Origin of the sequence: Pseudomonas sp. IT-P253 (genome assembly GCF_949768125.1) — a bacterium.
Lineage (GTDB): Bacteria > Pseudomonadota > Gammaproteobacteria > Pseudomonadales > Pseudomonadaceae > Aquipseudomonas.
The window spans coordinates 1-57,671 of the sequence record NZ_CATKPT010000005.1 but is presented as its reverse complement, the minus strand read 5'-3'; the positions used below and the strand labels follow the sequence as shown (position 1 = coordinate 57,671).

Annotated in this window: 50 protein-coding genes (1 of these 50 running past the window's edge); 35 read left to right on the top strand and 15 right to left on the bottom strand. The window is 58.3% G+C overall.

All coding sequences use genetic code 11. From position 1 onward, the window contains the following. Positions 1–1,133 carry the 3' portion of a Fic family protein gene (locus ACM6IR_RS02840; RefSeq protein WP_414906286.1) on the top strand. 214 nt of this gene lie to the left of the window's left edge, so 1,133 of the gene's 1,347 nt are visible here — the last part of the coding sequence; its start codon lies off the left edge, out of view; its stop codon occupies positions 1,131–1,133. A gap of 111 nt (positions 1,134–1,244) precedes the next feature. On the opposite strand, the gene ACM6IR_RS02835 is transcribed toward ACM6IR_RS02840, so the two are convergent. Beyond that, positions 1,245–1,934: a DUF4197 domain-containing protein gene (locus tag ACM6IR_RS02835; RefSeq protein ID WP_414906285.1), complete on the bottom strand. Its 690-nt coding sequence runs from the start codon at positions 1,932–1,934 to the stop codon at positions 1,245–1,247. Between the two features lie 82 nt (positions 1,935–2,016). After that, positions 2,017–4,518: a glycerol-3-phosphate 1-O-acyltransferase PlsB gene (gene plsB, locus ACM6IR_RS02830; RefSeq protein ID WP_414906284.1), complete on the bottom strand. Its 2,502-nt coding sequence runs from the start codon at positions 4,516–4,518 to the stop codon at positions 2,017–2,019. A gap of 165 nt (positions 4,519–4,683) precedes the next feature. Between plsB and ACM6IR_RS02825 the strand changes: the two genes are divergently transcribed. Beyond that, on the top strand, positions 4,684–4,893 hold the full coding sequence (locus tag ACM6IR_RS02825; RefSeq protein ID WP_010462862.1) for a cold-shock protein: 210 nt from the start codon (positions 4,684–4,686) through the stop codon (positions 4,891–4,893). 125 nt (positions 4,894–5,018) lie between these two features. Here ACM6IR_RS02825 and ACM6IR_RS02820 read toward each other — a convergent pair whose 3' ends face one another. The 4 genes from ACM6IR_RS02820 to ACM6IR_RS02805 all read right to left on the bottom strand — a co-directional run bounded on the left by ACM6IR_RS02820 (position 5,019) and on the right by ACM6IR_RS02805 (position 10,220). Beyond that, entirely contained in the window at positions 5,019–5,396 is a 378-nt protein-coding gene (locus ACM6IR_RS02820; RefSeq protein ID WP_414906283.1) for a hypothetical protein, read from the bottom strand. Positions 5,397–5,471: 75 nt separating this feature from the next. Continuing rightward, positions 5,472–6,281, bottom strand: coding sequence for a putative RNA methyltransferase (locus ACM6IR_RS02815; protein ID WP_414906282.1), 810 nt, complete (start codon positions 6,279–6,281; stop codon positions 5,472–5,474). Beyond that, positions 6,281–7,432 (bottom strand): succinyl-diaminopimelate desuccinylase, encoded by a 1,152-nt coding sequence (gene dapE / locus ACM6IR_RS02810; protein ID WP_414906281.1) that lies wholly within the window; start codon positions 7,430–7,432, stop codon positions 6,281–6,283. Before dapE ends, ACM6IR_RS02815 begins: the two co-directional genes overlap by 1 nt. Before the next feature lie 196 nt (positions 7,433–7,628). Continuing rightward, on the bottom strand, positions 7,629–10,220 hold the full coding sequence (locus ACM6IR_RS02805) for a glycosyltransferase (RefSeq protein ID WP_414906280.1): 2,592 nt from the start codon (positions 10,218–10,220) through the stop codon (positions 7,629–7,631). A 227-nt stretch (positions 10,221–10,447) separates the two neighbouring features. Here ACM6IR_RS02805 and tcdA point away from each other — a divergent pair, with 227 nt between their 5' ends. Beyond that, positions 10,448–11,257 (top strand): tRNA cyclic N6-threonylcarbamoyladenosine(37) synthase TcdA, encoded by an 810-nt coding sequence (gene tcdA, locus ACM6IR_RS02800; RefSeq protein WP_414906279.1) that lies wholly within the window; start codon positions 10,448–10,450, stop codon positions 11,255–11,257. 87 nt (positions 11,258–11,344) lie between these two features. On the opposite strand, the gene ACM6IR_RS02795 is transcribed toward tcdA, so the two are convergent. From ACM6IR_RS02795 to ACM6IR_RS02780, 4 genes are all read right to left on the bottom strand, one after another. Then, positions 11,345–11,755, bottom strand: a complete 411-nt coding sequence (locus ACM6IR_RS02795; protein WP_414906278.1) for a SufE family protein — start codon at positions 11,753–11,755, stop codon at positions 11,345–11,347. After that, positions 11,752–12,957 (bottom strand): aminotransferase class V-fold PLP-dependent enzyme, encoded by a 1,206-nt coding sequence (locus ACM6IR_RS02790; RefSeq protein WP_414906277.1) that lies wholly within the window; start codon positions 12,955–12,957, stop codon positions 11,752–11,754. The genes ACM6IR_RS02795 and ACM6IR_RS02790 overlap by 4 nt, the downstream gene beginning before the upstream one ends. 142 nt (positions 12,958–13,099) lie before the next feature. Beyond that, positions 13,100–14,134 carry a 2,3,4,5-tetrahydropyridine-2,6-dicarboxylate N-succinyltransferase gene (dapD, locus tag ACM6IR_RS02785; protein ID WP_414906276.1) on the bottom strand — a complete coding sequence of 345 codons (1,035 nt, stop codon included), beginning with the start codon at positions 14,132–14,134 and terminating at the stop codon, positions 13,100–13,102. A 33-nt stretch (positions 14,135–14,167) separates the two neighbouring features. After that, positions 14,168–14,530: an ArsC family reductase gene (locus tag ACM6IR_RS02780; RefSeq protein ID WP_414906275.1), complete on the bottom strand. Its 363-nt coding sequence runs from the start codon at positions 14,528–14,530 to the stop codon at positions 14,168–14,170. 286 nt (positions 14,531–14,816) lie between these two features. Here ACM6IR_RS02780 and ACM6IR_RS02775 point away from each other — a divergent pair, with 286 nt between their 5' ends. Continuing rightward, positions 14,817–16,448 (top strand): Na+/H+ antiporter, encoded by a 1,632-nt coding sequence (locus tag ACM6IR_RS02775; protein ID WP_414906274.1) that lies wholly within the window; start codon positions 14,817–14,819, stop codon positions 16,446–16,448. A gap of 25 nt (positions 16,449–16,473) precedes the next feature. Here the strand turns inward: ACM6IR_RS02775 and ACM6IR_RS02770 are convergent, their stop codons facing one another. The 4 genes from ACM6IR_RS02770 to map all read right to left on the bottom strand — a co-directional run bounded on the left by ACM6IR_RS02770 (position 16,474) and on the right by map (position 22,277). Further along, positions 16,474–17,229: a M12 family metallopeptidase gene (locus tag ACM6IR_RS02770; RefSeq protein ID WP_414906273.1), complete on the bottom strand. Its 756-nt coding sequence runs from the start codon at positions 17,227–17,229 to the stop codon at positions 16,474–16,476. Between the two features lie 158 nt (positions 17,230–17,387). Then, positions 17,388–18,587 (bottom strand): succinyldiaminopimelate transaminase, encoded by a 1,200-nt coding sequence (gene dapC, locus ACM6IR_RS02765; protein WP_414906272.1) that lies wholly within the window; start codon positions 18,585–18,587, stop codon positions 17,388–17,390. 159 nt (positions 18,588–18,746) lie between these two features. Then, positions 18,747–21,449, bottom strand: a complete 2,703-nt coding sequence (locus ACM6IR_RS02760) for a [protein-PII] uridylyltransferase (RefSeq protein WP_414906271.1) — start codon at positions 21,447–21,449, stop codon at positions 18,747–18,749. A gap of 45 nt (positions 21,450–21,494) precedes the next feature. Further along, entirely contained in the window at positions 21,495–22,277 is a 783-nt protein-coding gene (map, locus tag ACM6IR_RS02755) for a type I methionyl aminopeptidase (protein WP_414906270.1), read from the bottom strand. Positions 22,278–22,649: 372 nt separating this feature from the next. Here map and rpsB point away from each other — a divergent pair, with 372 nt between their 5' ends. The 23 genes from rpsB to ispD all read left to right on the top strand — a co-directional run bounded on the left by rpsB (position 22,650) and on the right by ispD (position 48,919). Further along, entirely contained in the window at positions 22,650–23,387 is a 738-nt protein-coding gene (gene rpsB / locus ACM6IR_RS02750; RefSeq protein WP_007907989.1) for a 30S ribosomal protein S2, read from the top strand. 192 nt (positions 23,388–23,579) lie between these two features. After that, complete coding sequence (tsf, locus tag ACM6IR_RS02745; protein ID WP_414906269.1) at positions 23,580–24,443, top strand: translation elongation factor Ts; 864 nt, start codon at positions 23,580–23,582, stop codon at positions 24,441–24,443. A gap of 209 nt (positions 24,444–24,652) precedes the next feature. Next, on the top strand, positions 24,653–25,396 hold the full coding sequence (gene pyrH / locus ACM6IR_RS02740) for a UMP kinase (RefSeq protein WP_003172271.1): 744 nt from the start codon (positions 24,653–24,655) through the stop codon (positions 25,394–25,396). Then, positions 25,393–25,950, top strand: coding sequence for a ribosome recycling factor (gene frr, locus ACM6IR_RS02735; RefSeq protein WP_007907979.1), 558 nt, complete (start codon positions 25,393–25,395; stop codon positions 25,948–25,950). Before pyrH ends, frr begins: the two co-directional genes overlap by 4 nt. Positions 25,951–25,963: 13 nt before the next feature. Beyond that, positions 25,964–26,719: a polyprenyl diphosphate synthase gene (uppS, locus tag ACM6IR_RS02730; protein WP_414906268.1), complete on the top strand. Its 756-nt coding sequence runs from the start codon at positions 25,964–25,966 to the stop codon at positions 26,717–26,719. Continuing rightward, entirely contained in the window at positions 26,719–27,525 is an 807-nt protein-coding gene (locus ACM6IR_RS02725; protein ID WP_414906267.1) for a phosphatidate cytidylyltransferase, read from the top strand. Before uppS ends, ACM6IR_RS02725 begins: the two co-directional genes overlap by 1 nt. Beyond that, positions 27,522–28,712, top strand: a complete 1,191-nt coding sequence (gene ispC, locus ACM6IR_RS02720) for a 1-deoxy-D-xylulose-5-phosphate reductoisomerase (protein WP_414906266.1) — start codon at positions 27,522–27,524, stop codon at positions 28,710–28,712. The genes ACM6IR_RS02725 and ispC overlap by 4 nt, the downstream gene beginning before the upstream one ends. Positions 28,713–28,766: 54 nt before the next feature. Further along, positions 28,767–30,119 (top strand): sigma E protease regulator RseP, encoded by a 1,353-nt coding sequence (gene rseP / locus ACM6IR_RS02715; protein WP_414906265.1) that lies wholly within the window; start codon positions 28,767–28,769, stop codon positions 30,117–30,119. A 76-nt stretch (positions 30,120–30,195) separates the two neighbouring features. Then, positions 30,196–32,586 (top strand): outer membrane protein assembly factor BamA, encoded by a 2,391-nt coding sequence (bamA, locus tag ACM6IR_RS02710; protein WP_414906264.1) that lies wholly within the window; start codon positions 30,196–30,198, stop codon positions 32,584–32,586. A gap of 45 nt (positions 32,587–32,631) precedes the next feature. Then, the gene (locus tag ACM6IR_RS02705; protein WP_008028980.1) at positions 32,632–33,135 is read left to right on the top strand and encodes an OmpH family outer membrane protein; all 504 of its coding nucleotides are present in this window, start codon (positions 32,632–32,634) and stop codon (positions 33,133–33,135) included. Between the two features lie 3 nt (positions 33,136–33,138). Continuing rightward, entirely contained in the window at positions 33,139–34,194 is a 1,056-nt protein-coding gene (lpxD, locus tag ACM6IR_RS02700) for a UDP-3-O-(3-hydroxymyristoyl)glucosamine N-acyltransferase (RefSeq protein ID WP_414906263.1), read from the top strand. Between the two features lie 108 nt (positions 34,195–34,302). Continuing rightward, positions 34,303–34,743, top strand: a complete 441-nt coding sequence (gene fabZ / locus ACM6IR_RS02695; protein WP_008154051.1) for a 3-hydroxyacyl-ACP dehydratase FabZ — start codon at positions 34,303–34,305, stop codon at positions 34,741–34,743. Next, positions 34,740–35,516, top strand: a complete 777-nt coding sequence (gene lpxA / locus ACM6IR_RS02690; RefSeq protein WP_414906262.1) for an acyl-ACP--UDP-N-acetylglucosamine O-acyltransferase — start codon at positions 34,740–34,742, stop codon at positions 35,514–35,516. The genes fabZ and lpxA overlap by 4 nt, the downstream gene beginning before the upstream one ends. Before the next feature lie 2 nt (positions 35,517–35,518). Further along, a complete protein-coding gene (gene lpxB / locus ACM6IR_RS02685) occupies positions 35,519–36,649 on the top strand; it encodes a lipid-A-disaccharide synthase (RefSeq protein WP_414906261.1) in 1,131 nt (376 codons plus the stop codon). A gap of 11 nt (positions 36,650–36,660) precedes the next feature. Then, on the top strand, positions 36,661–37,287 hold the full coding sequence (gene rnhB, locus ACM6IR_RS02680; RefSeq protein ID WP_414906341.1) for a ribonuclease HII: 627 nt from the start codon (positions 36,661–36,663) through the stop codon (positions 37,285–37,287). A gap of 124 nt (positions 37,288–37,411) precedes the next feature. Continuing rightward, positions 37,412–40,933: a DNA polymerase III subunit alpha gene (dnaE, locus tag ACM6IR_RS02675; RefSeq protein ID WP_414906260.1), complete on the top strand. Its 3,522-nt coding sequence runs from the start codon at positions 37,412–37,414 to the stop codon at positions 40,931–40,933. A gap of 140 nt (positions 40,934–41,073) precedes the next feature. After that, on the top strand, positions 41,074–42,021 hold the full coding sequence (locus ACM6IR_RS02670; protein WP_414906259.1) for an acetyl-CoA carboxylase carboxyltransferase subunit alpha: 948 nt from the start codon (positions 41,074–41,076) through the stop codon (positions 42,019–42,021). 151 nt (positions 42,022–42,172) lie between these two features. After that, complete coding sequence (gene tilS / locus ACM6IR_RS02665) at positions 42,173–43,501, top strand: tRNA lysidine(34) synthetase TilS (protein ID WP_414906258.1); 1,329 nt, start codon at positions 42,173–42,175, stop codon at positions 43,499–43,501. A gap of 274 nt (positions 43,502–43,775) precedes the next feature. Beyond that, positions 43,776–45,407, top strand: coding sequence for a CTP synthase (locus ACM6IR_RS02660; protein WP_414906257.1), 1,632 nt, complete (start codon positions 43,776–43,778; stop codon positions 45,405–45,407). 5 nt (positions 45,408–45,412) lie between these two features. Further along, a complete protein-coding gene (gene kdsA, locus ACM6IR_RS02655) occupies positions 45,413–46,258 on the top strand; it encodes a 3-deoxy-8-phosphooctulonate synthase (protein WP_414906256.1) in 846 nt (281 codons plus the stop codon). A 150-nt stretch (positions 46,259–46,408) separates the two neighbouring features. Next, on the top strand, positions 46,409–47,698 hold the full coding sequence (gene eno, locus ACM6IR_RS02650; RefSeq protein WP_414906255.1) for a phosphopyruvate hydratase: 1,290 nt from the start codon (positions 46,409–46,411) through the stop codon (positions 47,696–47,698). Between the two features lie 238 nt (positions 47,699–47,936). Then, a complete protein-coding gene (ftsB, locus tag ACM6IR_RS02645; protein ID WP_047526337.1) occupies positions 47,937–48,215 on the top strand; it encodes a cell division protein FtsB in 279 nt (92 codons plus the stop codon). Beyond that, complete coding sequence (ispD, locus tag ACM6IR_RS02640; RefSeq protein WP_414906254.1) at positions 48,212–48,919, top strand: 2-C-methyl-D-erythritol 4-phosphate cytidylyltransferase; 708 nt, start codon at positions 48,212–48,214, stop codon at positions 48,917–48,919. Before ftsB ends, ispD begins: the two co-directional genes overlap by 4 nt. Before the next feature lie 155 nt (positions 48,920–49,074). Here the strand turns inward: ispD and ACM6IR_RS02635 are convergent, their stop codons facing one another. Further along, positions 49,075–49,971 (bottom strand): LysR substrate-binding domain-containing protein, encoded by an 897-nt coding sequence (locus tag ACM6IR_RS02635; RefSeq protein ID WP_414906253.1) that lies wholly within the window; start codon positions 49,969–49,971, stop codon positions 49,075–49,077. A 107-nt stretch (positions 49,972–50,078) separates the two neighbouring features. Here ACM6IR_RS02635 and ACM6IR_RS02630 point away from each other — a divergent pair, with 107 nt between their 5' ends. The 8 genes from ACM6IR_RS02630 (at position 50,079) to rpoS (ending at position 57,223) form a co-directional block, all read left to right on the top strand. After that, entirely contained in the window at positions 50,079–51,191 is a 1,113-nt protein-coding gene (locus tag ACM6IR_RS02630) for an S-(hydroxymethyl)glutathione dehydrogenase/class III alcohol dehydrogenase (protein WP_414906252.1), read from the top strand. An 8-nt stretch (positions 51,192–51,199) separates the two neighbouring features. Then, a complete protein-coding gene (gene fghA / locus ACM6IR_RS02625) occupies positions 51,200–52,045 on the top strand; it encodes an S-formylglutathione hydrolase (protein ID WP_414906251.1) in 846 nt (281 codons plus the stop codon). Between the two features lie 53 nt (positions 52,046–52,098). Further along, positions 52,099–52,572, top strand: a complete 474-nt coding sequence (gene ispF / locus ACM6IR_RS02620; protein ID WP_010462780.1) for a 2-C-methyl-D-erythritol 2,4-cyclodiphosphate synthase — start codon at positions 52,099–52,101, stop codon at positions 52,570–52,572. After that, positions 52,569–53,627, top strand: coding sequence for a tRNA pseudouridine(13) synthase TruD (gene truD / locus ACM6IR_RS02615; RefSeq protein ID WP_414906250.1), 1,059 nt, complete (start codon positions 52,569–52,571; stop codon positions 53,625–53,627). The genes ispF and truD overlap by 4 nt, the downstream gene beginning before the upstream one ends. Continuing rightward, positions 53,615–54,364 (top strand): 5'/3'-nucleotidase SurE, encoded by a 750-nt coding sequence (gene surE, locus ACM6IR_RS02610; RefSeq protein WP_414906249.1) that lies wholly within the window; start codon positions 53,615–53,617, stop codon positions 54,362–54,364. The genes truD and surE overlap by 13 nt, the downstream gene beginning before the upstream one ends. Before the next feature lie 41 nt (positions 54,365–54,405). Continuing rightward, positions 54,406–55,041: a protein-L-isoaspartate(D-aspartate) O-methyltransferase gene (locus tag ACM6IR_RS02605; RefSeq protein ID WP_201116431.1), complete on the top strand. Its 636-nt coding sequence runs from the start codon at positions 54,406–54,408 to the stop codon at positions 55,039–55,041. A gap of 202 nt (positions 55,042–55,243) precedes the next feature. Further along, entirely contained in the window at positions 55,244–56,110 is an 867-nt protein-coding gene (locus tag ACM6IR_RS02600) for a peptidoglycan DD-metalloendopeptidase family protein (RefSeq protein ID WP_414906248.1), read from the top strand. Between the two features lie 105 nt (positions 56,111–56,215). Next, a complete protein-coding gene (gene rpoS, locus ACM6IR_RS02595) occupies positions 56,216–57,223 on the top strand; it encodes an RNA polymerase sigma factor RpoS (RefSeq protein ID WP_054047143.1) in 1,008 nt (335 codons plus the stop codon). The last annotated feature ends 448 nt before the right edge of the window (positions 57,224–57,671 follow it).

Here is a 57,671-nt window from a genome sequence, read left to right as displayed (position 1 = left end):
CGCAGTATTCAAGTCTTTTGCCTTTGGGCGAGCCTGTTCAGCGGGGCAACTTCGTGCTCACGCCGTTGGCACAAAAAGCTGTTTCTGCCGTCGATCGACAAGCCACAACGGCTGCGCTGGAGTACATGACCAGTCAGATTGGCGAACATGCGCACTTCAGTTATTTGCTCAACGATTTGATCGAAGACGAAGCCATCAGTAGCAGCCAGCTTGAAGGCGCAGCGACCACCACTCAGGTGGCCAAAGACATGCTCAAGCGCAATCGCCTGCCGCGCACGCCGGATGAGCGAATGGTGATCGGCAATTACAAAATGATGAACTTCGCCTGGGAAAAGCGTTTTGACCCGTTAAGTGTCGAGTTGATTTCAGCCATGCACCGGGTGGGCGTCGAAGGCATTGATGACGTGCGGTATTCGCCGGGAGGGTTCAGGACCAGCGATGACGTGGTGGTGCAGGACGGCGAAGGCAAAACCGTTCATACACCGCCGCCCGCCGTGGGGGTGGTGTCACGATTGCAGGTGCTGTCGAGGTGGATCAACCAGTCCCACAACGATCCCGATCAAGTGGATTACCTGCATCCACTGATCAAAGGCATCGCACTGCATTTTGCGTTGGGTTATGAACACCCTTTCCGGGATGGCAATGGCCGGGTGGCGCGAGCACTGTTTTACTGGACCATGTTCAAGAATGACTTCTCGGCCTTTCGTTACATTGCTATCAGCATTTTGCTACGCAACGCGCCGGTGAAATATGGGCGTTCTTATCTGAACGCTGAAGCTGATGAGCTCGACCTGACGTATTTCATCGACTTCCAGTGTTCAGTCATCTTGCGGGCTGTCAGTAGTTTCACCGAGGCTTATCGGAAAAGTCTGGCGTATTCCGAGGACTTTGATCGCTGGTTGTTGGCGTCCGGTTTTTTTGATCGATTGACCGAGAAGCAGCGAGCCATATTTCAGGTGGCCAAAAGTGGGATGGCCAAGGAGTTTACGGCGGTCAATGTGAAGGAGCATCTGGACTGTTCTTACAACACGGCGTCGGCGACCCTGAACGGTCTGGTCGAATTGAAGGTGTTCGAGAAAAGGAAGATGGGGCGCGAGTGGGTCTTTTTCTTGCGGGCTGCATCGACGACCTGAACGAATGTGGGAGCGAGCCTGCTCGCGAAGGCGGTGTATCAGTCAAAGTTGATGTCGACTGACACACCGCCTTCGCGAGCAGGCTCGCTCCCACAGGATCGGTGTTAAGGCTTATAGCGTACCAAACACCTTCTTCGCCAAACTGGTCGCCGCAGCCGCCGGGTTCTGGCGGATGGTTTCTTCCTGTTTGGCGATCATTTCGAACAAACCGTTCAACGCCTGTTCGGTCACGTAGTTTTCGATATTGGCGTTCTTCGCATCCACTACGCCCAGCGTTGCCGCCTGACCTGCGAACGAGTTGTACTGCTTGGCCAGGCCGACCTGATCGGTGGATTGTTTGACGATCGGCAGGAACTTGGTGCGGATCTGTTCGCGGCTGGTTTTGTTCAGGTACTGGGTGGCCGAGTCGTTACCGCCGCTGAGGATGCCTTTGGCGTCTTCCACGGTCATTTTCTTCACGGCGTCCACGAGGATCGGCTGGGCCTGTGTCACGGCACTTTCGGCCGCCTTGTTCATGCTGATTTCTAGTTGATCGATTTGATCGCCCATGCCGAATTGCTTCATCTTGCTCGCGACCTTGCCCAGCTTGCCCGGCAGTTCAATTTTCACGTCCGGGTTGTTGCTGAAACCGCCCGGTGTGCCAAGTTGTTTTACAGCCAGTTGCGCACCTTGGGTCAGGGCATCCTTGAGGCCGCCGGTGGCGTCTTTTTGTGACAGGTCGCTGAGCGACAGCGCCAGGGCACTGGCAGAGATCATCAAGCCTGCGCAGAGGCCGGCGAAGCGAAGGGTAGGGCGGAACATGGTGGCTTCCTTGTTCAAAAGAGGAAATTAGCGAAAGGTGTCGACGTGGGAGCGACGGTGCGGCGATCCCACAGGTTTTGCATCAGGCCTCGGGCGGGATGGCGACTTGATCCGCCGCATCTTCACTGCGATGCAACGCCACCTGACGGATCGACAAACGAATCTCCGCCGGCAATACGCGCTTGGCCGCGCCTTCGGCCAGTTCGCCGAGCAGTTCGTGGTAGCTCAGCTTGCCGGCTTCATCGCGCTTGAGCACGTCGAGGTTGAGCATTGTCTGAATGAAATGGCGGAACAGGCTCTTGTCGAAGAACTCCGGGGCGTTCAGGCCATGCAGGATCGACAGGCGCTGGGCCATGACCGTGCACAGGTCTTCCAGCTCTTCGGCGCTGATGCTGTTTTGGCCGCTATTGAGCAGCAGGGAAACGGTCATGTAAAAGCGCTGCAGGGTTTGTGCGATGCTTTTCGACAGCAGTGTCAGCAGCACAAAATGCCGCGAGCTTGGTGCCGGGCGCAGGAAGACATCATTCTCGAATCGCAGTAAACCTTGCTCGACGAACGCTTCGAGCCATTGGTCGATCACCGTATCGAGTTCGTCCAGCGACCAGCGTATGAACAGCTCTGATTGCAGGTACGGATAGAGCGCACGGGTGTAGCGCAGGATCTGCTCGCGGCTCATGCGCGACGCGCTCTGGAAGAAGCTCGCCAACAACGCCGGCAGGGCGAAGATGTGCAAAACGTTGTTGCGGTAGTACGTCATCAGGACGGCGTTTTGCTCATCCAGGTACAGGATTTTGCCCAGGGCATCGCTCTGCTCGGACAGCAAATTCATGTCCTTCACATGCTCGATCAGCGCCCGGCCGTCACCTTCCGGCAGCGTGGTGTGCGGCGAATACGGTACTTTGCGCAACAGCGCCAGATACAGGTCCAACACCCGCGCCATGGCGCGATCGTCCAGTGCCAAACGGCTGGTGGACAGCAACGCCAGCGCCACCAGGTTGACCGGATTGATGGCCGCTGCTTCGTTCAGGTGTTGCGCGACTTTCTTGCCGAGACGGTTGGTGGTTTCGCTCAGCCACGCCGGTTTGAATTGCGGGCCGAGTTCCTGTTGGCGCCAGTCTGGCTGTTCGCTGTCGAGGAACTCGGCCAGTTTGATCGGCTCGCCGAAATTCACCGCCACTTGGCCGAAACGCTGTTTGAGGGCGCCGATGACCTTGAAGATGTCGAAGATCGACTCTTTCTTCTTGCTCGCGCCACGCAGTTCGCCCAGGTAGGTGCGGCCTTCGAGTACGCGTTCATAACCGATGTACACCGGCACAAACACGATGGGCATACGCGACGAGCGCAGGAAACTGCGCAGGGTGATCGCCAGCATCCCGGTTTTGGGTTGCAGCATGCGCCCCGTGCGTGAACGGCCGCCCTCGACGAAGTACTCCACCGGGAAGCCTTTGGTGAACAGGGTGTGCAGGTATTCGTTGAACACCGAGGTGTAGAGCGGGTTGCCCTTGAAGGTGCGACGCATGAAGAACGCACCGCCGCGTCGCAACAGGCTGCCGATCACCGGCATGTTCAGGTTGATGCCGGCGGCAACGTGCGGCGGGGTCAGGCCGTTGCGAAACAGCAGGTACGAGAGCAGCAGGTAATCGATGTGACTGCGGTGGCACGGCACATAGATCACTTCGTGACCTTGGGCGACGTTCTGCACACCTTCGATGTGGTTGACCTTGATCCCGTCGTAGATCTTGTTCCAGAACCAGCTCAGTACCACTTCCAGAAAGCGGATCGCGGTGTAGGTGTAATCCGAAGCGATCTCGTTGCCGTAGCGCAGGGCCAGGGCCTTGGCTTTCTCCGGGGAAATGTTCTCGCGCTCGGCTTCGTCGAGGATCGCTTGCTTGACCAAGGGCTGATTGAGCAGGCCTTTGACCAGGTTGCGACGGTGGGAAATGTCCGGGCCGATGACGGCGGCTTTCAGATTGCGAAAGTGCACCCGCAGAATTCGCTGGGCCATGCGCACAGTGCGCTCGTGGCCTTTGTTGTGGTCGATCAGTTCCCGCAGATGAATCGGCGCGGAGAACTGCACGCGGGTTTTTCGGCCCAGCACGATGATGCTCAGCAACCGGCGCAGACGTCCGGTGACCGCCCAGCTATCGGCGAAGAGCAATTTCCACGGGCTCGATTCGCTGTCAGGGGACTGACCCCAGAACACACTGACCGGAATAATTTGTGCGTCTTCGGCGGCGTTCTGGCTCAGGGCGCTGACCAGGCGAGTCAGGGGCGGCGGCGCGCCACGCTTGTCCTGGCGACCGAGCCAGTCGGGCTCCGGTGTCAGGTAGAAGAAGGCGGCGGGCTCCAGCAGATTGCCGACAGACACCGGCAACACCGGGCGGGGCAGGCCGGCTTTGTTGCATTCGGTATCGACCACGGCGAGGTCAGTCAGCGAAGGGTTTTGCAGGACGTAGAACACCGGACGACTGCGGTCGAGGTTGAGGGTGAACGACGACTGATTGATCGTCTCTGAGCGAACCCAGAGATAGAGCAGTCGGCGCAGGGTGCCAAACACCAGACGACGGAACGGGGAGCGGGTCATACGGCTTCTGCGCAAGTGGATAAAACCGAGCAAATGCTCGGGCGGCCGATAGTGTGCCGTATTCGCTGAAAATCGGCAAAAAGGCGGCTAAGTAAAGTGAGTTGAGAGTTTTCACGGCTGTCATATACTCGGCCGTTCAAAATAAAAATAAGGGGGTACTGATTCATGGCTACGCGCGAAACCGGCAACGTGAAGTGGTTCAACGACGCCAAGGGCTACGGCTTCATTCAACGCGAGGACGGGGTAGACGTGTTCGTGCACTATCGCGCGATCCGCGGCGAAGGGCATCGTTCGCTGGCTGAAGGTCAGCAGGTTGAATATGCCGTGGTGACCGGCGAGAAAGGCTTGCAGGCTGAAGACGTTGTAGGTCTGTAAAGCTGATCTTCAGATCACCGAAAACAACTGTGGGAGCGAGCTTGCTCGCGATGACTGACTGACATTCAACATTGATGCTGACTGACAGGGCTCCATCGCGAGCAAGCTCGCTCCCACAGGTTTTTTTACACGGTTTTCCAGGTGATTTCTTCTTCGCCATCAGCGCTGATCCGCATCCAGCGATCCGCTGTCTCTTCACCTTCTTCCTCGACCCAACTGCCCGGTGCGCAACGCACTTCGACATTCAGCGCGGCAAACGCGGCACGGGCGCAAGCGATGTCGTCTTCCCAAGGGGTCTGGTCGCTTTCCAGGTACAGGCTGTTCCATTTGCCTACTGCTTTTGGCAGCCAGGTCACCGGCACGCTGCCGGCCTTGCACTTGTAGGTCTGACCTTTCTGAACCCAGTCGGTGCAAGGGCCCAAAGCCGCGCCGAGCCAGGTGGCAATGGCCTTGTAGTCGACGTCGGCGTCTTTCAGGTAAATCTCGATATCGGGTTGGCGCATGGATGTCCTCACTGCGGGTCTGAAAAATCCATTCGCGGATTTAGCCGGTCTCAAGCCGTTGCTCAAGACCAAAAATTATTGAAGTACGAAATAATCGTAGCGCATCGAAACAGTGACCTCGAACGGCTCAGCCTGTTCGATGACCGCCGCCCGGCGTTCGGCACTGGCACGCCAGCCGTGTGGCGTCATCGCCAACAGGTTCGCACGGTCCTGACCGTTTTCCAGCGTCAGTTTGAATTCCAGGGTTTCGCTGTGCTGCAGCGCCATGCCTTCCGGCACCAGTGCCAGATGCTTGTCGTCGGTGTATTCACGGACTTCGTCGTACAGTCGCTCGCGCAATTCCATCAGATGGCCACTGGTCGGACCGACTTTCATCAAGCCGCCACCGGGGCTGAGCAGGCGCTTGGCCTCTTCCCAATCCAGCGGGCTGAAAACGCTGGCGAGAAACTGGCAGCTGCCCGAGGCCAACGGCACCCGGGCCATGCTGGCGATCAACCAGGTCAGCTGCGGGTTGCGTTTGCAGGCGCGTTTGACCGCTTCCCGGGAAATGTCCAATGCGTAACCGTCGGCGTTGGGCAAGGCCTCGGCGATTTGCGCGGTGTAGTAACCCTCGCCACACCCGATGTCGAGCCAGCGCTGTGGCGCGTAGTACGCGGCGAGTTCGGCCAGGCGCTTGGCCACCGGCGCGTAATGGCCGGCGTTCAAGAAGTCGCGACGGGCTTCGACCATCGCCAGGTTATCCCCAGGGTCGCGGCTGTTTTTGTGCTGCACCGGCAGCAGGTTCAGGTAACCCTGGCGCGCGCGGTCGAAACGGTGCCCGGCGGGGCACGCCACGCCGTTGTCCACCGCGTTCAGCGGTTCGCTGCAGATCGGGCAGGCCAGCATCAGGCGAGCAACTTGATCAGGGTCTGGTAGTAGATTTCGGTCAGCACGTCGAGGTCGGCCGCCAGTACACGTTCGTTGACCTGGTGGATCGTCGCGTTGACCGGGCCCAGTTCAACCACTTGGGTGCCCATGGTCGCGATGAAGCGACCGTCAGAGGTGCCGCCGCTGGTGGACGCTTTGGTATCGCGACCGGTGATGTCCTTGATGCTCGCCGATACCGCATCGAGCAGCGCGCCCGGTTCGGTGAGGAACGGCAGGCCCGACAGCGCCCAATCCACGTGCCAGTCCAGACCATGCTTGTCGAGAATGTCGGCGACGCGCTTTTGCAGGCCTGCGACGGTGGACTCGGTGGAGAAGCGGAAGTTGAACACGGCCACCAGATCCCCCGGGATCACGTTGGTCGCGCCGGTGCCGGAGTTGACGTTGGAGATCTGGAAGCTGGTCGGCGGGAAGAAATCGTTGCCGTGGTCCCAGTGCTCGGCGGCCAGTTCGGCCAGCGCCGGAGCGGCGAGGTGGATCGGGTTCTTCGCCAGGTGTGGATAAGCCACATGGCCTTGCACACCGCGCACGGTCAGCTTGGCACCGAGGGAACCACGACGGCCGTTCTTGACCACGTCACCCACCAGCGTGGTGCTCGACGGTTCGCCGACGATGCACCAGTCCAGACGTTCCTTGCGCGCGGCGAGGCGTTCGACCACCGCCTTGGTGCCGTGATGCGCCGGGCCTTCTTCGTCGCTGGTGATCAGGAACGCTACTTTGCCCTTGTGATCCGGGTAGTCGGCCACGAAGCGCTCGGCGGCCACGGTCATGGAGGCGAGACTGCCTTTCATGTCGGCCGCACCACGGCCACAGAGCATGCCGTGTTCGTCGATCACCGCGTTGAACGGGTCGATCTGCCAGGCCGTCACCGGGCCAGTCGGCACCACGTCGGTGTGACCGGCGAAGCACAGCACCGGCCCGTCGTGTTTGCCGTGGGTGGCCCAGAAGTTATCCACATCTTCGATGCGCATCGGTTCCAGGGTGAAACCGGCATCGCCCAGGCGCTGCATCATCTGCTTCTGGCAATCGGCGTCGACCGGCGTCACGGATGGACGGCGGATCAGGTCGATGGCGAGTTGAAGGGTCGGCGAAAGGTCGGCGTGGGCCGTCATGGAAAACTCCGGAAATTTGACCTGTAGGAGCGAGGCTTGCCCGCGAAGAACGATAATGCGGTGTATCTGTTACACCGAGTCGCTTCATTCGCGGGCAAGCCTCGCTCCTACAGGGGATGAGGCGGGCGCGCAAAATGGCGGTTATCTTAAAGCAAAACGGCAGCCATTGGCCGCCGTTTAGTGCATCTGTGCTGATTTAGACGGCCGGTGCCGTTTCAGCTTCGGCAGCCGGTTTCGGCAGCGAAGACAGGAACGCCATGATCAGCGCCGCCAGGTATGGCAACGACTGTACCAGCAGCATGGTCACCCAGAAGCGCATGTCATTGCTCGGCAAACCATTCACCAGGAAGATCCCCAGCGCCGCGCCCCACAACAGCAGCATGATGAACATTTCTTCGCGAGCCTCCGAAATCGCCACCCAGAAGCCGTGGTTATCGGCGTTTTTCGGCGTGCGGAAGAACGGAATGCTGCTGGTGAAGAAGCCGTACAGCACCGCTTTGGCAATGGTGTGCGACAACGCCAGCCCGGCCAGTGCCGCGCAGAATGCATCCTTGAGGTTGACCCCGACCGCACGACGGTAGAGGAAGATGATCTTGCCGACCTTGAACACAAACAGCGCCAATGGCGGGATTGCGAAAATCAGCAAGGGCGGATCGACTCGCTGCGGCACGATGATCATCGCTGACGACCACAACAAGGCGCCGATGGTGAAGAAGATGTTCATGCCATCGGCGACCCACGGCAACCAGCCCGCAAGGAAGTGGTAACGCTGGCCACGGGTCAGTTCGGTGTCCTTGCCGCGCAGCAAACTGGCGGTGTGACGCTTGATGATCTGAATCGCCCCATAGGCCCAGCGGAAACGCTGTTTCTTGAAGTCGATAAAGGTATCGGGCATCAGGCCTTTGCCGTAGCTGGTGTGGTAATACGCCGCCGACAGGCCTTTTTCGAACACCCGCAGACCCAGCTCGGCGTCTTCACAGATGCACCAATCGGCCCAGCCCAGCTCTTCGAGCACCGAGCGCCGGGTCATGGTCATGGTGCCGTGCTGGATGATCGCATCACGATCGTTACGGGTAACCATGCCAATGTGGAAGAAGCCTTTGTATTCCGCGTAGCAGAGCTTCTTGAAGGTGCTTTCGTTCTGATCGCGATAATCCTGTGGCGACTGCACCACGGCAATTTTCGGGTCGGCGAAATGCGGCACCATGTGCTTGAGCCAGTTCGGATCGACGCAGTAGTCCGAGTCGATCACGGCAATCACTTCGGCGTCCTTGGCGGTGTGCGGAATCAGGTAATTCAGCGCGCCACCCTTGAAGCCGGCCAACGGTGCAACGTGGAAGAACTTGAAGCGCGGGCCGAGGGTTTCGCAATAATCGCGCACCGGTTCCCAGACCGCCGGGTCCTTGGTGTTGTTATCGATGATCAGGACTTCGAAGTCCGGATAGTCGAGGTTGGCCAGTGCGTTGAGGGTCTGTTTGACCATCTCCGGCGGCTCGTTGTAGCACGGTACGTGAATCGACACTTTCGGTCGGTAGTCCGACTCGCCCTCCACCGGCAGGAATTCACGCCGGCGTTTGTGGGTCCAGACCGCTTCGGCCAGTTCGTGTGCCTCGGTCAGCAGTACGATAAATACCCCGAGTGCGCCAAGCGCCAGCAGGAAACCGACCGTCAGGCTGAACCATGTGCTGTATTGCTGGCTGTAGTCGTAACCGATCCAGACCAATACCGAACCGCACAAGAAGGCGATAAAGGTCAGGAAAGTACGGCCACGTTGGCGCAGGGCCGAGCCGTCGATCATCAGCAAGGTCAGAGACAGCAAGGCCAGCACCGCCGAACCGATGGCCAGCACGCGCCACTGCGGGATCGCCACCACCGGGCCTTCGAAGTTGAATTTCTGCTGGCGCGCGGCGTTGAACACGCCCCAGTAAGCCCCCACCGAACCTTCATCACTGGCCTTCCACGGCTGGTCGAACGCTTCGATCACGAAGTAGTTGAAGCCTTGGCGGTTGAGTTTGTTAACCAATGTGCGCAGGTAAATCGCCTGATCCGCCGGGCTCGCATCGGTGCCGCCACGCATGCGGCCGTTGCTCGGCCAGCCAACCTCCGAGAGCAGCAGTGGCTTTTTCGGGAACATTTTCTTCAGGTCGCGGGCGCGGTCCAGAACAAACTGGCCGGCCTTGTCCACCGGGATGAACTCCCAGTAAGGCAAAACGTGCGCGGCAATCAGGTCGACGTGCTTGGCCAGTTCCGGGTGTTCTTCCCAGACGTGCCACTGCTCGGACGTGGTCACCGGCACTTTCACGGCGGCGCGGACGCGATCAAGGATCACGCTCAGTTGTGCGGCGGTAATTTCCTTGCGGAAGATCGCCTCGTTACCGACCACCACGCGAACCACGCTGCGGGTAGTGTTGGCCAGTTCGATGGCGCGCAGAATTTCGCGCTCGTTGCGTTCCTGGTCCGGGCTGATCCAGATCCCCAGGGTCACCCGCAGGCCGAATTCCTCCGCCAGTTTGGGAATGTCTTCCAGCGTACCGTCGACTGAGTAAGTACGGATGTTGTCCGTCAACTTGCTCATAATCTCCAGATCGCGACGCATTTCATCGTCGGTCGGGTACTGCTCTTTCTGTGGGTACTGGCCTTGCTGGAACGGCGAGTACGAAAAGCCGGAGATTTGTTCTGGCCAGTTAGGGGCGGCGACCGGGCGATTGATCAGCGCCCAGAAGCCGGTAAACAAGGCAGCGATGGCGAGCACCACGACCAGGTTGAGTCCAAATTTACGCGATGACATAGCTATTTCAGGTTCCAAAGGCTGTGGAACGAAGGAACGGTTGGCGGCTGGCTGCCAAGGGGCAGGGCGCGCATCCTACACTGGAGGTTCTCTGACCGTACAGCGAACAGGGAAACGCCCGACATTGGGCACTGCGGTTTCACATAAGTTCTTACACTTGTCGCAGGAAGGTTAAAAGTTCTCCCGCGGTGGCCCTATAATGCGCGCCGGTTTTTGGGGTAATGGTCATGAGTACAGAAGATCCACGGTTTGCCGGCATCGCCCGTTTGTATGGCATCGAAGGCCTCGAACGCTTGCGCGCGGCGCATGTGGCGATCGTCGGCGTCGGTGGCGTCGGTTCCTGGGCGGCGGAAGCTGTCGCCCGTTGTGGCGTGGGCGAGATTTCGCTGTTCGACCTGGACGACGTCTGCGTCAGCAACGCCAACCGTCAGCTGCACGCGCTGGACAGTACCGTCGGCAAACCCAAGGTCGAAGTGATGGCCGAGCGCCTGCGCGGGATCAACCCGGAGTGCACGGTGCACGCGGTGGCGGATTTCGTCACCCGCGAGACCATGGCCGAATACATCACGCCGAACATCGACTGCGTGATCGACTGCATCGACAGCGTCAATGCCAAGGCGGCGTTGATCGCCTGGTGTAAGCGTCGCAAGATCCAGATCATCACGACCGGTGGCGCGGGCGGGCAGATTGACCCGACGTTGATTCAGGTGTGCGACTTGAACCGCACGTTCAATGATCCATTGGCCTCGAAAGTGCGTTCGACGTTGCGCCGCGATTACAACTTCTCCCGCACCGTGACCCGCCATTACAGCGTGCCGTGCGTGTTTTCCACCGAGCAACTGCGCTACCCGAAACCGGATGGCAGCATTTGTTTGCAGAAGAGTTTTGTCGGCGAAGGCGTGAAGCTGGACTGCGCTGGCGGGTTTGGCGCAGTGATGATGGTGACGGCGACGTTCGGCATGGTCGCGGCGACCAAGGCTGTGGATAAGATTGTGGCGGGAGTGCGGCGGCCTGCGGATCGGGTTAAGCCCGCCTGATCCGTGGGTGTACAGAACCTGTAGGAGCGAGGCTTGCCCGCGAAGGCGTCGTACCTGACACACTACTTTCGCGGGCAAGCCTCGCTCCTACAGGGGGGCGGCCAACTCATTCATCCGCTGAAGCACGGCATTGAGGCCATTACTGCGCGACGGCGATAGCTGCCGGCTCAGCCCAAGCTGATTGAACCACTCCGGCAAATCCACCCGCTGCAACTCACCCGCCGACAACCCGTTGACCCGCGCCAGCAGCAACGCCACCAACCCGCGAATCAACCGTGCATCGCTGCTCGCGGCAAACTGCCAGTGGCCGTCATTCAGCGAGCCCACCAACCACACCTGGCTTTCACAGCCATGCACCCGGTTGGCGTCGACTTTATCCACATCGCTCAACGCAGGCAGACGATCGCCCCACTGCATCAGCAATCGCGCCCGTTGTTCCCAACCCGCGGCCTTCTGAAAAGTCTCCAGTGCCGTTGTCGCCTCAGCAGGCAAACTCATCGCAACACCTCCAGCGCTTGATCCAGCGCTTCGAAGAACCGTTCCAGGTCTTCGGAGTCGTTGTACAGCGCCAACGAAACCCGAATCGCCCCGGCCAGTTCAAAGTGCTTGAGTAACGGCATGGCGCAATGATGACCGGCGCGCACCGCAATCCCCTGTTCCGTCAGCAGATGTGCCAGATCAGAGTTATGCACACCCTCCACGACAAAACTCGCCAACGCCAGTCGAGGCTTGCCCAACAGCCGAATGCCGTTGCGCGCCTCAAGACCTTTCAGCAAATAGTCATGCAACGCCGCTTCGTGAGCCGCAACCGCGTCCTGATCGAGACCGGCGAGGTAATCCAGCGTCGCCCCCAGGCCAATCACACTGGCAATCGGCGGCGTGCCTGCCTCAAACCCCAGTGGAGCAGGGCGGAAACGTGCGTCGTGGTAATTGGTGTCCAGCACCATTTCGCCGCCGAACTGCCAATGATGCAGCTGTTCCAGCGCGTCATGGCGACCGAACAGCACGCCCAGGCCATCGGGGCCATAGAGTTTGTGGCTGGAAAACACATAGAAGTCGCAACCCAGCGCCTGCATGTCATGCCGACCATGCACCACGCCTTGAGCGCCATCGACCACGGTCAGCGCGTCGTGCGACTTGGCCATCGCCAGCAGCGCGGGCAACGGCTGCCAGGCGCCGAGCACGTTGGACAGCTGACTGACCGCTAACAGGCGCGTGCGCGGATTGATCAACGACGCGGCAGCCTGCAGGTCGATCAAACCGTCAGCATCCAGCGGCAGGATTACCAGTTTCAGACCGCGACGGTGGGCCAGTTGCTGCCACGGCAGCAGGTTGGCATGATGTTCCAGCGCGCTGATGACAATCTCATCACCCGGCATGAATAAGTGTTCCAGGCCATAAGCCAGGAGGTTCAGTGCGCTAGTGGCGCCGTGGGAAAAAATGATCTGCCCGCTATCGCCGGCATTCAGCCAATGGGCGACTTTGCTCCGGCTGTCCTCGAACGCCTGGGTCGCATGCGCGCCGGGCAAGTGTTGCGCCCGATGCACGTTTGCCGCGCCATTGGCGTAGTAATGCGCCAGGGCATCCAGCAAGGCTTGAGGTTTTTGCGTGGTGGCGGCGTTGTCCAGATACGTCTGGTCTTGCCGTTGCAATGCGGCGATGGCCGGAAAATCGGCGCGCCAGGGAGAGGGAATCATCATGTTGTTCGGCCCTGGTGAACATGGGCGGGGTGTACGCCTGACCTTGACCTTGCAGGAGCGAAGCTTGCTCGCGAAGGGGCCTTTGAGGCCGCTAAAAGCTTCGCGGGCAAGCCTCGCTCCTACAAGTGCGGGTGCGCTCTGCTTAGTTGTGAGCGTGCAGCGCTTCGTTCAGTTCGATCGCCGATTTGTGGGTTTTGCATTCCACGGCACCGGTTTCCGAATTGCGGCGGAACAGCAGGTCAGGCTGACCGGCCAGTTCACGGGCCTTAACGACTTTGACCAGCTTGTTGTTTTCGTCCAGCAGCGCCACTTTGGTGCCAGCGGTCACGTACAGGCCCGATTCAACGGTGTTGCGGTCGCCCAGCGGGATACCGATACCGGCGTTCGCGCCGATCAGGCAGCCTTCACCAACCTTGATCACGATGTTGCCGCCGCCCGACAGGGTGCCCATGGTCGAGCAACCGCCGCCCAGGTCCGAGCCTTTGCCGACGAACACGCCAGCCGAGACACGACCTTCGATCATGCCCGGGCCTTCGGTGCCCGCGTTGAAGTTGACGAAACCTTCGTGCATCACGGTGGTGCCTTCGCCCACGTAAGCGCCCAGACGAATACGTGCCGCGTCAGCGATACGCACGCCGGCCGGAACCACGTAGTCGGTCATTTTCGGGAACTTGTCCACCGAGAACACTTCCAGCAACTCGCCACGCAGGCGGGCTTCGAGTTGATGCTCGGCCAGTTCAGCCAGATCGATCGCGCCCTGACTGGTCCAGGCGACGTTCGGCAGCAGCGGGAACACGCCCGCCAGGTTCAGGCCGTGCGGCTTGACCAGACGGTGGGACAGCAAATGCAGCTTGAGGTAAGCCTCAGGCGTGGAGGTCAGTTGCGCATCTTCGGCCAGCAGGGTCGCGACCAGCGGCTTGTGGCTCTCGGCCAGACGAGTCAGCAATGCGGCCTGGCCGACATCGACACTTTTCAGCGCTTCAGCCAGTTGCGAGGCCTGGGCGGTGCTGAACGCGATGGCCTGATTGCCTTCGGTGTAGCCCAGAACCGGGGCAATGGCAGCGACCAGTTCGGCCGACGGGTTGAGCAGTGGCTGCGCGTAAAACACTTCCAGCCATGCGCCTTGACGGTTTTGAGTGCCAACACCAAAGGCCAGGCTGAACAGGGTAGTGGACATGTTGATACCTCTTACAAAATGGAACGGGCTGCCTTACTTGAGGGCTGCCGCGTAGATATCTGGCTTGAAGCCAATCAGGGTTCGGTCGCCGAGATCAAGCACCGGGCGCTTGATCATCGAGGGTTGTGCGAGCATCAGGTCGATGGCTTTCGGCTGGTCGAGATCGGCTTTGCGTTCGTCGTCGAGCTTGCGAAAGGTCGTGCCTGCACGGTTCAACACCACTTGCCAGCCGTGCTCATTGCACCATTGGGTCAGGTGTTCACGGTCGATTCCGGCCGTTTTGTAATCGTGAAAGTTATAGCTGACAGCGTGTTCATCGAGCCAGGTGCGCGCCTTTTTCATGGTGTCGCAGGCTTTGATGCCGAAAAGGTGCAACGTTTTGCTTGAAACGGTCAAGGAATTGCCCCCTTTACAGGTGCTGGAAAAAAAAGGTGACGGATTATGCCATGACCGTTCAGTTAAAACGTAAAACCCTGTAGGAGCGAGCTTGCTCGCGAAGGTCGTCAACGATAATGGTGAAAACCTGACACCCCGCGGCGATCTCAGGTGCATCGCGAGCAAGCTCGCTCCTACAAGTATTGCGGGGGCGCGACCCTGTGCGACATTGGTGTAACGGTCAGCTGGCAGTCTAAGCGGCTAATATGGCACTTCGATGCTGTCGACTGCGAGGGAACTGCGCGTTATGCAAACCGCCTACACCGTCCTGATCATGCTGATGCTGGTTGGCGTTTCACGCCCGATCGGACGGGTGATCCCGCTGCCGTTGCCGTTGGTGCAAATTGCCGCCGGCGCGTTGCTGGCCTGGCCGACCCTTGGTTTGCATGTGGCGCTGGACCCTGAATTGTTTCTTTTCCTGTTCCTGCCGCCGCTATTGTTCTCCGATGGCTGGCGCATGCCCAAACGTGAGTTGTGGCGGTTGCGCGGGCCGATTCTGACATTGGCGGTCGGCCTGGTGCTGTTCACCGTGGTCGGCGCGGGCTATTTCATTCATTGGTTATTGCCGGGCATTCCCCTGCCGGTCGCCTTCGCCCTGGCCGCGGTGTTGTCGCCGACGGATGCCGTGGCGGTCTCGGCGATCTCCCAGAACCGCTTGCCGACACCCCTGATGCACATGCTGCAGGGCGAGGCGCTGATGAACGACGCTTCAGGCCTGGTGACGTTCAAGTTCGCGCTGGTTGCGGCGGTGACCGGGGTGTTCTCGCTGGCCAATGCCAGCCTGGCGTTTGTACTGATGGCGGTCGGCGGACTGGCTGTCGGTGTGGCGTTGAGTTGGCTGGTCGGGCGCTTGAGGGCGTGGATGATTGCTCGCGGCTGGGATGATCCGGCGACTCACGTCGTCTTCATGTTGCTGCTGCCGTTTGCCGCTTATGTTTTGGCAGAGCGCGTGGGCGCCTCGGGCATTCTGTCGGCGGTGGCGGCGGGAATGATGCAGAGCTGGCTCGATCTGCTGCCGCGCCAGACCAATACCCGCTTGCTCAATCGCAGCGTTTGGTCGTTACTGGAATTCGCGTTTAACGGCTTGATCTTCCTGTTGTTGGGCTTGCAGTTGCCGGACATCATCAAGGCCGTCGCCAGTCACGAAACGTCCTTGTGGCCGACGCTGTTGTACCGCGGGCTGGACGTTGTAGCGATTTTTCTGGTGCTGCTGGTGTTGAGATTTGTCTGGGTGCAGAGCATTTGGCGCTTATCGATTGTGCTACGTCGCTGGCGTGGCAAAGGCGAGATGACCCAGGTACCCACCGCACGCTCCTGCTGGTTGCTGACGGTCGGCGGCGTGCGTGGGGCGGTGACGCTGGCGGGTGTGATGTCGGTGCCGCTGCTGATGGGCGTGGAGGCTTTTCCTGAACGGGATCTACTGATCTTCATTGCGGCCGGAGTGATTCTGTTGTCGCTGATCGCTGCGTGCATCGCCTTGCCGCTGTTGCTACGCGGCATCGCAAAAAGCCCCGACGACAAACGTCGCAATGAAGTACGCGACGCTTGGCGTAAAACCGCTGAAGCGGCGATTCATGCACTCGAAGTCGAAGAGGTTAATCCTCAGGATGCCGCTCAGGCAGCATTGTCCGCCGAACTCAAGGCGCGGCTCATGTCTGAGTATCGGCATCAACTTGAAGTCTTTAATGACTCCGCCGAAGCCCAGGCATTGGCGTTTCAGATGGACTTGCTGGAGCGGCGCCTGCGCTTGAAGGCGCTGCGGGCACAGCGCCTGGAGTTGTATAGCCTCAGTCGTCACCACCAGATTGGTGATGACGTATTGCGTGAGGTGTTGGGTGAGCTGGATTTGAGTGAGGCCAATCTGGGAGCAGTGAAGTAACTGCATTCAATGATTGCTGCCGGTGTTATGGATAAATCCTGCGCATGGCGGCGATGTCGCCTTCGCTGATTTGCACGTTTACAGGTTGATGCCAGTCACCCACAGTAAGTTGGTTGGAGACATAATAATGCATCACTGAATGCCGGTCGTAGGGTGCGTAGGTTCGATCAGGTGTTCGCTCGAGGGGAAAGACATTAGAGTCAACTTCCGCTCTGGAGAAGTTAGCAGCGCTCGCGAAATAGGCATAGGCTTTTTCTCGATTCCAAGGTATTTCTGCATCGGGATGTTGATGTTCATGCAGCAGGCCTAGTGCATGCCCAAACTCATGAGTTACGCGTTGCTCGTAATTAGCTGAAGAAAAGTCGATACCTAAAAACATCGATGCATCATGAGGGTGTACCGCTAGCGAGTCGGTCCCTAGCTTTGATCCGCCACTGTTATTGAATGATGGGTGGAAAGTGACTCGGATATCGCCCAGAAACTCATCGGAGTTATAGACGTGCTCTTCATCGATCTCAATAAAGTTAAAGTTCAAGTTGGCATAGGGGAGCCATTTGTTTGCACCATTTTTAACCGCTTGAAAAGAGTGTTCGTTATATTTGTAAATAAGGATCTTCAGTGTCCTTCCAGGGCGCCAATACTTGGTGTGTGCTCCAACGCTACGTTTCTTTCGACCGCCGCTGCCGTTGATCGCATTACGTGGGTTCTCAGTGATCGCGACATTATAAGCGGCAAGTGGATCGGTCGTTGCAATGGTTTTGCAGTAATTGATTAAGTTCATGTTGTTGCACTTGATGGTGATGAGTGAGGCTTGAAAGTATTTAAGTGCAAGAGGGTTGTCTAGTTGCTTAGTTGTTCAGTTTGTTGCGTTGGATAGTTTAATTGGTTGGGGTGTTCGGTTTGCACCGCAGTGCGCGGTGCAAACTCGATAGCCGTTAATTAACGGCGGTTTGATATAAAATTACGAATTCGCTCAGCCGCTTCAACACATTCCGCCAGCGGCGCAACCAGCGCCATTCGAACTCGACCGGCACCTGGATTGAAACCGTCAACTTCACGGGACAGGTAAGAACCCGGCACCACGGTCACATGCTCTTCGACAAACAAATCACGGCAGAACGCTTCGTCATCACCTTCAACATTCGGCCACAAGTAGAAACCACCGTCCGGACGCTGCACGTCCATCACCGGGCTGAGGATCTCCAGCACCGCATCATACTTCTCGCGATACAACGCACGGTTGGCGCGTACATGCACTTCATCGTTCCACGCGGCAATGCTGGCCAGTTGAGTCTGCACCGGCATCGCGCAGCCGTGGTAAGTGCGGTACAGCAGGAAGCCTTTAAGAATGTCGGCATCACCGGCCACGAAGCCCGAACGCAAGCCTGGCAGGTTGGAGCGCTTGGACAGGCTATGGAACACCACGCAGCGCTTGAAGTCCTTGCGGCCCAGTTCGACGCAGGCGCTGAGCAGGCCGGCCGGCGGGGTTTGTTCGTCGAAGTACAACTCGCTGTAGCATTCGTCGGCGGCGATCACGAAGTCGTATTCGTCGGCCAGGGCGATCAGTTTTTTCAGCGTCTCGACCGGAATCAGCGCACCGGTCGGGTTGCCCGGCGAGCACAGGAACAGGATCTGGCAGCGTTTCCAGATGTCCGGCGGCACGGCATCGAAATCCGGGTTGAAGCCGTTTTCATCCAGGCACGGCAGGTAATGTGGTTTGGCCCCGGCGAGGAAGGCCGCGCCTTCGTAGATTTGATAGAACGGGTTCGGGCTGACCACCAATGCGTCGTCGCCACGGTTAACCACGGTCTGGGTGAAGGCGAACAGCGCTTCGCGGGTGCCGTTGACCGGCAGCACGTTGCGCGCCGGGTCGAGCCAGCCGTTCGGCACGTTGAAACGACGCTCGCACCACGCGGCGATGGCTTCACGCAGGGCCGGGATGCCGAGGGTGGTCGGGTACACGGCCATCTGATCCAGATTGCTTGCCAGGGCCTCGGCGACAAAGCTTGGCGAACGGTGCTTCGGCTCACCGATGGACAGCGCGATGGCGCGCTTTTCCGGGTTTGGCGTGACACTGCCGAGCAGGGCGCGGAGCTTCTCGAACGGGTAGGGCTGCAACTGGTTCAGAGCGTTGTTCATCGGTAGATCTCGTTCGGTTTGGGGGCGGCGCTGGTCCCTGTAGGAGCGAGCTTGCTCGCGATGGTCGTCAACGAAAACGCGTGCTTGCCAGGACAATGCGGCGTATTTGAGTCCATCGCGAGCAAGCTCGCTCCTACAAACGGGCGGGCCGTTGTTAATTCAGATGCTGATGCGTGACAGTTTGATATCCGGTTCGTGGCTGACGCTCAACTGCTCGACGATCGCATCCTGCAAGCGGCTGCACAGCAACGGGTCGGACAACGGCTGGTTGTTCGCGTCGGTGATGAAGAAAACGTCTTCGACGCGTTCGCCGAGCGTGGCAATCTTGGCATTTTGCAGCGACAGATCGAACTCGAGGAAAATCGTGCCGATCCGCGCCAGCAATCCTGGGCGGTCAGGGGCGCTGAGCTCCAGTACCGTCACTGGACGTTGAGCGTCGTTGTGGATCGTCACCTGCGGGGCAAACGCGAAATGCTTGAGCTGACGCGGCACCCGACGCTGAATAATGGTCGGGTAGTTGTCCGGGTTGCGCAGGGCTTCGGTCAGGCCCTCGCGGATCTGTTTGACCCGTGCCGGGTTGTCACCGATCGAGTCGCCATCAGTGTCGAGCACGATGTAGGTGTCGAGGGTGAACTGGCTGCTGGAGGTGATGACGCGGGCATCGTGGATGTTCAGGTTGAGCTGGTCCATCGCGGCCACGGTCACAGCGAAGAAGTCGTGTTGGTCCGGTGCGTAGATGAATATCTGCGTGCCGCCTTCGAATTCGCGCTGGGTGGTTTCCTTGATCAGCACCAGCGGCCCGCCATCGGCCGGCTGCTGGAGGATCGCGTCACTGTGCCAGGCCACGTCGCCGGCGGTGTGGCGCAGGAAATAGTCATCGCCCAGTTGCGACCACAGCTGCTCGACGTCGTCCGGGTCGGTCCCGCCGCGTACCAGAATGTCCAGGGCGGCGCTCTGCGTCTGGCGGATCTGCATTTCGCGGTCCACCGGGTTTTCCAGGCCGCGGCGCAAGGCGCGCTTGGTCTCGGTGTATAGCTGGCGCAGCAGGCTGGCGCGCCAGGAATTCCACAGTGTCGGGTTGGTGGCGTTGATGTCGGCAACCGTCAGCACGTACAGGTAATCGAGGCGGGTTTCGTCGCCCACGGCCTGTGCGAAGTCGTGGATCACCTGCGGGTCGGACAAGTCCTTGCGCTGGGCTGTGGTCGACATCACCAGATGGTTCTGCACCAGCCAGACGATCAGGCGGCTGTCCCATACTGGCAATTGGTGGCGCTGGCAAAAGGCTTCGGCGTCCACCGCGCCAATTTCCGAGTGATCGCCATGCCGGCCTTTGCCGATGTCGTGGTACAGGCCTGCCAGGTAAATCAGCTCGGGTTTGGGGAGTTTGCCCATGAGCTTGCTGGCCAGCGGGAATTTTTCCGACACCTGGGTGTACTGCAATTTACGCAGGTGTTTGATCAGGTTCAGGGTGTGCGCATCGACCGTATAGATGTGAAACAGGTCGTGCTGCATCTGCCCGACGATGAAGCCGAACTCCGGCAGGTAACGCCCGAGGATGCCGTAACGGTTCATCCGGCGCAGGTTGCGGTGGATGCCGATCTTGCACTTGAACAGCTCGATGAACAGGCTGGTATTGCGAATGTCGTTGCGGAAATCGTCGTCGATCAGATGCCGGTGTTCGCGCAACAGGCGGATGGTGTCGGCGCGCACACCTTTGATTTCCGGCTGCTGGGCCATCAACACAAAGATTTCGAGCATGGCGAACGGCGTGCGACGGAACACATTGTCGTTGCGTGCCTCGATGTAACCATCGTGCAGCTGGAATCGTGGGTTGATCGGTTGTGGCGGCACCACGTCTACCGGTGCGAGGATGAGTTCCTCGAAGTGCTGGATGATCAGGTCGCTGAGCTGGGCAATGCTCATGACCACCCGGTAGTACTGCTGCATGAAGTTTTCGATGGCGTGCTTGGCATCATCGCCTTCGAAACCCAGTAGCCCGGCAATCGAGCGCTGGTGGTCGAACAGCAAGCGGTCTTCGGCACGGCCGGCGAGCATGTGCAGCGCGTAGCGAACCTTCCACAGGAACTCCTGGGACGAAGCCAGCAGGGCATTTTCGCTCTCGACCAGGAACCCTTCGCCGGCCAGTGCCCGCAGGTTCAGGGTGCCGTACTCGCGACGGGCGACCCACAGAATCGTCTGAATATCCCGTAGTCCGCCAGGCGAGCCTTTGACGTTGGGTTCCAGGTTGTACTCGGTGTCGTTGTATTTGTGGTGGCGAGCCTTTTGTTCGGCGCGCTTGGCCAGGAAAAAGTCCTTGCTTGGCCACATGTGCGCTGTGCTGGTGACGTCCAGCATGCGTTGGCGCAAGCGTTCGGGGCCTGCAATGGTGCGACTTTCCATCAGGTTGGTGATTACCGTCAGGTCGGCGCGGGCCTCAACGGCGCATTCGTCGACCGAGCGAACGCTCTGGCCGACTTCCAGGCCAATGTCCCACAACAGCGTCAGAAAACGCTCAATGGAATCACGGAAAATTTCATGGTCGGCGCTGTCCAGCAGGATCAGCAGATCAATGTCGGAATACGGGTGCAACTCACCGCGACCGTAGCCACCGACCGCGACCAGCGCGATATCGGCGTCTTCGCTCCAGTCAAACTGCTCCCAGGCCTTTTGCAGGATGTTATCGACGAACCAGGCGCGATCCTCGATCAGCCGACGAATATCCCGACCGCTGCGAAAGCGCCCGTCGAGCACTTCACGAGCCTGACGGATCGCCTTCTTGAAGGCCGCGATCGGGCTGGCCTTCAGGGCCAGTTCCGCCTGGAACTGGCCACGGTCGAAGAGTTCGGGATCCACCTGTGGCATCGATTGGCTTTCCTATCTAAAAGGCTGGGAGCTGCCGGGTCCGGATCAGGCCGAAACGCGCGGGATGGTGTCATCGGCGCGCAAGGTGAAGATTTCGTAACCGGTTTCGGTGACTGCCAGCGTGTGCTCCCACTGGGCCGACAACTTGCGGTCCTTGGTGATGGCGGTCCAGCCGTCGCCCAAGACCTTGGTGTCGGCCTTGCCCTGGTTGATCATCGGCTCGATGGTGAAGGTCATGCCGGCCTTCAGTTCCATGCCGGTGCCGGCGCGGCCGTAATGCAGAATCTGCGGCTCTTCGTGGAACACTTTGCCGATGCCGTGGCCACAGAACTCGCGAACTACCGAAAAACCATTCTTTTCAGCGTGCTTCTGGATCACTTCGCCGATATCGCCCAGGCGGCAGCCGGGTTTGACGATTTCGATCGCCTTGTACATGCATTCCTGAGTCACTTGCGACAGGCGCTCGGCCCAGACCGGCACGGTGCCGACGTGGAACATGCGGCTGGTGTCGCCGTGGAAACCGTCCTTGATGACAGTGACGTCGATGTTCAGGGTGTCGCCATCCTTCAGCGGCTTCTCATTCGGAATGCCGTGGCAGACCACATGGTTGATCGAGGTGCAGATCGACTTCGGGTAGCCCTTGTAGTTGAGCGGGGCGGGAATCGCATGCTGCACATTGACGATGTAGTCGTGGCAGATGCGGTCGAGCTCTTCGGTCGTGATGCCTGGCTTGACATGTTCGGCAATCATTTCAAGCACATCGGCGGCCAGTTTGCCGGCGACACGCATTTTTGCGATGTCCTCTGGCGTTTTGAGTGTGACGGTCATACAGGCTCTCTCTGCGCTCGATGGCGCTTTCTAAAACGGAATGGGCGTTGCGCGATCGTTCTTCGCGGCCCCGAAAAAGGCGATTCTAACAGACGAACAGCGCAAATCTGACCCTCTGTGCATCGCTTCTCTCTATAGATTGGCGCATTCTTGAGAGATTCCAAGGGCAATAAGTAGGCGTGCGTCAGGATTTGAGAATCCGGGTTCCGTTTTTTGCAGCCTTGTGATATAAAATGCGCCGCTTTCCGGGGATACCCCGAGAGGCTTAAATCCACACACGTGTCGACACGATGACCTGGGTGCCTTCAGCTGATGCTGCTGGTTGGTCATTGGGATACGTGGAGGCCAAACCCGACTTATTAAGGAACTATCATGTCCCAAGTCAACATGCGCGATATGCTGAAGGCCGGTGTGCACTTCGGTCACCAGACCCGTTACTGGAACCCGAAAATGGGTAAATACATTTTCGGCGCGCGTAACAAGATCCACATCATCAACCTTGAAAAAACCCTGCCAATGTTCAACGAAGCTCTGACTTTCGTAGAGCGTCTGGCCCAGGGCAAAAACAAGATCCTGTTCGTCGGCACCAAGCGTTCCGCTGGCAAGATCGTTGCTGAAGAAGCAGCACGTTGCGGTTCGCCGTACGTCGATCACCGCTGGTTGGGCGGCATGCTGACCAACTTCAAAACCATCCGTGCTTCCATCAAGCGTCTGCGTGACCTTGAAGTACAAGCCGAAGACGGTACTTTCGCCAAGCTGACCAAGAAAGAAGCGCTGATGCGCACTCGCGATCTTGAGAAGCTCGATCGTTCCCTGGGTGGTATCAAGGACATGGGCGGTCTGCCAGACGCTCTGTTCGTTATCGACGTTGATCACGAGCGCATCGCGATCACCGAAGCCAACAAGCTGGGCATCCCGGTTATCGGCGTAGTCGATACCAACAGCAGCCCGGAAGGCGTTGACTACATCATCCCAGGCAACGATGACGCAATCCGCGCTATCCAGCTGTACATGGGTTCGATGGCTGACGCTGTTATCCGCGGTCGCAACCACGTTGCTGGCGGCACCGAGCAGTTCGTTGAAGAAGCTCCGGCAGCTGCAGCTGAGTAATTGACGCCTTGGCGTTGACTCAGTAAGCAAAAAGGGGGCTTGGCCCCCTTTTTGCCACCTCGAAAACCATTTGTCCGGTGGCGCATTTACAGCATTTGTAACTTGCAGCTGCTAACAAGGGTGGTTCGGGAAGAATTGATCGCCCGTTCGATCGGGTGGAATGGTTGAAAACCTATCCAAGAGGATTTTGAAATGGCAGAGATTACTGCAGCGTTGGTCAAAGAACTGCGCGAGCGTACCGGCGAAGGCATGATGGACTGCAAAAAGGCCTTGACCAAGGCCGGCGGCGACATCGAAAAAGCCATTGATGACATGCGTGCTTCGGGCGCCATCAAGGCTGCCAAGAAAGCAGGCAACGTAGCTGCTGAAGGCGCGATCGCTCTTAAGGAAGACGGTAAATCCGCCGTTCTGCTGGAAGTGAACTCGCAGACTGACTTCCTGGCTTTGCAGGACGACTTCAAGGCATTTGTTGCTTCCAGCGTTGAAAAAGCGTTCGCTGACAAACTGACTGACGCTGCTCCGCTGATCGCCGCTCAAGAAGCCGATCGCCTGGTTCTGGTCGGCAAGGTTGGCGAAAACGTCAACATCCGTCGTGTGGCTCGCGTTGAAGGTGACGTTGTTGGTGGTTACCTGCACGGCAACAAGATCGGTGTTGTGGTTGCCCTTAAAGGCGGTAGCGTTGAGCTGGCCAAGGACATCGCTATGCACGTAGCGGCGACCAACCCTGAATTCCTGCTGCCATCGGAAGTTTCCGCTGAAGCGGTCGAGCGTGAGAAAGGCGTGTTCCTGACCCTCAACGCTGACAAGATCGCTGGCAAGCCAGAAAACATCGTTGAAAACATGGTCAAAGGCCGTATCAGCAAGTTCCTGGCCGAAGCCAGCCTGGTTGAGCAGGCGTTCGTCAAGAACCCTGAAATCAAGGTCGGCGAACTGGCCAAGAAAGCCGGCGCTGAAATCGTTTCTTTCACCTACTTCAAAGTAGGCGAAGGCATCGAGAAGCCGGTCGACAACTTTGCTGAAGAAGTTGCTGCCCAGCTGGCTGCCGCCAAGCAATAAGACGGTTTTTAACTGTCGCCCTGAAGAGGCTGCCCGCTTACGCGCGCAGCCTCTTTTCAGATGGGGCACCAATTTTTAATTGGATTCCCTTTGGAACTGGCTTACAAAGCCATGTTCCGATGGTGCTGAAGCAGCGCCAAGCTAGAGTGAACGCCAGCTGAAAACAGCTCGCAAAGAATTTTTAAAATACGCCGCAGGAGAGATTCGCAATGGCTCAGCAGGGCAGTGGTTATCAGGCTCGCTATAAACGCATTCTACTCAAGCTTAGCGGCGAGGCCCTGATGGGCTCGGAAGAGTTCGGGATCGATCCGAAAGTTCTGGATCGCATGGCGCTGGAAGTTGGCCAACTGGTCGGCATCGGCGTTCAGGTCGGTCTGGTGATCGGCGGCGGTAACCTGTTCCGCGGTGCGGCGCTGAGCGCGGCCGGCATGGATCGGGTGACGGGCGACCACATGGGCATGCTGGCCACTGTGATGAACGCCCTGGCCATGCGCGATGCGCTGGAACGTGCCAATATCTCGGCCATCGTGATGTCGGCCATTTCCATGGTAGGCGTGACTGATCACTATGATCGCCGCAAAGCCATGCGCCACTTGAATGCCAAGGAAGTCGTGATCTTCGCGGCCGGCACCGGCAATCCGTTCTTTACCACGGATTCGGCGGCTTGCCTGCGAGCGATCGAAATCGATGCCGACGTCGTGCTCAAGGCGACCAAGGTCGATGGCGTCTACACCGCTGACCCATTCAAAGACCCGCATGCCGAGAAGTTCGATCATCTGACTTACGATGAAGTACTGGATCGCAAGCTGGGCGTGATGGATCTGACCGCCATTTGCCTGTGCCGCGACCACAAGATGCCGTTGCGTGTATTTAACATGAACAAGCCCGGCGCCCTGCTGAATATCGTGCATGGCGGCGCTGAAGGGACCCTGATCGAGGAAGGCCAACAATGATCAACGAAATCAAGAAAGACGCTCAAGAGCGCATGAAAAAATCCGTGGAATCGCTGGCGCACAACTTCGGCCGTATTCGTACCGGCCAGGCGCACCCGAGCATTCTTGAAGGCGTGATGGTGCCGTATTACGGTTCCGACACCCCGATCAAGCAAGTGGCGAACATCACTGTCAAAGACGCCCGTACCCTGCAAGTCGTTGCCTTTGAGCGCAACATGCTGGGTGCCGTCGACAAGGCGATCGGCAGTGCTGGCCTGAACCTCAACCCGACCAACCTGGGTGAGTTGCTGCTGATCTCCATGCCGGCCCTGACCGAAGAAACCCGTAAGGGCTTCACCAAGCAGGCGCGTGATGTCGCTGAAGACGCCCGTGTTGCCGTGCGCAACATCCGTCGTGATGCGAACAGCCAGCTCAAGGATCTGGTCAAGGAAAAAGAAATCAGCGAAGACGAAGAGCGTCGCGCTACGGGCGAAATTGATGATCTGACCAAAAAGTACGTGGCTGAAATTGACGCGAATTTGGCACAGAAAGAAAAAGACCTGATGGCCGTATAAGGGTCGCGTTTCCATGGAAAAGACCAAGCAGACTGTGCCGTCCGCGGTGCCGCGCCATGTCGCGATCATCATGGATGGTAATAATCGCTGGGCGAAAAAACGCTTTATGCCGGGTGTCGCCGGGCATAAAGCGGGCGTAGATGCGGTTCGTGCAGTGATCGAGGTGTGTGCCGAGGCCAAGGTCGAGGTATTGACCCTGTTTGCTTTCTCCAGCGAGAACTGGCAACGCCCGGCCGATGAGGTCAGTGCCTTGATGGACCTGTTCTTCAAGGCATTGCGTCGTGAGGCCAAGCGCCTGAACGAAAACAAGATCAGTTTGCGCATCATTGGCGACCGTTCGCGTTTTCATCCAGAGCTTCAAGCTGCCATGCGTGAGGCCGAAGCCATGACGGCGGGTGCCAATCGTTTCATCCTGCAGATCGCCGCCAACTACGGCGGTCAGTGGGATATAGCGCAAGCTGCGCAGCGTCTGGCGCGGGAGGTTCAGGCCGGGCATCTGCGTCCGGAAGACATCACCCCCGAACTGCTGCAAACCTGTCTGGTGACCGGGGATCTGCCGTTGCCGGACTTGTGCATTCGCACGGGTGGAGAACATCGCATCAGCAACTTCCTGCTGTGGCAGCTGGCTTACACCGAGCTGTACTTCTCCGACCTGTTCTGGCCGGACTTCAAACACGACGCCATGCGCACCGCGCTGGCGGATTTCGCTTCTCGCCAGCGCCGCTTCGGTAAAACGAGCGAGCAGGTCGAGGCTGGAGCCCGGGTTTAATGCTTAAACAACGAATCATCACCGCACTGATCCTGCTTCCGATCGCCCTGTGCGGGTTCTTCCTGCTCGAAGGGTCGGGTTTTGCGCTGTTCATCGGCCTGATCGTAACCCTCGGTGCCTGGGAGTGGGCTCGTCTGGCGGGTTTTACCACCCAGCCAATCCGGGTTGGCTATGCCGCTGTCGTCGCGTTGATGCTGTTCGTCATGTACATCTTGCCGGGGCTCGCGCCCTGGGTGTTGGGTGCCTCGGTGCTTTGGTGGGGCGTTGCGACTTATCTGGTGCTGACTTATCCGCGCTCCAGCGAACACTGGGCAAGCGCTGCCTGCAAGCTGGTGATCGGCCTGCTGATCCTGCTGCCGGCCTGGCAAGGTCTGGTTCAGATCAAGCAGGAGCCTTTGGGTAACTGGTTGATCATGGCGGTGATGGTGCTCGTCTGGGGTGCCGATATTGGTGCGTACTTTTCCGGACGGGCCTTCGGCAAGCGCAAGCTGGCACCGCAGGTCAGTCCCGGCAAGAGCTGGGAAGGCGTGTACGGCGGCTTGCTGTTAAGTCTGGTGATCGCGGCGGTCGTCGGGTTTGTGCGTCACTGGAGCTTCGCCCAGGTGCTGATGGGGCTGATGGGTGCTGCCGTGATCGTGTTCATTTCGGTGGTGGGTGACCTCACTGAAAGCATGTTCAAGCGCCAGTCCGGGATCAAGGACAGCAGCAATTTGCTGCCGGGTCACGGCGGGGTGCTGGATCGCATCGACAGTCTGACGGCAGCGATTCCCGTGTTTGCGGTGTTGCTGTGGATGGCGGCACCATGAGCCGCCCACAACAGATTACCGTCCTGGGGGCGACCGGCTCGATCGGCCTGAGCACGCTCGATGTCATCGCTCGGCATCCCGAGAGCTATCAGGTCTTCGCATTGAGTGGTTTCACCCGTCTGAGTGAGCTGCTGGCGCTGTGTGTGCGACATAGGCCGCGGTTCGCCGTAGTGCCTGAAGCGGGCGCTGCCCGAGCTTTGCAGGACAATCTGCGCTCCGCCGGCCTGTCGACCCGCGTGTTGGTGGGTGAGGAGGGCCTGTGTCAGATCGCCTCCGATCCTGAAGTCGATGCGGTCATGGCGGCTATCGTGGGTGCGGCGGGCTTGCGTCCGACGCTGGCGGCGGTCGAAGCCGGCAAGAAAATTCTCCTGGCTAACAAAGAAGCACTGGTGATGTCCGGTGCCTTGTTCATGCAGGCGGTGCGCAACAGCGGTTCGGTACTGCTGCCGATCGACAGTGAGCACAACGCGATTTTCCAGTGCATGCCGCTGGATTTTGCCCGTGGTCTTGGGGCGGTCGGTGTTCGTCGAATTTTACTCACGGCTTCAGGCGGTCCGTTCCGACAGACCCCTATGGCTGAGTTGACGCATGTGACCCCTGAGCAGGCGTGTGCCCACCCGAACTGGTCCATGGGGCGCAAGATTTCGGTCGATTCGGCCAGCATGATGAACAAAGGCCTCGAGTTGATCGAGGCCTGCTGGCTGTTCGACGCCAAACCGTCGCAGGTCGAAGTGGTGATTCACCCGCAGAGCGTGATTCATTCGCTGGTCGATTACATTGATGGCTCCGTCTTGGCCCAGTTGGGCAATCCAGACATGCGCACGCCGATCGCCAACGCCCTGGCCTGGCCAGAGCGGATAGATTCGGGTGTTGCGCCGCTGGACCTGTTTGCCATTGCGCGTCTCGATTTCCAGGCGCCCGATGAAGAGCGTTTCCCTTGTCTGCGTCTGGCACGTCAGGCCGCCGAGGCTGGTAATAGTGCACCGGCCATGCTTAACGCGGCAAATGAAGTGGCTGTCGCGGCCTTTCTCGACGGGCGGGTTCGTTACCTGGAAATCGCGAGTATCATTGAGGAAGTCTTGAATCTCGAACCGGTGGTTGTGGTGGATGATCTCGATGCGGTGTTCACGGCTGACTCGAAAGCGCGAGTACTGGCCGGGCAATGGCTGAGTCGTCATGGGCGATAGGTACGGCACTACATTGGCCCCATGCAGCACTGAATAGGTTTGCGGAGAAAGTAGATGAGCGCGCTCTATATGATTGTCGGCACCCTGGTGGCATTGGGTGTGCTGGTCACCTTCCACGAATTCGGCCATTTCTGGGTCGCACGTCGCTGTGGGGTCAAAGTGCTGCGTTTCTCCGTGGGCTTTGGTATGCCGTTGCTGCGCTGGCACGACAAGCAAGGGACTGAATTCGTCATCGCCGCGATTCCGCTGGGTGGCTACGTCAAAATGCTCGACGAGCGTGAAGGCGAAGTGCCGGCTGATCAACTTGGTCAGGCCTTCAATCGCAAATCTGTTCGTCAGCGCATTGCTATCGTGGCTGCCGGTCCGATTGCCAACTTTTTGCTGGCGATGATTTTTTTCTGGGTACTGGCAATGGTCGGCAGCGCGCAAGTGCGGCCAGTCATTGGTGCTGTCGAGATTGGAAGTATCGCGGCCAAGGCGGGTTTGAGTCCGGGGCAGGAAATTGTTGCAATCGATGGCGAACCGACTTCCGGGTGGGCTGCGGTCAATCTGCAATTGGTCCGGCGCCTTGGGGAGAGCGGAACCGTTCAGTTGCTGGTTCGTGAGCAGGGCTCGTCGGTGGATTCGCCCCGTGAGCTGGCGTTGGATAAATGGCTCAAGGGTGCCGATGAGCCGGATCCGATTCGCTCACTGGGTATTCGCCCTTGGCGTCCTGCGTTGCCGCCGGTCCTGGCCGAGCTCGATCCGAAAGGCCCCGCCCAGGCGGCGGGCCTGAAAACCGGTGACCGATTGCTGGCGCTTGATGGCAAGCCGCTGGATGACTGGCAGCAGGTGGTCGATTCGGTTCGTATGCGTCCCGATACCAAAATCATGCTGCGCGTCGAGCGCGATGGTGCTCAAATCGACATCCCTGTGACCCTGGCTGCTCGCGGCGAGAGCAAGGCACCCAACGGTTATCTGGGGGCTGGGGTGAAAGCTGTCGATTGGCCGCCAGAGATGATTCGTGAGGTCAGTTACGGTCCGATGGCCGCGATTGGGGAGGGGGCTCGACGCACCTGGACCATGAGCATCCTGACCCTCGATTCGCTCAAGAAAATGTTGTTCGGTGAGCTCTCGGTAAAAAACTTGAGTGGACCGATAACCATTGCTAAAGTGGCGGGCGCTTCTGCCCAGTCGGGTGTCGCTGATTTCCTGAATTTCCTTGCTTATCTGAGTATTAGCTTGGGGGTTCTGAATTTGTTGCCCATTCCTGTACTGGATGGGGGGCATTTGTTGTTTTATCTGATCGAGTGGACGCGTGGTCGTCCCTTGTCGGATCGGGTGCAGGGTTGGGGGATGCAGATCGGTATCAGTTTGGTGGTCGGGGTGATGTTGCTTGCTCTGGTCAATGATTTGGGCCGTCTGTAACACAATTCGCTGAATTGCGAATCTGCCGCATTTTGCGGCAGTTTGTTTATTGCCAGTTGGAATAAGAAAGGACTTCATGAAACGTCTGCTGCTAACTGCGGTTCTCACCGTATTGATGATCGCCGAAGTTCACGCCGAGTCCTTCACTATCTCTGATATTCGCGTCAATGGCCTCCAGCGGGTCTCCGCGGGTAGCGTTTTTGGTGCTTTACCGTTGAACGTCGGTGAACAGGCGGATGATCGTCGCCTGGTGGAATCCACTCGTGCGCTGTTCAAAACCGGGTTCTTTCAAGATATCCAACTGGGCCGCGAAGGCAACGTCCTTGTCATCACGGTAGTCGAACGTCCGTCAGTTGCCAGTATCGAGATCGAGGGTAACAAGGCGATCTCCACTGAAGACTTGATGAAAGGCCTCAAACAGTCCGGTCTGGCCGAAGGCGAAATCTTCCAGCGCGCCACCCTCGAAGGTGTGCGTAACGAACTGCAGCGCCAATACGTCGCTCAGGGGCGCTACTCGGCTACCGTCGACACCGAAGTGGTGCCGCAGCCGCGTAACCGCGTTGCGCTGAAGGTCAACATCAACGAAGGCACCGTCGCGGCTATCCAGCACATCAACGTGGTGGGTAATACCGTTTTCCCTGATGAAGACCTGATCGACCTGTTCGAACTCAAGACCACTAACTGGCTGTCGTTCTTCAAGAACGATGACAAGTACGCTCGTGAAAAACTTTCCGGTGACCTGGAGCGTCTGCGTTCCTACTACCTGGATCGTGGCTATATCAACATGGATATCGCTTCGACCCAGGTGTCCATCACCCCGGACAAGAAACACGTCTATATCACTGTCAACGTCAACGAAGGCGAGAAGTACACCGTTCGTGACGTCAAGCTGAGCGGCGACCTGAAAGTTCCTGAAGACCAGGTCAAGTCCCTGCTTCTGGTGCAGAAAGGCCAGGTGTTCTCGCGCAAGTTGATGACCACCACCTCCGATCTGATCACCCGTCGTCTGGGTAACGAAGGCTATACCTTCGCCAACGTCAACGGCGTGCCACAGCCGCACGATGAAGATCACACCGTAGACATTACTTTCGCTGTCGATCCGGGCAAGCGTGCTTACGTCAACCGCATCAACTTCCGTGGCAACACCAAGTCCGAAGACGAAGTGCTGCGTCGTGAAATGCGTCAAATGGAAGGTGGTTGGGCTTCGACCTACCTCATCGACCAATCCAAGACCCGTCTTGATCGTCTGGGCTTCTTCAAGACAGTCAACGTCGAAACTCCGGCCGTACCGGGTGTCGATGACCAGGTTGATGTCAACTATAGCGTTGAAGAACAGGCTTCCGGTTCGATCACCGCCAGTATCGGTTTTGCCCAGAGCGCCGGTCTGATCCTTGGTGGTTCGATCACGCAGAACAACTTCCTGGGTACCGGTAACAAGGTCAGTATCGGCTTGACCAAAAGCCAATACCAAAGCCGTTATAACTTCGGTTATGTCGACCCGTACTGGACTGCTGATGGCGTGAGCCTGGGTTACAACGCGTTCTATCGCACCACCGACTACAAAGACCTCGATGTCAACGTAGCCAGCTACGCCGTAGACAGCCTGGGTGCCGGTGTCAGCGTCGGTTACCCGATCAGCGAGACTTCGCGTCTGACGTTTGGTTTGACTGCGCAACAAGACAAGATCAAGACCGGTCTTTACACCGTCGACGAAATCTTCGACTTCGTTAACCAGCAAGGTGACCAGTACCTCAACTTCAAGGCATCGGCCGGCTGGTCTGAATCCACCTTGAACAAAGGTGTGCTGGCGACCCGCGGTCACTCCCAAAGCCTTACCGCGGAAGCCACGACCCCTGGCAGCGACTTGTCGTTCTTCAAGCTCGATTACCGCGGTCAATTGTTCCAGCCGTTGTCTGAAAACTACACCATGCGCCTCCACACCGAACTGGGTTATGGCGATGGTTATGGTTCAACTGATGGCTTGCCATTCTATGAAAACTACTATGCTGGTGGTTTCAACTCGGTTCGTGGCTTCAAGGATAGTACGTTGGGGCCGCGCAGTACCCCGAGTCGTGGCCAGTCTGTGACGGGTAACGTCGGTACTCAAGCCGACCCTGACCAGGATCCGCTGCCGTTCGGTGGTAACGTTCTGATCCAGGGTGGTGTCGAGCTCCTGTTCCCACTGCCGTTTGTTAAAGATCAACGCTCCTTGCGTACTTCCGTATTCTGGGATGTGGGTAACGTATTTGACTCCAAATGTTCGGACACTGTTAACACCAACGGCACCAAGTCCAATACGCAGTGCACCGACATCAGCCTGAGCAATATGGCCAGCTCTGTCGGTGTAGGCGTGACATGGGTCACCGCACTGGGTCCTCTGAGCTTCGCCTTGGCGATGCCAGTCAAGAAACCGGACAGCAATGCCGAGACTCAAGTGTTCCAATTCTCCCTCGGCCAGACGTTCTAAGCGTCTGCCCCAAGATAATGACAATGAATTTTGTAGGAGTGCATCGTGCGTAAGTTGACTCAATTGGTTCTCCTGGCAACCGTTCTGGTCGCAGGTCCGGCTTTTGCCGACATGAAAATCGCCGTTCTGAACTATCAGATGGCTCTGCTGGAGTCCGACGCGGCCAAAAAATACGCCGTGGATGCCGAGAAAAAATTCGGTCCTCAGCTGACCAAGCTCAAGACGCTGGAAAGCAGTGCCAAGGGTATTCAGGACCGCCTGATGGCCGGTGGCGACAAAATGCAACAAGGCGAGCGTGAACGTCTTGAGCTGGAATTCAAGCAAAAGGCCCGTGACTTCCAGTTCCAGTCCAAGGAATTGAACGAAGCCAAAGCCGTTGCCGACCGTGAAATGCTGAAGCAGCTCAAGCCGAAACTGGACAGCGCTGTGGAAGAAGTCATCAAGAAAGGTGCTTTTGACCTGGTCTTCGAGCGTGGCGCAGTGATTGATGTCAAACCTCAGTACGACATTACTCGCCAGGTTATCGAGCGCATGAATCAGCTGAAGTAATCCATGACAGCGACTATTAAGCTCGGCCAGTTGGCCGAGTTCCTCGGCGCCACGCTACGTGGCGACCCGGAGAAAGAAATTACTGGGCTAGCCACTTTACAAGAGGCTGGCCCAGCTCAGTTGAGCTTTCTGGCAAACCCTCAATACCGTAAGTACCTGGCTGACAGCCGGGCGGCAGCCCTGTTGCTGAAGGCTGTTGATGCTGAAGGTTTTACCGGTAATGCCCTGGTGGTGCCTGATCCCTATCTGGCCTATGCGCGGGTCTCCCATCTGTTCGATCCCAAGCCCAAGGCCGCGGCCGGTATTCATCCGACAGCCGTAGTGGCGGCGGATGCAGTGGTTGATCCGACAGCAAGTATTGGTGCCTTTGCGGTGATCGAAAGCGCAGCACGTATTGCTGGGGGCGTGACTGTTGGCGCGCACTGCTTCATCGGTGCCCGTTGCGAAATTGGCGAGGGCGGCTGGCTCGCCCCGCGAGTCACGCTCTACCACGATGTTCGCATAGGCAAACGGGTGGTGATTCAGTCGGGTGCGGTACTGGGCGGCGAAGGTTTCGGTTTTGCCAACGAGAAAGGTGTCTGGCAGAAAATCGCTCAAATCGGTGGTGTCCTGGTCGGTGACGACGTCGAAATTGGCGTTAATACTGCTATCGACCGTGGTGCCCTGGCCGATACCGTTCTTGGTAATGGCGTGAAGCTCGACAATCAGATTCAGATTGCCCATAACGTCCAGATCGGTGATCACACCGCCATGGCTGCGTGCGTGGGGATTTCCGGCAGCACCAAAATCGGCAAGCATTGCATGCTCGCCGGTGGCGTAGGGCTGGTGGGGCATATCGAAATTTGTGACAACGTTTTTATAACCGGAATGACCATGGTCACTCACTCGATTACCGAGTCGGGTTCATATTCCTCCGGTACGGCGATGCAACCGGCTGCCGAGTGGCGCAAAAGCGCAGCACGCATCCGTCAGCTCGATGACATCGCGCGGCGTCTGCGACAGCTGGAAAAGCGTGTAGGGGAAGTGACCCCTGACGGTAATGCTTCATCAGATGGCTGAAACCATTTCCATATCAAGTGTGCACAGCCACTAGACTGCCTCCTTGATTTGCTAGAGGGGTGCGCGTCAGTCGCGCGCTCCCAATCTTTACATAGGCTTCCCCCCGAAATGATGGACATCAACGAGATTCGCGAATACCTGCCTCACCGTTACCCGTTCCTGCTGGTGGACCGGGTCGTGGATCTGGATGTGGAAGGCAAGCGCATTCGCGCCTACAAGAATGTCAGCATCAACGAACCGTTCTTCAATGGTCACTTCCCTGCGCATCCGATCATGCCGGGTGTATTGATCATCGAAGCGATGGCTCAGGCTGCCGGTATCCTTGGCTTCAAAATGCTCGACGTGAAGCCTGCCGACGGCACGCTTTACTACTTCGTCGGCTCCGACAAGCTGCGTTTTCGCCAGCCCGTCACCCCTGGTGATCAGTTGATCCTCGAAGCCCGCTTCATCAGCTGCAAGCGCCAGATCTGGAAGTTCGAATGCCAGGCCTCGGTCGATGGCAAACCCGTCTGCTCCGCTGAAATCATCTGCGCGGAACGCAAACTATGAGTTTGATTGACCCTCGCGCAATCATCGATCCGACGGCCATCCTGGCCGACGACGTCGAGGTCGGCCCCTGGTCGATCATCGGCGCAGGTGTGGAAATAGGCGAGGGGACAGTAATCGGGCCGCATGTGATTCTCAAGGGCCCGACTCGAATCGGTAAGAACAATCGCATCTACCAGTTTTCTTCGGTAGGCGAGGACACCCCCGATCTGAAATACAAGGGTGAAGAAACCCGTCTTGTCATCGGTGACCACAACGTCATTCGCGAAGGCGTGACGATTCACCGTGGCACCGTTCAGGACCGTTCGGAAACGACTTTGGGTGATCACAACCTGATCATGGCCTATGCCCACATTGGCCACGACAGCGTTATTGGCAATCACTGCATCCTGGTTAACAACACCGCACTGGCCGGCCACGTGCACGTTGAAGATTGGGCGATCCTGTCCGGTTTTACCCTGGTTCACCAGTATTGCCACATTGGCGCCCACAGCTTTTCCGGTATGGGCACTGCCATTGGCAAGGATGTTCCTGCGTACGTCACGGTATTCGGCAACCCGGCCGAAGCGCGCAGCATGAACTTCGAAGGCATGCGCCGACGCGGTTTTAGCGAAGATGCGATTCACGCCCTGCGTCGTGCCTACAAGGTGGTTTACCGCCAGGGCCTGACGGTCGAACAGGCGCTTGCCGAATTGGCTGAACCCTCGGCTCAGTTCCCGGAAGTCGCGGTGTTCCGTGATTCCATCCAGTCTTCGACTCGCGGCATCACGCGTTAACCATGGCCAATCTGCGTATTGCGCTGGTAGCGGGTGAGGCTTCCGGTGACATTCTGGGTGCGGGACTCATGCGTGCGCTCAAGGCTCAGCATCCGGCAGTCGAGTTCATAGGGGTCGGCGGCCCGCTGATGCAGGCTGAAGGCCTGGTCTCGTACTTCCCGATGGAGCGTCTCTCTGTCATGGGACTGGTGGAAGTACTGGGCCGGTTGCGCGAGCTGCTGGCTCGGCGCAAGAAGCTGGTCGCAGACTTGATCGCCGAAAAGCCGGACGTGTTCATCGGTATCGATGCCCCGGACTTCAACCTCAATATCGAGCTCAAGCTGCGTCAGGCCGGGATCAAGACTGTGCATTACGTCAGCCCGTCGGTTTGGGCCTGGCGGCAGAAACGCGTGCTAAAGATTCGCGAAGGCTGTGATCTGATGCTGACGTTATTCCCGTTCGAAGCAAAATTCTACGAAGAGAAGGGCGTCCCGGTACGGTTTGTCGGGCACTCCCTGGCCGATGCCATCCCACTGGAAGCTGATCGTGCGGCGGCGCGAGCCGAACTTGGCTTGCCTGACGGGCCGTTGGTCGCGCTGATGCCTGGCAGTCGTGGGGGCGAAGTCGGTCGACTGGGCGCGTTGTTCCTCGATACTGCCCAGCGTTTGCGAGCCATGCGCCCAGGCGTGCGGTTCGTGATGCCTTGCGCCAGCCCCGAGCGCCGCGTGCAGCTTGAAGCGTTGCTGGCTGGCCGCGATCTGCCACTGACCTTGCTCGATGGCAAATCCCACCTGGCCCTGGCGGCCTGCGACGCGGTGTTGATCGCCTCGGGAACCGCCACGCTGGAAGCTCTGTTGTACAAACGGCCGATGGTGGTCGCTTACCGTCTGGCGCCGCTCACGTTCTGGATCCTCAAACGCATGGTGAAGAGTCCATACGTTTCGCTGCCGAACTTGCTGGCCCAGCGTCTGTTGGTGCCGGAGTTGCTGCAGGACGATGCGACAGTTGAAGCGCTGGCTCAGACACTGTCGCCATTGATCGAAGGCGGCGAAGAACAGACGCGTGGCTTCGACGAAATTCACCGCACCTTGCGTCTCGACGCCTCCAATCAGGCTGCGGATGCAGTACTGAGGCTGATCGGCCAAGTACAATGAGTAAAACACGTATGCAAATGGGGCTGGATTTCACCTTGGTCGCTGAAGTTGAAGAATTGGTTGCGGGTGTTGACGAAGTCGGTCGCGGCCCGCTTTGCGGCGCCGTCGTGACAGCCGCGGTGATCCTCGATCCGAACCGTCCGATCCTCGGCCTGAACGATTCGAAGAAGCTGACTGAAGCCCGCCGTGAAAAGCTCTACGACGAAATCTGCGAGAAAGCCCTGAGCTTTTGCATCGCCCGCGCCGAAGTCGAAGAAATCGACGAGCTGAATATTCTGCATGCCACCATGTTGGCCATGCAGCGTGCGATCGAAGGGCTACACATTCAGCCGAAGCTGGCAATGATCGACGGCAACCGCTGTCCGAAACTGTCCATGCGCGCCGAAGCGGTGGTGCAGGGCGACGGCAAGGTGCCTGCGATCGCCGCCGCATCGATTCTGGCCAAGGTCAGTCGTGACCGTGAAATGGCTGCTTTCGAATTGATCTATCCGGGTTACGGCATCGGCGGCCATAAAGGCTACCCGACACCCGTTCATCTGGAAGCCCTGGCCCGCTTGGGGCCAACCCCGATTCACCGGCGCTCGTTCGCCCCTGTACGTTTGGCGTATGCGGCCCGGGAAGGCTTGATCGAGAGTTAGTCGCAAGGCTGATGTTTTTGCCAAGGCCCGGTACAATCCGGCGTTTTAAAGCGTACCAAGCGCAGTCGCTTTAAACGCCGGATTTCCGGGCCTTGTTGTCTTCACGTTCACAGACAGGATCACTATGCCGGCTTCATTCGTACATCTACGCCTGCACACTGAATATTCCCTCGTCGACGGTCTGGTGCGGATCAAGCCGCTGGTCAAGACCCTGGTCGGCATGAACATGCCTGCCGTTGCGGTTACCGATCAGAACAACATGTGTTCCCTGGTCAAATTCTATAAAGCCTCAATGGGCGCGGGCATCAAGCCAATCTGCGGTGCTGACCTGTGGCTGTCGAACAAGGATCCGGACAACGCCCTGAGCCGGATCAGCCTGTTGGCCATGAACGCCGTCGGCTATCGCAACCTCACCGAACTGATCTCTCGCGGCTTCATTGACGGCCAGCGTAATGGCTCGGTCATCATCGAGCGCGAGTGGGTGGCCGAGGCCAGCGAAGGCTTGATCATGCTGTCGGCGGCGAAAGAAGGTGAGATTGGCCTGGCCATGCTCAGTGGCAATCCGGCCGAAGCGGAAAACCTGGCTCGCGAGTGGATGGCGGTGTTCCCGGATCGCTTCTATCTGGAAATCCAGCGCACCAACCGCCCCAACGACGAAGAGCAATTGCACGGCGCCGTGGCGCTGGCCGAGAAAATTGGTGCACCGTTGGTCGCGACCAACGATGTGCGCTTCATCAAGCAGGAAGACTTTGCTGCCCACGAAACCCGCGTTTGCATCGGTGAAGGCCGCGCCCTCGACGATCCGCGGCGCTCGAAGAATTACAGCGATCAGCAGTACCTCAAAAGCGCCGAGGAAATGGCCGAGTTGTTCAGCGACATTCCAGAAGCGCTGGAAAACACCGTTGAAATCGCCAAGCGCTGCAACATCGAAGTGAAGCTGGGCACTCACTTCCTGCCCAATTTCCCGATCCCCGATGGCATGACCATCGATGAGTATTTTCGCAAGGTATCATTCGACGGCCTGGAAGATCGACTTTCCGTTCTGCTGCCCAAGGACACCACCGAAGACTACGAAGCCAAGCGACAGGTCTACGTCGATCGGCTGAATTTCGAGCTGGATATCATCATCCAGATGGGGTTCCCCGGTTACTTCCTGATCGTTATGGACTTCATCCAGTGGGCCAAGAGCAACGGCGTGCCGGTAGGGCCTGGCCGTGGGTCGGGTGCCGGGTCGCTGGTGGCCTATGTACAGAAGATCACCGACCTCGACCCGCTGGAATATGACCTGCTGTTCGAACGTTTCCTTAACCCGGAACGGGTATCGATGCCCGACTTCGACGTCGACTTCTGCATGGATGGCCGTGACCGCGTGATTGATTACGTGGCCGAGAAATACGGCCGCAACGCGGTGAGCCAGATCATCACCTTCGGCTCCATGGCCGCCAAGGCTGTGGTCCGGGACGTGGCGCGGGTGCAGGGCAAGTCTTACGGTTTGGCGGATCGTCTGTCGAAGATGATTCCGTTCGAAGTCGGCATGACCCTGGAAAAAGCCTACGAGCAGGAAGAAATTCTGCGCGACTTCATCAAGGTCGATGAGGAAGCCGCCGAAATCTGGGAAATGGCCCGCAAGCTGGAAGGCGTTGTGCGTAACGTCGGCAAGCACGCCGGTGGTGTGGTGATCGCACCGACCAAGCTGACGGACTTCTCGCCGATTTATTGCGACGAAGCCGGCGATGGTCTGGTAACCCAGTTTGACAAAGATGACGTTGAAGCGGCCGGTCTGGTGAAGTTCGACTTCCTCGGTCTGCGGACCCTGACGGTCATCGATTGGGCACTGAAAACCATCAACCGCGACCGCGCCAAGGTGGATGAGCCGCCGCTGGACATCGCATTCATCCCGCTGGATGACAAGCCGACTTACCAGTTGCTGCAAAAAGCTGAAACCACCGCGGTGTTCCAGCTCGAGTCGCGCGGCATGAAAGAGCTGATCAAAAAGCTCAAGCCCGACTGCCTGGAAGACTTGATTGCACTGGTGGCCCTGTTCCGTCCGGGCCCGTTGCAATCGGGCATGGTTGACGACTTTATCAACCGTAAGCACGGTCGTGCCGAGCTCGCGTACCCGCACTCCGACTACCAGTACGAAGGCCTGAAACCGGTTCTGGCTCCGACTTACGGCATCATCCTGTATCAGGAACAGGTGATGCAGATTGCCCAGGTCATGGCCGGTTATACGCTCGGCGGAGCGGACATGCTGCGTCGGGCCATGGGTAAGAAAAAACCCGAAGAAATGGCCAAGCAGCGCGGTGGTTTTATTGAAGGTTGCAAGACCAACAATATCGAAGCCGATCTTGCCGGTAACATTTTCGACCTGGTAGAAAAATTCGCCGGTTACGGCTTCAACAAATCCCACTCCGCCGCTTACGGTCTGGTGTCGTACCAGACGGCATGGCTGAAAACACACTATCCGGCGCCGTTCATGGCCGCGGTACTGTCGGCGGATATGCACAACACCGACAAGGTCGTGACCTTGATCGAAGAAATTCGCACCATGAAGCTGCGTCTCGACGCGCCGGATGTGAATACTTCGGAGTTCAAGTTCACGGTGAATGACGAAGGCCGGATCATTTACGGCCTCGGCGCGATCAAGGGTGTGGGCGAAGGACCGGTCGAAGCGATTACCGAAGCGCGTCAGGAGGGACCATTCAAAGACCTGTTCGATTTCTGCGCCCGTGTCGACCTCAAACGTATCAACAAGCGCACCCTGGACGGTTTGATCCGCAGCGGTGCGCTCGATCGTCTGGGCCCGTATTTCCATGACGAACCGAAGGCCTATCAGGCGAGCATCGACCAGAATCGTGCGGTCTTGCTGAACGCGATGGAAGGGGCAATCAAAGCCGCTGAACAAACCGCTCGCACTCACGACAGTGGCCATGCCGACCTGTTTGGCGGGTTGTTCGTCGAGGCAGACGCTGATGTCTACGCCAATCATCGCAAGGCAAAAGAGCTGACCCTCAAGGAGCGTCTCAAAGGCGAGAAAGACACCTTGGGTCTGTACCTGACCGGTCACCCGATCGACGAGTACGAAGGTGAGATCCGCCGCTTTGCGCGTCAGCGCATCATCGACCTGAAACCGGCTCGGGATACTCAGACCGTCGCGGGCATGATCATCGCGCTGCGGGTGATGAAGAACAAAAAGGGCGACAAGATGGGGTTCATCACCCTTGATGACCGCTCCGGGCGGATCGAAGCTTCGCTGTTCGCCGATGCGTTCCATTCGGCGCAATCGCTGTTGCAGACCGACGCGATGGTGGTGGTCGAAGGTGAAGTCAGCAACGACGACTTCTCTGGCGGCCTGCGGTTGCGGGTCAAGCGGGTGATGAGCATGGAAGATGCACGCACGAACCTGGCCGAAAGCCTGCGTTTGAAGTTGCAGACCCAGGATTTGAAAGGCGATCAGCTACGCTGGCTGGGCGAGTTGTTCAAGCGTCACCGTGGCGCGTGCCCCATCACCATGGAATACACGAGTCCCGATGCGAAGGCCTTGCTGCAGTTTGGCGAGACTTGGCGAATCGATCCGGCGGATGCCTTGATTCAAGCACTGCGTGACCAGTTCGGGCGAGACAACGTCTTCCTCCAATACCGTTGACGGTCAGGTGCCATTGTTGTGGCCCGATCGTGACCAGAATTTTTTAATCTCGACCTGAACGCGCCTCTCCCTTAAGGTAGGCGCGAATAGACAACCGGCCGACCCAAGCTCACTTGGACGTCGACCCAAGACGGACGCCTATGAACCCGAATTTTCTAGATTTCGAACAGCCGATCGCCGACCTGCAAGCCAAGATCGAAGAGTTGCGCTTGGTCGGTAATGACAATTCGCTGAATATCGGCGATGAGATCTCCCGCCTGCAGGACAAAAGCAGCACGTTGACCGAAGACATTTTCGGCAAGCTGACCAGCTGGCAGATCGCGCGTCTGGCGCGTCACCCACGCCGCCCGTACACCCTGGACTACATCGAACACATCTTCACCGAGTTCGACGAGCTGCATGGCGACCGTCACTTCTCCGACGACGCTGCCATCGTTGGCGGTATCGCTCGTCTGGACGATCAGCCGGTAATGATCATCGGTCACCAGAAAGGCCGTGAAGTGCGCGAGAAAGTTCGTCGCAACTTCGGCATGCCGCGTCCGGAAGGCTACCGCAAGGCGTGCCGCCTGATGGAAATGGCCGAGCGTTTCAAAATGCCGATTCTGACCTTCATCGACACCCCGGGCGCCTACCCCGGCATCGACGCTGAAGAGCGCAACCAGAGCGAAGCGATTGCCTGGAACCTGCGTGTCATGGCCCGCCTGAAAACCCCAATCATCGCCACCGTGATCGGTGAAGGTGGTTCTGGTGGTGCGCTGGCGATCGGTGTTTGCGACCAGCTGAACATGCTGCAGTATTCGACTTACGCGGTGATTTCGCCGGAAGGCTGTGCCTCGATCCTGTGGAAAACCGCCGAAAAAGCACCGGATGCCGCTGAAGCCATGGGCATCACCGCCGAGCGCCTGAAAGGCCTGGGCATCGTGGATAAAGTGATCAGCGAGCCTTTGGGCGGCGCACATCGTAATCCGGCCGCTGCGGCTGCATCGATCCGTGCCGAGCTGAGCTCGCAACTGGCGATGCTGAAGAAGCTCGACAACGACGCGCTGCTGGCCCGTCGTTATGAGCGACTGATGAGCTACGGTCTCTGATCTGACGCTGCTTCGACAAACGACGCAAACCATTGTGGGAGCGAGCCTGCTCGCGAAAGCGGTATAACAGTCAACAAGTGTGTTGAATGTTAAGCAGCCTTCGCGAGCAGGCTCGCTCCCACATTGGGTCTATGTGAAGCGACTGACATCTATGAATCCTTCAAAGTTTGATCTGCCTGCCAGGCTTCTGCTGAATCTGGCCCCTTGGCGCAACGCCAAAACCTGGCGCGTCGCGTTTTCTGGTGGTCTCGACTCCACCGTCCTGCTGCACCTGCTCACCCATCTTGCAAAAACCGAATCCCTGCCGACGCTCAAAGCTATCCATATCCATCATGGCCTTCAGGCTGCGGCTGATGCATGGCCGGAGCACTGTCAGTCGGTCTGTGATGCGCTGGGTGTGCCTCTACAGGTGGTTCGTGTTCAGGTTCAGCGCGGCGCCAGCCTTGAGCGTGCTGCCCGGGATGCGCGCTATGGTGCATTCGTTGACGCGACTCAAGTCGATGATGTGCTGCTGACGGCGCAACATCAGGATGATCAGGCGGAAACCCTGTTGTTTCGCCTGTTGCGTGGGGCAGGGGTGAGAGGCTTGTCGGGGATGCCGAGCCGCCGTCCGTTGGGGCGGGGTTTTTTAGTGCGGCCGTTGCTGGCTGTTTCTCGGGCGGAGCTTGAAGCCTACGCAACAGAGCATCACCTGAACTGGATCGAGGACCCTTCGAACCAGGACCTACAGTTCTCACGCAATTACCTGCGACATCAGGTATTTCCGGTATTGACCGAGCGTTGGCCGCAGGCGATGGCGACCATGGCGCGTAGCGCATCGCATTTGAGCGAGGCGCAGGCGTTGCTTGATGAACTGGCAGACATCGATCTCGCCGAAGCCAATACGGTCAGTGATTTCGCCTGGCTGGGCGTGCCCTCTCTGGACCTGGCGTCACTTGCAAAACTTTCCGCCGCTCGCCAGCGCAATGCGTTGAGTCACTGGCTCACAGCGCTGACGCGGCTGCCGGACAGCGACCATTGGTCGGGTTGGGATAATGTGCGCGATGCCGCCGGCGATGCACGTCCGATCTGGAGGCTGGCGGATGGCGAACTCCATCGCGCGGGTGGGCGTATCTGGTGGTTGTCGGGCTGCTGGCTACGCCATCCGTTGCCTGCCTTTCACTGGCCAGATCCCTCGATATCGTTGAAGTTGCCGGATAACGGAGTACTCAGGCTCACGGGCCAAATCCCCGACGGCCCTCTGCATATCCGCTATCGTGAGGGAGGTGAGGTCATGCATTCGCCTGATCGCGGCCACCGGGATCTTAAGCGTTTGCTCAACGAATGCGGGGTTCCGGGCTTCGCCCGCGGCAGATTGCCGCTGCTCTATCGCGGCGAGCAATTACTGGCCGTGGCGAACCTGCCGGGGTTGAACGGCAGCGTGCAGCACGGCTGGAATTTGCATTGGCAACCAGCGAACGAAGATCAAGGTTTGAGCTGAAAGGGGCTTTCCGGTAGACTACGCTCCCTTCTTGATACAACTTCTGTGGATTCGACTGAATTGCAGGAGTTGCCGATTACCAAGCAGTCTTTGCTGGGCGATTCCAAAAAATGTGTAGCGAGCAACGAACCGGTGTTTCATCTTCCGGTCTGTCCCAACGCGGCGGTTTTTTTGAAAGGTGCACTGTGATTAATGCAGGTGATCGGGGGCTTCGGCCTTCCTTCGCTTTCCCCGGCGGCTCGGACCGCTTTAACGCAGACTTCTAGGGTTTTTCATGACGCGCTACATATTCGTCACGGGCGGTGTTGTTTCTTCTTTGGGGAAAGGCATTGCATCGGCTTCATTGGCGGCCATCCTGGAGGCGCGGGGACTTAAGGTCACCATGCTGAAGCTGGACCCGTACATCAACGTCGATCCGGGCACCATGAGCCCGTTCCAGCACGGTGAAGTGTTCGTCACCCACGACGGCGCCGAGACTGACCTGGACCTGGGTCACTACGAGCGGTTTATCCGCACGACCATGACCCAGAACAACAACTTCACCACTGGCCGTGTCTACGAACACGTTCTGCGCAAAGAGCGCCGTGGTGATTACCTGGGCGCCACCATTCAGGTGATCCCGCACATCACCGACGAAATCAAGCGCCGGATCATCAAGGGCGCCGGCGATGCCGACGTGGCCATGGTCGAGATCGGTGGCACCGTGGGTGACATCGAATCGCAACCGTTCCTCGAAGCGATCCGTCAATTGCGTTTCGAAGTCGGCGCCAAGCGCGCGATGCTGATGCACCTGACACTGGTGCCATACATTGCCACTGCCGGCGAAACCAAAACCAAGCCAACCCAGCACTCGGTCAAGGAACTGCGTTCCATCGGCCTGCAGCCAGACGTGCTGGTCTGCCGCTCCGATCACCCGATCGACATTTCCTCGCGTCGCAAGATCGCTCAGTTCACCAACGTTGAAGAGCGTGCGGTCATCGCGCTGGAAGACGCCGACACCATCTACAAGATCCCGGGCATTCTGCATTCCCAGGGCCTGGATGATTTCGTTGTCGAGCGTTTCGGCCTGCAATGTGGCGGTGCCGATCTGTCCGAGTGGGAAGCCGTGGTTGACGCCAAGCTCAACCCTGAGCACGAAGTCACCATCGCCATGGTCGGCAAGTACATGGAACTGCTGGACGCCTACAAGTCGCTGATCGAAGCGATGAGTCACGCCGGCATCAGCAACCGCACCAAGGTCAACCTGCGCTACATCGACTCCGAAGACATCGAAAACCAGGGCACCGCGCTGCTGGAAGGCGTCGACGCGATTCTGGTTCCAGGCGGCTTCGGTCTGCGTGGCGTGGAAGGCAAGATCACCGCCGTACAATTCGCTCGCGAAAACAAGATTCCGTACCTGGGCATCTGCCTGGGCATGCAAGTGGCCGTGATCGAGTTTGCGCGTAACGTACTGGGCTGGAAAGACGCCAACTCCACCGAGTTCGATCGTGCAAGCGGCCACCCGGTCGTGGGTCTGATTACCGAGTGGGAAGATGCCACCGGCGCAGTCGAAACCCGTACCGAAACGTCCGACCTGGGCGGCACCATGCGCCTTGGCGCACAGGATTGCCTGCTGGAGCCGGGTTCCCTGGTGCACGATTGCTACGCCAAGGACGTGATCGTCGAGCGTCACCGTCACCGCTACGAAGTGAACAACAACCTGCTGCCACAAATCATGGAAGCCGGCCTGAAAGTCACCGGTCGTTCCGGTGATGGCGCGCTGGTCGAAGTGGTCGAAGCTCCGGATCATCCGTGGTTCGTCGCTTGCCAGTTCCACCCTGAGTTCACCTCGACGCCACGCGACGGTCACCCGTTGTTCAGCGGTTTCGTTAAAGCAGCGTTGATTCAACACCAGAAGAAGGCGTAAATCCGATGGCGCAGAAGATCATCCGTGTAGGCGATATCGAGATTGCCAACGACAAGCCAATGGTGCTGTTCGGTGGCATGAACGTGCTGGAAAGCCGTGACATGGCGATGCAGGTCTGCGAAGACTACGTCAAGGTGACCGAGAAACTCGGTATCCCTTACGTGTTCAAGGCCAGTTTCGACAAGGCCAACCGTTCCTCCGTGACCTCTTACCGTGGCCCTGGCCTGGAAGAGGGCATGCGGATTTTCCAGGACATCAAGCAAGCCTTCGGCGTGCCGATCATCACCGACGTCCACGAGCCTGATCAGGCAGCGGTCGTTGCTGAAGTCTGCGAGATCATCCAGCTGCCGGCCTTTCTGTCGCGCCAGACCGACCTCGTGGTCGCGATGGCCAAGACTGGCGCGGTGATCAACATCAAGAAAGCGCAATTCCTCGCCCCTCAGGAAATGAAACACATCCTGAGCAAATGCGTGGAAGCGGGTAATGATCAGTTGATCCTCTGCGAGCGCGGTTCGAGCTTCGGCTACAACAACCTGGTCGTCGACATGCTGGGCTTCGGCATCATGAAGCAGTTCGAATATCCGGTGTTTTTCGACGTGACCCACGCGCTGCAAATGCCCGGCGGTCGCTCCGATTCCGCCGGTGGTCGTCGTGCCCAAGTCACCGACCTGGCAAAGGCCGGCATGAGCCAGTCGCTGGCCGGTCTGTTCCTTGAGGCACACCCGGACCCGGACAACGCAAAATGCGACGGCCCCTGCGCCTTGCGTCTGGACAAACTGGAGCCATTCCTGGCCCAGCTCAAAGCGTTGGACGAACTGGTGAAGAGTTTTCCGACGGTAGAAACCGCGTAATCCTCATTTCTCCGTGCAGGAGCCGAGCTTGCTCGCGATGGGGGCTCGAGAGAGCGCCATGAGCAAGCCGGTCTTATGCAACAATGTGACCCACAAGTTATAAATCGAGCGGTACAAAGCGTTTTCGTCAACTTTGGAGTGTTTACAACAATGGCAAAAATCGTCGACATCAAAGGTCGTGAAGTTCTCGACTCCCGTGGCAACCCCACCGTGGAAGCGGACGTGCTTCTCGATAACGGCATCATCGGTAGCGCGTGCGCGCCGTCCGGTGCTTCCACTGGCTCGCGTGAAGCGCTCGAGCTGCGTGATGGCGACAAGAGCCGTTACCTGGGCAAAGGCGTTCTGAAAGCCGTCGCCAACATCAACGGTCCGATCCGTGACCTGTTGAAAGGTACTGACCCAAGCGACCAGAAAGCGCTGGATCACGCGATGATCAAGCTCGACGGTACCGAAAACAAAGGTTCCCTGGGCGCCAACGCGATCCTCGCCGTTTCCCTGGCTGCGGCCAAGGCAGCCGCTCAAGACCAGGACCTGCCGCTGTACGCTCACATTGCCAACCTGAACGGTACCCCGGGTGTTTACTCGATGCCGGTTCCGATGATGAACATCATCAACGGTGGCGAGCACGCCGATAACAACGTCGACATCCAGGAATTCATGGTTCAGCCAGTCGGCGCCAAGTCTTTCTCGGAAGGTCTGCGCATGGGCACCGAGATTTTCCATCACCTCAAAGCTGTTCTGAAGGCCCGTGGCCTCAGCACTGCTGTCGGTGACGAAGGTGGTTTCGCACCCAACCTGGCTTCCAACGAAGACGCGTTGAAAGTGATTTCCGAAGCCGTGGCCAACGCCGGTTACAAGCTGGGCACCGACGTGACCCTGGCCCTGGACTGCGCTGCGAGCGAATTCTACGAAGACGGTAAGTACAACCTGTCCGGCGAAGGCCAGGTGTTCACCGCTGAAGGTTTCGCCGATTACCTCAAAGGCCTGACCGAGCGTTACCCGATCATCTCCATCGAAGATGGCCTGGACGAGTCCGACTGGGCTGGCTGGAAAATCCTCACCGACAAAATCGGCGAGAAGATTCAGCTGGTAGGCGACGACCTGTTCGTGACCAATACCAAGATCCTGAAAGAAGGCATCGATAAAAAGATCGCTAACTCTATCCTGATCAAGTTCAACCAGATCGGCACCCTGACCGAAACCCTGGAAGCCATCCAGATGGCCAAGGCCGCTGGTTACACCGCCGTCATCTCGCACCGCTCCGGCGAAACCGAAGATTCGACCATTGCCGACCTGGCTGTGGGCACTTCGGCTGGTCAGATCAAAACCGGCTCCCTGTGCCGTTCCGACCGCGTTTCCAAGTACAACCAACTGCTGCGTATCGAAGAGCAGTTGAATGGCAAAGCCAAGTACAACGGTCGTAGCGAGTTCCGCGGCTGATAAGTGCTCTGCCTCGCCATCCCGCGCGACTTTTGGCAATGTCAAAGGAAGCGTATTGGTGAGGCAGGCACGAAATGGTAAAAAGACAGCGGATTGTGTCGGAAAAATCGCTACGGCGATGAATTTGCCACTAATCTGATGCCTTATAAGCACAAGCCTGGGTCTTCCAGGCTTCGTGCTATCAGAAGCTTCATAGTTTTTGCATGGCTGTCTTTTTTCACTGGATACCTGATATTCGATGCGCAGTCCCAATTGGTTGTTCCTCGTTTTGCTCTTGCTGCTGGCTGGCCTGCAGTACCGCCTGTGGGTGGGTAATGGCAGTCTGGCGCAAGTCGCAGAGCTGACTCAGCAGATCGCGGATCAACATGCTGAGAATGAGTCGTTGCTGGAGCGCAATCGAGTCATGGACGCCGAAGTCAGTGAGTTGAAAAAAGGCATGGAGACCGTTGAAGAGCGGGCTCGCCATGAGTTGGGCATGGTCAAGGACGGTGAAACGCTTTACCAGTTGGCCCAATGAACTCGTCGTTACCGGCCTTCTGGGCCGTGATTCCTGCCGCGGGCGTCGGTGCCCGTATGGCTGCGGACCGTCCCAAGCAATACTTGCAATTGGGCGGGCGCACAATTCTCGAACACAGCCTCGGCTGTTTCCTTGATCACCCTGCCCTGAAGGGGGTGGTGGTCAGTCTTGCTGTTGATGATCCTTATTGGCCGACCCTGGCGTGTGCTGGCGATTCGCGTATTCAGCGTGTTGACGGCGGCAATGAGCGTTCCGGGTCGGTGCTCAATGCGCTGCTGCATTTGCACGCGCAAGGTGCTGACGATGAGGATTGGGTATTGGTTCACGATGCCGCACGACCGAATCTGAGCCGTGATGATCTGGACAAGTTGCTGGGTGAACTGGCTGAAGATCCGGTGGGCGGACTGCTGGCGGTTCCTGCTCGCGATACCCTCAAACGGGTCGACAAACAGGGTCGCGTGGTTGAAACCGTGGATCGCAGTGTGATCTGGCAAGCGTATACGCCGCAGATGTTTCACCTGGGTGCGTTGCATCGAGCGTTGGCCGATAGCCTGGTGGCGGACGTTGTCATCACAGATGAAGCTTCGGCCATGGAGTGGGCAGGGATGGCGCCTCGTCTTATTGAGGGTCGGTCTGATAACCTCAAAGTCACTCGCCCTGAAGATCTGGAGTGGCTGCGTCAGCGCTGGGCTAACCGCCGCTGATTTCTCGCTGGCCCTTCAACCGCTATCGCGAGCAAGCTCGCTCCCACACTTGTTTTGTGTCGGCCATCTATTTTTCGTTCGCCAATAATCCCTCTGGGAGCGAGCTTGCTCGCGAAAGCGGTGGTCCCGCCTACATATCTGGCACTGAAACATACTTAGCGCCGATACTCCGGCCGTCCTGCCAACCCCTCCTTCAAATAATCCACCAACTTGCGCACCTTCGGCGACAGATGCCGCTGCTGTGGATACAGCGCCCAAACGGCAGTATTCGGCGGTTGATGGGCTTCCAGCAACGAAATCAACGCACCACTGTTTAAATGCTCCAGCACGTAATAGTCCGGCAACTGACACAGCCCAACCCCCTGCAGCGCCGCGTCCAGCACCGCCTGCCCACTATTACAACGCCAGTTTCCCTGCACCCGTTGGGAAAATTCCCGCCCGTTCTGTTCCAGTTGCCAGACGTCCGAGCTGCCGATGAGGCAATTGTGCCGGCTCAATTCCGACAGGCTGTGTGGTCGACCGTATCGTTCCAGGTAGGACGGTGATGCGCACAGATACATGCGTCGCGGTGCCAGGCGTGTCGCCACCAGGCGCGAGTCTTGCAGACGACCCAGGCGGATCGCCAGGTCCAGGCCCTCATGAACCAGGTCGAGCTGGCGGTTGCTCAGTTCAATGTCGATTCGAAGTTGTGGATAGAGCCCCATGAAGCGGGTTACCAGCGGCACGATGAATCGCTCGCCGTACGCTACCGCGCAGGTCATGCGCAGCATGCCCTTGGGTTCGCTGGTCAGGTCGCCGACCGCGCGCAATGCTTCTTCGCGTCCGTCTTGCAATCGCTGGCAATGTTGCAAGAACGTTTGCCCGGCCTCGGTCAGGGTGACCCGACGTGTGCTGCGGTAAAGCAGCCGCGTCTGAAGGCGCTCTTCCAGGCGTACGATTTGTCGACTGACGTGGGAGGAGGACACCCCAAGGCGTTCCGCCGCCGCGGTGAATTGACTGCACTCGGCGACTGCGACGAACTCGTCGATCCCTTCCCAACGGTTTTCGGACATTAATGATTATCCCTGTACAGCAATAATATTTTGCGTTTGTCTCGATTATTCATCGTATGGCGGTGTATTACACTCCTTGTCTCGTTTTTATTCACTGGAGAGTCAGCATGATCAAGTCGCGCGCCGCCGTTGCCTTCGAGGCCAAGAAACCCCTCGAGATCGTTGAAGTCGATGTCGCCATGCCGAAGGCCGGTGAAGTCCTGCTGCGAGTCGTGGCTTCCGGTGTTTGCCACACAGACGCCTACACCCTGTCCGGCGCCGACCCGGAAGGCATCTTCCCGTCGATCCTCGGTCACGAAGGTGGTGCGATTGTCGAAGCGATCGGTGAGGGTGTGACCTCTGTCGCCATCGGCGATCATGTGATCCCGCTGTACACCCCGGAATGCCGTCAGTGCAAATTCTGTCTGTCGGGCAAAACCAACCTCTGCCAGGCCATTCGCGCGACTCAGGGCAAAGGCCTGATGCCAGATGGTACTTCGCGTTTTTCCTACAAGGGCCAGCCGATTTTCCACTACATGGGAACCTCGACATTCTCCGAGTACACCGTACTGCCGGAAATCTCCGTGGCCAAAATCCCTAAAGAAGCGCCACTGGAAAAAGTCTGCCTGCTGGGTTGCGGTGTCACCACCGGCATCGGCGCCGTGCTCAATACCGCCAAGGTAAAACCGGGTGATACCGTCGCCATTTTCGGCCTCGGCGGCATCGGGCTGTCAGCGGTTATCGGTGCCGTAAAAGCCAAGGCTGCGCGGATCATCGCCATCGACATCAACCCGGCCAAATTCGAGATTGCCAAGCAGCTGGGTGCAACCGATTGCGTGAACCCGAAAGATTTCGATCGTCCTATCCAGGAAGTCATCGTCGACATGACCGACGGCGGCGTCGACTTTTCCTTCGAGTGCATCGGCAACGTCCAGTTGATGCGCGCCGCACTTGAGTGCTGCCACAAGGGTTGGGGCGAATCGGTGATCATCGGTGTGGCGGGTGCAGGCCAGGAAATTTCTACCCGTCCATTCCAGTTGGTGACCGGTCGTGTCTGGCGCGGTTCGGCGTTTGGCGGTGTGCGTGGTCGTACCGAATTGCCGAGCTATGTCGAAATGGCCGAAACCGGCGAGATCCCGCTGGATACGTTCATCACCCACACCATGGGCCTGGAAGATATCAACAAGGCTTTCGACCTGATGCATGAAGGCAAAAGCATCCGTAGCGTCATCCACTTCTGAGGTCGGTCATGAGCCTGGAAAATATTTCCTGCCAGAAAAGCTTCGGCGGCTGGCACAAACGCTACCGGCACCGCTCCGAAGTGCTCGGTTGCGACATGGTGTTTGCCGTCTACCTGCCGCCGCAAGCGGAGCAGGGTGGCAAACTGCCGGTGCTGTATTGGTTATCCGGCTTGACCTGTACCGACGAAAACTTCATGCAAAAGGCTGGCGCCCTGCGCATGGCGGCCGAGCTCGGGCTGATCATTGTCGCGCCGGACACCAGTCCGCGCGGTCCAGATGTGCCGGGCGATCCGGATGGCGCTTGGGACTTCGGTCTCGGCGCCGGGTTTTATCTCAATGCCACGCAGGAACCGTGGTCGCGGCACTATCGGATGCATGACTATGTCGTGCAGGAATTGCCGGCATTGGTCGAGGCGCATTTCCCTGCGTCGGACAAGCGTGGCATCAGTGGTCACTCCATGGGGGGGCACGGTGCGCTGGTTTGTGCGTTGCGTAATCCGGGGCGATATCAATCGGTGTCGGCGTTCTCGCCGATCAACAATCCAATGGATTGCCCGTGGGGTCAGAAAGCCTTTACCCGTTACCTGGGCGAAGACCGTTCGAAATGGCGTGAATGGGATGCTTGTGCGCTGATGGCCGAGGCAAACGAAAAGCTGCCGTTGCTGGTCGACCAAGGTGATCGAGACGATTTCCTGACCACCCAGCTTAAGCCTGAAGCGTTGCAACAGGCTGCTAAACTGGCTGGTCATCCGCTGACGCTGCGCCTGCAACCAGGCTACGACCACAGCTATTTTTTCATCGCCAGCTTCATCGACGAGCACTTGCAACATCATGGGCGTGCGCTAAGCGCCTAATATCCGCCAAAGCAGGTAGAATCACGCCCTGACAAAAATCGGGGCGTTTTTTTATGCGTATTGGCCACGGCTATGATGTGCACCGTTTCGCTGAAGGCGACTTCATTACCCTGGGAGGTGTGCGCATTGCACACGGCTTCGGGCTGCTCGCTCACTCCGACGGTGACGTCCTGCTGCACGCCTTGAGCGATGCCTTGCTCGGTGCCGCAGCGTTGGGTGATATCGGCAAGCATTTCCCGGACACCGACCCTACATTCAAGGGCGCCGACAGTCGTGTACTGTTGCGTCATGTCGTCGCACTGATCCACGCCAAAGGCTGGAAGGTCGGCAACGTCGATAACACCATCGTCGCACAGGCGCCGAAAATGGCCCCGCATATCGAATCGATGCGCGCGCTGATTGCCGCGGATCTTCAAGTTGAGTTGGATCAAGTGAACGTGAAAGCTACCACCACCGAAAAGCTCGGCTTTGTCGGTCGCGAAGAAGGCATCGCCGTGCATTCCGTTGCCTTGTTGCTGCGCGCATGAACGAACTGCAATTGCTCGGCCCGCGGGCCTATGGCGCAGCCCTCGGCACTGCCGTGTTGAAAGCCACGGCGGAAGATTTTCAGGTCGATGAAGTCCTCAATATTCCCCTCAGTGGCGATGGCGAGCACCTGTGGGTCTGGGTGGAAAAGCGCGGTCTGAATACCGAAGAAGCAGCGCGGCGGATTGCCAAGGCGGCGGGTGTGCCGTTGCGTACGGTCAGTTATGCAGGTCTCAAGGACCGTCAGGCACTGACTCGCCAGTGGTTCAGTGTGCAACTGCCGGGCAAGGCAGATCCTGATTTGTCGGCGGCCGAAAATGACACGCTGAAAATCCTCAAGACCGGCCGGCACAAACGCAAGCTGCAACGCGGCGCACACTCGGCCAATGGCTTCACGTTGCGCCTGACCCAGTTCGCGGGCGACAAAGCCGCGATCGAAGAACGTCTGCAACAGATCGCCAAACAAGGTATACCCAATTATTTCGGTGCCCAGCGTTTTGGGTTTGACGGCGGTAACGTGGTCGATGCCCGGGCCTGGGCCGCGCGCAAGGCCCTGCCGGAGCAGCGCAATGTGCGCTCGCGGTTGCTCTCTACCGCCCGCAGTTTTCTATTTAACCAGGTGCTGGCGGCGCGTGTCGCCGATGGCACCTGGCAGCGCGCCGTGGTCGGTGACCTGCTGGCCTTCACCGACAGCCGCAGTTTTTTTCCGGCAGGTGAAGCCGAATGCAGCGACCCGCGTCTGGCGATTCTCGACCTGCACCCGACCGGTCCGCAGTGGGGCGAAGGTGACTCGCCGGCAACTGGCGTTGTCCATGAACTGGAGCAGGCAATCGCTGCTCGCGAAGCCGATCTTCGCGATTGGTTGATTAACGCCGGAATGAGCCACGAACGTCGCATCCTGCGGCTGCCCATTGGTGGGTTGACGTGGCATTATCCCGAGCCTGACATTCTGCAACTGGAATTCGTCCTGCCGGCCGGATGCTTCGCCACCGTATTGGTGCGTGAACTCGTCGATCTGGTGCCGGTGGGGCAGACGGACAGCCCATGCGTATTCTGATTTCTAACGATGATGGGGTAACCGCACCCGGTCTCGCCGCGCTTTATGCTGCGCTGGCGGATTACACCGAATGCGTGGTTATCGCCCCGGACCAGGACAAAAGCGGCGCCAGCAGTTCGTTGACGCTCGACCGTCCGTTGCACCCGCAAACATTGGCCAACGGCTTTATCAGCCTCAACGGCACACCCACCGATTGCGTGCACCTGGGCCTTAACGGCCTGCTGGAGCGCGAACCGGACATGGTGGTTTCCGGTATCAACCTGGGCGCCAATCTGGGAGACGACGTGCTGTATTCCGGCACCGTGGCGGCAGCGCTTGAAGGGCGTTTCCTTGAGCGACCTTCGTTTGCTTTTTCGTTGGTCTCACGGCAAGTGGAGCACCTTTCTACCGCCGCTTACTTTGCGCGCAAACTGGTGGAAGCCCACGCTGACCTCGCCCTGCCACCGCGCACGGTGCTGAACGTGAACATTCCCAACTTGCCTCTGGACCACATCCGCGGAATTCAGTTAACCCGACTCGGCCATCGCGCTCGTGCCGCGGCGCCGACGAAAGTGGTCGACCCGCGCGGGAAGTCCGGCTACTGGATCGCCGCCGCGGGGGATGCTGAAGACGGCGGCCCGGGCACCGATTTTCATGCGGTGATGCAGGGCTATGTTTCCATCACCCCGCTGCAACTGGATCGCACCTTCAATGATGCGTTCAGAAGTCTCGATGGCTGGCTGGAGGGGCTGCGCTGATGGCTCGTGAACAAGACCCTATGCTGCACCGCGGCATCGGGATGACCTCCCAGCGGACCCGTGAACGCCTTATCCAGCGCCTGTATGAAGAGGGGGTGTCCAACGCCAAGGTGCTGGAAGTCATCCGTCGTACGCCGCGTCACCTGTTCGTCGACGAAGCACTGGCTCACCGCGCTTATGAAGATACCGCGCTGCCGATCGGGCATAACCAGACCATCTCCCAGCCTTATATGGTGGCCCGCATGAGCGAGTTGCTACTGGAGGCCGGTCCTCTCGACAAGGTGATGGAAATCGGCACCGGTTCGGGCTACCAGACGGCGGTGCTGTCGCAACTGGTCGAGCGTGTGTTTTCCGTAGAGCGCATCAAGGTTCTGCAGGACCGGGCCAAGGAACGCCTGGTCGAGTTGAACCTGCGCAACGTGGTATTCCGCTGGGGCGATGGCTGGGAAGGCTGGCCGGCCCTCGCACCGTACAACGGCATCATCGTGACCGCAGTGGCTACCGATGTCCCTCAGGCTTTGCTCGATCAGCTAGCGCCGGGAGGGCGGCTGGTGATTCCGGTCGGGGCCGGCGAGGTGCAACAATTGATGCTGATAATTCGCGAAGAACAGGGCTTTTCAAGACGTGTTTTAGGGGCTGTACGCTTTGTGCCATTGCTCAATGGGCCACTGGCCTGAACATTTGTTTTAGCGTGCTGAATTCTCTTCGATTGCCCCTGTCTTACAGCGGCATCGATCAGTTAAACGGGATTCATCGTCAGGTAGCAAACGTGTGCGTAGCATCATCACGGGTAAAGCCTGCACGGCCCGTTATACTGGTGACATTTCGTGCTGTAACACGGCAATCCACATTTTTCAGCCACCACAAAGGGAGCGGCGGGTGAGTCTCACAGTCATTGCGCAGCGTATGGGTATAACCGGCTTTCAGCGCCTGGTGACTGGCCTTGTCTTGAGTACCTTGCTGGTTGGTTGTTCCAGCACCAAATCGAGCGACGTACGCGTCGTCGATCGCAAAAACGCCGTCGCCCAGCGTCCGGTAGTGACCACGGGTCAGTACGTCGTTCGGCCTAAAGACACGCTGTTCTCCATCGCGTTTCGCTACGGCTGGGACTACAAGGCCCTCGCGGCACGAAACAACATTCCCGAGCCATACACCATCCACCCGGGTCAGACGATTCGCTTTGACGGTCGTACCGGTTCAACGTCGACTGCGCCGACAGAGGTGGTCAGTTCGTCGAATTCCACGCCTTCGTCATCGAGTAAAACCACGGTTATCCGGCGCCAGGCAAACGGCACAACCACCAGTACAACGGTGGTTGCACCGTCCGTCGCCAACAAACCGGCACCGGAACCATTGCCTCCGGCAGGGCCGGCCCCGACCGGCTGGGGATGGCCATCTAATGGCATTCTGATTGGAAAGTTCTCCTCAAACGGCAGTTTGAATAAAGGAATTGATATCGCCGGAGATTTGGGACAGCCTGTTTTAGCTGCGTCTGATGGGACGGTGGTATACGCCGGGAGTGGCTTAAGGGGCTACGGCGAATTAGTCATCATCAAACACAGCGAAACCTACGTCAGTGCCTACGGACATAACCGTAGGCTGTTGGTTCGGGAGGGGCAGCAGGTCAAGGTCGGACAGACAATTGCCGAAATGGGGTCAACGGGAACAGACCGGGTGAAGCTGCATTTTGAGATTCGCCGCCAGGGTAAACCTGTAGATCCGCTGCAATTCCTGCCGCGTCGTTGATCGCTTACCAGCTTGTTCCGTCACGTAGAGGGAACAAGCTCCGGCGTTGCCAAGGATAAAGGCGCCGCTTGAGCTTGAGGTCGAACTCACCAAAGGACTATAACAATGGCTCTCAGTAAAGAAGTGCCGGAGTTTGACATCGACGATGAGGTTCTCCTGATGGAGACCGGCATCGCTACGGATTCGATGTCGAATGATGAAGGGGCTGCTCCACCTTCCGTTCGTGCCAAATCCAAACACTCCGCCTCGTTAAAGCAACACAAGTACATTGATTACACGCGTGCGCTCGACGCCACGCAGCTGTACCTCAATGAAATCGGTTTTTCCCCTCTGTTGTCCCCGGAAGAAGAAGTTCATTTTGCGCGCCTGTCGCAAAGTGGAGATCCGGCCGGGCGCAAACGCATGATTGAAAGCAACCTGCGGCTGGTGGTGAAAATCGCCCGGCGTTACGTCAATCGTGGGCTGTCGCTGCTCGACCTGATCGAAGAGGGCAACCTCGGGTTGATTCGTGCGGTGGAGAAGTTCGACCCTGAGCGTGGCTTCCGCTTTTCGACCTACGCTACCTGGTGGATTCGTCAGACCATCGAGCGCGCCATCATGAATCAGACCCGGACCATCCGGTTGCCGATCCATGTGGTCAAAGAGCTCAACGTGTACCTGCGGGCGGCACGGGAACTGACACAAAAACTCGATCATGAACCCTCCCCCGAAGAAATTGCCAACCTGCTGGAAAAACCAGTGGGGGAGGTTAAGCGCATGCTCGGCCTGAACGAGCGCGTTTCTTCGGTCGACGTCTCGCTGGGTCCGGATTCGGATAAAACCCTGCTGGACACCCTTACCGATGATCGTCCCACCGATCCATGCGAACTGTTGCAGGATGACGACCTGTCCCAGAGTATCGATCAATGGCTCTCGGAACTGACCGACAAGCAACGTGAAGTGGTGATACGCCGCTTTGGATTGCGGGGTCATGAGAGCAGCACGCTTGAAGACGTAGGCCTGGAAATTGGCCTGACCCGTGAGCGGGTCAGACAGATTCAGGTTGAAGGATTGAAGCGTCTCCGGGAGATCCTCGAGAAAAATGGCCTGTCGAGCGAGTCGCTGTTCCAATAAGCAATTTGCTAAATCGCCATTAAAAAACCCCGACTGTTTCGGGGTTTTTTTATGGCTGGGGAATGAGGGGGGCGTCATCGCGGGTTTGTAGGCTCGTGCTGTAAGTCTTTGCTTACTCTTTCGTAAGTGTTCGTTATCTTTACAGGGTGGCAGTCGTCCATTCCCGTACTTAAATTTACTTATCTATTTGATTTGTATGCATATTGTTTAATGTTAATAGCATATGACAGACGATTTTGTTGATCTGGGTCGATTGCTCTTGATTCGGAATTCTCTAGTATCTGAACTGTGTCGACGGACTGACACGCCCTTCAAGGACGAGGGGAAGGACATCGCAGGAAGCGATTCATCAGGACGATGAAAAGGAGCGCAGGGAATAGGGAAAAAATGTGGGCGGGTCAAACCGCCCCTTTTTTTGCCTGCAGAAAAAGCAAAAAGGTCCCTGGGG

Coding starts and splice junctions, on each gene's coding strand:
- frr (WP_007907979.1), top strand. CDS start 25,393: ATGATCAACGAAATCAAGAAAGACGCTCAAGAGCGCATGAAAAAATCC.
- ACM6IR_RS02635 (WP_414906253.1), bottom strand. CDS start 49,971: ATGTCCGAAAACCGTTGGGAAGGGATCGACGAGTTCGTCGCAGTCGCC.
- ACM6IR_RS02630 (WP_414906252.1), top strand. CDS start 50,079: ATGATCAAGTCGCGCGCCGCCGTTGCCTTCGAGGCCAAGAAACCCCTC.
- eno (WP_414906255.1), top strand. CDS start 46,409: ATGGCAAAAATCGTCGACATCAAAGGTCGTGAAGTTCTCGACTCCCGT.
- ACM6IR_RS02825 (WP_010462862.1), top strand. CDS start 4,684: ATGGCTACGCGCGAAACCGGCAACGTGAAGTGGTTCAACGACGCCAAG.
- rseP (WP_414906265.1), top strand. CDS start 28,767: ATGAGCGCGCTCTATATGATTGTCGGCACCCTGGTGGCATTGGGTGTG.
- kdsA (WP_414906256.1), top strand. CDS start 45,413: ATGGCGCAGAAGATCATCCGTGTAGGCGATATCGAGATTGCCAACGAC.
- lpxB (WP_414906261.1), top strand. CDS start 35,519: ATGGCCAATCTGCGTATTGCGCTGGTAGCGGGTGAGGCTTCCGGTGAC.
- ACM6IR_RS02605 (WP_201116431.1), top strand. CDS start 54,406: ATGACCTCCCAGCGGACCCGTGAACGCCTTATCCAGCGCCTGTATGAA.
- ACM6IR_RS02775 (WP_414906274.1), top strand. CDS start 14,817: ATGCAAACCGCCTACACCGTCCTGATCATGCTGATGCTGGTTGGCGTT.
- ACM6IR_RS02725 (WP_414906267.1), top strand. CDS start 26,719: ATGCTTAAACAACGAATCATCACCGCACTGATCCTGCTTCCGATCGCC.
- ACM6IR_RS02770 (WP_414906273.1), bottom strand. CDS start 17,229: ATGAACTTAATCAATTACTGCAAAACCATTGCAACGACCGATCCACTT.
- ACM6IR_RS02815 (WP_414906282.1), bottom strand. CDS start 6,281: ATGCTGGCCTGCCCGATCTGCAGCGAACCGCTGAACGCGGTGGACAAC.
- rpoS (WP_054047143.1), top strand. CDS start 56,216: ATGGCTCTCAGTAAAGAAGTGCCGGAGTTTGACATCGACGATGAGGTT.
- ACM6IR_RS02670 (WP_414906259.1), top strand. CDS start 41,074: ATGAACCCGAATTTTCTAGATTTCGAACAGCCGATCGCCGACCTGCAA.
- ACM6IR_RS02795 (WP_414906278.1), bottom strand. CDS start 11,755: ATGAGTTTGCCTGCTGAGGCGACAACGGCACTGGAGACTTTTCAGAAG.
- dapC (WP_414906272.1), bottom strand. CDS start 18,587: ATGAACAACGCTCTGAACCAGTTGCAGCCCTACCCGTTCGAGAAGCTC.
- truD (WP_414906250.1), top strand. CDS start 52,569: ATGAACGAACTGCAATTGCTCGGCCCGCGGGCCTATGGCGCAGCCCTC.
- ACM6IR_RS02660 (WP_414906257.1), top strand. CDS start 43,776: ATGACGCGCTACATATTCGTCACGGGCGGTGTTGTTTCTTCTTTGGGG.
- ACM6IR_RS02835 (WP_414906285.1), bottom strand. CDS start 1,934: ATGTTCCGCCCTACCCTTCGCTTCGCCGGCCTCTGCGCAGGCTTGATG.
- ACM6IR_RS02805 (WP_414906280.1), bottom strand. CDS start 10,220: ATGTCATCGCGTAAATTTGGACTCAACCTGGTCGTGGTGCTCGCCATC.
- dnaE (WP_414906260.1), top strand. CDS start 37,412: ATGCCGGCTTCATTCGTACATCTACGCCTGCACACTGAATATTCCCTC.
- map (WP_414906270.1), bottom strand. CDS start 22,277: ATGACCGTCACACTCAAAACGCCAGAGGACATCGCAAAAATGCGTGTC.
- uppS (WP_414906268.1), top strand. CDS start 25,964: ATGGAAAAGACCAAGCAGACTGTGCCGTCCGCGGTGCCGCGCCATGTC.
- ACM6IR_RS02820 (WP_414906283.1), bottom strand. CDS start 5,396: ATGCGCCAACCCGATATCGAGATTTACCTGAAAGACGCCGACGTCGAC.
- plsB (WP_414906284.1), bottom strand. CDS start 4,518: ATGACCCGCTCCCCGTTCCGTCGTCTGGTGTTTGGCACCCTGCGCCGA.
- tcdA (WP_414906279.1), top strand. CDS start 10,448: ATGAGTACAGAAGATCCACGGTTTGCCGGCATCGCCCGTTTGTATGGC.
- fabZ (WP_008154051.1), top strand. CDS start 34,303: ATGATGGACATCAACGAGATTCGCGAATACCTGCCTCACCGTTACCCG.
- fghA (WP_414906251.1), top strand. CDS start 51,200: ATGAGCCTGGAAAATATTTCCTGCCAGAAAAGCTTCGGCGGCTGGCAC.
- rnhB (WP_414906341.1), top strand. CDS start 36,661: ATGCAAATGGGGCTGGATTTCACCTTGGTCGCTGAAGTTGAAGAATTG.
- ftsB (WP_047526337.1), top strand. CDS start 47,937: ATGCGCAGTCCCAATTGGTTGTTCCTCGTTTTGCTCTTGCTGCTGGCT.
- tilS (WP_414906258.1), top strand. CDS start 42,173: ATGAATCCTTCAAAGTTTGATCTGCCTGCCAGGCTTCTGCTGAATCTG.
- ACM6IR_RS02790 (WP_414906277.1), bottom strand. CDS start 12,957: ATGATGATTCCCTCTCCCTGGCGCGCCGATTTTCCGGCCATCGCCGCA.
- tsf (WP_414906269.1), top strand. CDS start 23,580: ATGGCAGAGATTACTGCAGCGTTGGTCAAAGAACTGCGCGAGCGTACC.
- ACM6IR_RS02760 (WP_414906271.1), bottom strand. CDS start 21,449: ATGCCACAGGTGGATCCCGAACTCTTCGACCGTGGCCAGTTCCAGGCG.
- ispC (WP_414906266.1), top strand. CDS start 27,522: ATGAGCCGCCCACAACAGATTACCGTCCTGGGGGCGACCGGCTCGATC.
- bamA (WP_414906264.1), top strand. CDS start 30,196: ATGAAACGTCTGCTGCTAACTGCGGTTCTCACCGTATTGATGATCGCC.
- dapE (WP_414906281.1), bottom strand. CDS start 7,432: ATGACGGCCCACGCCGACCTTTCGCCGACCCTTCAACTCGCCATCGAC.
- surE (WP_414906249.1), top strand. CDS start 53,615: ATGCGTATTCTGATTTCTAACGATGATGGGGTAACCGCACCCGGTCTC.
- pyrH (WP_003172271.1), top strand. CDS start 24,653: ATGGCTCAGCAGGGCAGTGGTTATCAGGCTCGCTATAAACGCATTCTA.
- rpsB (WP_007907989.1), top strand. CDS start 22,650: ATGTCCCAAGTCAACATGCGCGATATGCTGAAGGCCGGTGTGCACTTC.
- dapD (WP_414906276.1), bottom strand. CDS start 14,134: ATGTCCACTACCCTGTTCAGCCTGGCCTTTGGTGTTGGCACTCAAAAC.
- ispD (WP_414906254.1), top strand. CDS start 48,212: ATGAACTCGTCGTTACCGGCCTTCTGGGCCGTGATTCCTGCCGCGGGC.
- ispF (WP_010462780.1), top strand. CDS start 52,099: ATGCGTATTGGCCACGGCTATGATGTGCACCGTTTCGCTGAAGGCGAC.
- lpxD (WP_414906263.1), top strand. CDS start 33,139: ATGACAGCGACTATTAAGCTCGGCCAGTTGGCCGAGTTCCTCGGCGCC.
- lpxA (WP_414906262.1), top strand. CDS start 34,740: ATGAGTTTGATTGACCCTCGCGCAATCATCGATCCGACGGCCATCCTG.